Below are 51,007 nucleotides of genomic sequence, written 5' to 3'. Positions count from 1 at the left end.
CTCGACTTGCATGTATTAGGCACGCCGCCAGCGTTCGTCCTGAGCCAGGATCAAACTCTCCATAAAAGTGTTTGACTTGCTCATTTAAAACTTGACGTTTGTTTCTTGTTTTGTTCAGTTTTCAAAGTTCATGTATCGCTCATCAGCGACTTTAATAATATAACATATATCTTTATTTGGCGTCAACATTTTTTAGTAGATTTTAATTCTTTTTTGTTATTCGCCTTACTGCCTTAGTTAGTATATATTCTTTCCTCTTGAAACACAAGTAGTTTTTCAAGAAAACAAACCAGGTTTCGCCCCCTCTTCTAAATCCTAGAAGCAATAACTCAAATACACCAGAAACAACAAATCTTATAAAACTTTGCCCTTCCCTTAATTTAACCATAACAATAAAGGAGGGGCTTTAAAGCCCCTCCTTTATTGTTCAATATATTCTTCTTCTATATCTATATCTTCTTCTTTTTGTGTTTTTGCTACCGTAGCAACCTCTTGTTCCCCTTCTAAGCGGATTAGACGGACCCCTTGTGTGTTACGGCCCATTTGTGAAATTTGATGAACAGGAATACGAATTAATACACCAGATGCAGTGATTAACATAATATCTTCTTCACCGCTTACCGATTTTACAGAAATCAACTTTCCGTTTTTGTCGGTAATATTACAAGTTTTTAACCCTTTTCCGCCTCGACTTTGGATACGATATTCTTCTACTGGTGTACGTTTGCCATAACCATTTTTTGTAACTATCAAAACATCCATATCGTCTTCAGCTATTTCCATGCCTACAACTTGATCATCTTCATCGAGTGTAATAGCTTTTACTCCCGTTGCAGTGCGCCCCATGGAGCGTACATCTTTTTCATGAAAACGTATAAGCATGCCATTACTTGTGCCAATTATAATATCTTTATCCCCTGCCGTAAGACGAACTGAAATTAATTCATCTTCATCTCGCAATGTCAAAGCGATTAATCCGTTATTACGAATATTTGCAAAAGAAGATAACGGACAGCGTTTTGCAATACCGTGTTTAGTAGCAAAGAATAGATAGGTTTCATTAGAAAATTCACGGATTGGAATGATGGCATTAATCCATTCACCTTTATCAATCTCTAGCAAATTAATAATTGGAATTCCTTTTGCTGTACGACTGTATTCCGGAATCTCATAACCTTTCGTCCTATATACTTTTCCTTTATTTGAAAAGAAAAGTATAGTGTCATGAGTTGATGTTGTTAACAGATGTTCTACAAAGTCATCTTCATTGGTACCCATTCCTTGTACTCCACGTCCACCTCGGTTCTGACTTCTATAAGTAGAAGCAGGCAATCGTTTAATATATCCGTTATGAGTCAGAGTGATGACAATATTTTGCTCTGGGATCAGGTCTTCGTCTTCAATAAACTCTGCTCCGCCTGGCACAATTTCAGTTCTGCGTTTATCGTTAAAGCGTTCTTTTATTTCAATTAATTCATTTCGTATAATCTCTAATACTTTTTCATCGTCTGCTAAAATAGCACGAAGTTCGGCAATTAAGCTTAAAAGTTCTTGATACTCAGCTTCAATTTTTTCACGTTCTAGGCCTGTCAAACGCTGCAAGCGCATATCCAAAATTGCTTGAGCTTGTTTTTCACTTAACTTAAAATGCTCCATCAACCCTTGACGTGCAATATCTGTTGTTTGAGAGCCTCGAATTAACGCTATAATTTCATCAATGTGGTCTAGTGCTATTCGAAGTCCCTCTAATATATGCGCACGTGCTTCTGCTTTTTCAAGCTCAAATGCTGTTCTTCTTCGAATGACAACCTTTTGATGCTCTAGATAGTGATATAGACACTGCTTCAAGTTTAATACTTTAGGTTCACCATCTACTAAAGAAAGCATATTGATACCAAAGCTTGTTTGTAATGCTGTTTGCTTATATAAATTGTTTAGCAACACATTTGCATTAGCATCACGACGTACTTCCATAACAATTCTCATGCCATTACGGTCTGATTCATCTCGTAAGTCTGTAATACCTTCAATCTTTTTATCACGTACAAGCTCAGCAATTTTCTCGATGAGCTTAGCTTTATTAACTTGGTATGGAAGCTCGTTTACAATAATAGTCTGCTTTCCATTAGCCTTCTCTTCGATTTCGACTTTCGCACGAACTATAACAGTACCTCGACCCGTTTCATACGCTCGTCTAATGCCACTTTTCCCTAATATTTGCCCTGCAGTAGGAAAATCTGGCCCTTGAACATATTCTATTAATTCTCCAATAGAAATGTCTGGGTTTCTACTTAAAGCAAGAACCCCATCAATAACTTCTCCCAATTGATGCGGGGGAATATTTGTCGCCATTCCTACGGCAATTCCTGTCGCACCATTGACTAATAAGTTAGGAAACCTTGCCGGAAGGACAACCGGCTCTCTTTCAGCTCCGTCATAGTTATCTTGATAATCAATTGTATCTTTATGGATATCCCGGATTAACTCCATGGATATTTTAGACATTCTAGCTTCCGTATAACGCATAGCCGCTGCTGCATCTCCATCAACTGAACCAAAGTTACCATGACCATCAACTAACATATAGCGCTGGTTAAAAGCTTGTGCCATACGAACCATAGTATCGTATACTGCTGAATCACCATGAGGGTGATACTTTCCAATAACTTCCCCAACGATACGGGCTGACTTTTTGTAAGGTTTATCTGCTGTCATTCCAAGATCGTTCATTGCGAATAATATTCTTCTGTGCACAGGTTTTAGACCATCGCGCACATCTGGCAATGCACGAGATACAATAACACTCATCGCATAATCTAAGAAGGATGTTCGCATTTCTTGACTGATATTTATTTCTCTGATTTGAGCTTTTTGGTTGTCTGACATTCCTCAGCACCTCCTCTTACATTTCCTAAAGAATAAGAAATTCCTAATCCTGATATGTAGAAAACAGGAATTATAAAATTCCTGTCACCATTAGATATCTAAGTTCTTTACATACCTTGCGTTTTCTTGGATAAAGTTACGACGCGGCTCTACTTTATCTCCCATTAATGTTTCGAATGTTTCATCGGCTTCAATTGCATCTTGTAACGTTACTTGAAGAAGCGTGCGAACTTCTGGATTCATTGTTGTCTCCCACAATTGTTCTGGATTCATTTCTCCAAGACCTTTATAACGCTGAATACCTGGCTTTGGTTGAGATGGGAGCTCAGCCAATACTCTTTCTAACTCCTTATCGTTATAAACATAGTTTATCTTTTTGCCTTGTTGTACTTTATAAAGCGGGGGCTGTGCAATATAAACAAACCCATGCTCAATAATTTGACGCATATAACGATAAAAGAAGGTTAATAATAGGGTACGAATATGTGCACCGTCCACATCCGCATCTGTCATAATAACAATTTTATGGTAACGTGCTTTATCAACTTCAAAGTCATCACCAATTCCTGTTCCAATCGCAGTTACCATCGCTCGTACTTCATTATTAGATAAAATTTTATCTAATCTTGCTTTTTCTACATTGATAATTTTGCCTCTTAGAGGAAGAATAGCTTGAAAATGACGATCTCTCCCCTGTTTAGCAGAACCACCTGCAGAATCACCTTCTACAATATACAGTTCACTAATAAAAGGATCTTTCGAGGAACAATCAGCTAATTTTCCTGGAAGACTTGATATTTCTAGGGCATTTTTTCTTCGAGTTAATTCTCTGGCTTTTTTTGCAGCCATACGCGCTCGTGCTGCCATCATGCCCTTGTCTATAATTTTTCGAGCGACTGAAGGGTTCTCCAGTAAAAACTTTTCAAATGCCTCTGAAAAAACGGATTCAGTAATGGTTCTTGCTTCACTATTTCCAAGTTTTGTTTTTGTTTGGCCTTCAAATTGAGGATCGGGGTGCTTAATAGATACGATAGCCGTTAACCCCTCACGTACATCTTCCCCCATTAAGTTACTTTCGCTTTCTTTGATGAGGTTGCTTTTTCTTGCATAGTCATTAATAACCCGTGTCAGTGCTGTTTTAAACCCAACTTCATGCGTGCCGCCTTCATACGTATGAATGTTATTAGCAAAAGAGTATATACTGCTCGTATATCCCTCGTTATACTGCAGAGCTACTTCTACATAAATACCGTCACGTGCTCCTTCGACGTAAACAGATTCTTCATGAATAGCTTCTTTCGTGCGATTTAAGTGCTCCACATAAGATTTAATTCCACCTTCATAATGAAATTCTCTCTTACGCTTATTTTCACGTTTATCTTCAATTGTTAATTTGATTCCGCGATTTAAAAAAGCGAGCTCACGTAAACGATTTGCTAATATATCAAAGTCATATTCTGTTGTTTCAGTAAAAATTTCTCGGTCAGGTTTAAAATTAGTTATTGTACCTGTATGATCCGTATCGCCAATGACTTTTAAATCTTCAACTGGGATCCCTTTTTTATATTTTTGGTAATGAATCTTCCCGTCCCTATGTACAAATACTTCTAACTGGGACGACAAAGCATTTACAACAGATGCGCCTACTCCATGCAAGCCGCCTGATACCTTATAACCGCCTCCACCAAACTTTCCACCAGCATGAAGTACAGTCATAATTACTTCAACCGCCGGTCGTCCCATTTTTTCTTGGATCCCTACAGGAATACCTCGACCATTATCCTTAACTGAAATGCTGTTATCTTCTTCAATGATGACGTTCACTTCATCACAAAATCCTGCAAGAGCTTCATCGATACTATTATCTACAATTTCCCAAACAAGATGATGAAGACCTTTTGCATTCGTTGAACCGATATACATTCCCGGGCGTTTTCGAACGGCTTCTAGACCTTCTAACACCTGGATTTGACTCTCATCATATGTTTGCCCTTGTTTTTGTTCCATCGTCATACCAATCACCTACTCTTCCTTTTACCAAACACCTTGTACCTAATTTTTATATTTTATTAAATTTTGATTTTTCCATTCTCCACACGAATTGTTTTTGCTTGCTTTAATGTATCGTGTTCAATTCCCTCTACACTCGTTGTAGTTACAAAAGTCTGTACTTTTCCTTGAATGGTATTTAGTAAGTGAGATTGACGATAATCATCTAATTCAGATAACACATCATCAAGTAAAAGAATTGGATATTCTTTCACTTCAGACTTAATAAGTTCAATCTCAGCTAATTTTAAGGAAAGTGCTGTTGTTCGCTGCTGCCCCTGGGAGCCAAACACTTGAACATTTTTATCGTTTACGAAGAATTGCAAATCGTCTCGATGAGGACCAATTAGTGTAGTGCCCCGGAAGAATTCACGTTGCTTAATAGATTGGAAATTTTTATAGTATACTTCTTTCATTTTCGACAAATCCATTGATTCTGATACATCAGCGCTTGGTTTATATACAATTTTCAGCTCTTCAAGCCCTCTGCTTATCCCACTATGAATGGGTCCAGCCCATTCTTGCAGTAATTTCAAGAATTCAAAACGCTTTTGCAGAATTTTCACCCCATGCTCAATCAACTGAATAGTAAAAATATCGAGCATTGTATCATTTTTTTTCTCGCCCTGCATAGTTTTCAATAAATGGTTACGCTGAGTCAATATTTTTTGATATTGGCTCAATTCATATAAATAAATAGGTGCAATTTGTCCGAGCTCCATATCAATAAAACGTCGCCGCACTTGCGGACTCCCTTTTACTAAATTTAAATCTTCTGGAGCAAACATTACGACATTCATCTGTCCAATATATTGACTAAGTTTTTGCTGTTCAAGGTGATTTAATTTTGCTTTTTTCCCTTTTTTAGACATTATAAGTTCCAAAGATATAGAGGTATTCTTTTTTTGCAGTTTCCCCTCTATTTTACCATAATCACAGTCCCAGCGTATAAGTTCACGATCATTTGAAGTCCGATGAGATTTTGCCATAGCTAAGACAAAAATGGACTCCATTAAATTAGTTTTCCCCTGCGCGTTTTCTCCTATAATCACGTTCACTTTATCTTCAAAGGCGAGCTGCAGGGCCTCATAATTACGATAATTTTTTAATCCTAGTTCTTGAATATACAAAGGGATTCCCCCATCTTATGCTTCTACAATATAAGTACCAATATTTTTAATTTCTACTGTATAGCCAGAAAACAGCTTTCTCCCTCTTCTATCTTCAAGTTCGCCATTTACAAATACTTCATATTCCTGTAAAAACCATTTTACTGCTCCACCAGTATCAATCACATCTGCAAGCTTTAAGAATTGCCCTAGTGTAATGTATTCCGTCGAAATTTGAACTTTTTTCATAAAAATTCGCTCTCTTTCCAAAGATTCATTCTTTAATTATACTAAAAAATGGGTATTAAGAAAAGTATACCGATTATTGTCACTAAAAGGAAAAAAGCTACTAGCTTAGAAATACTAGCAGCTTTGGTTTTTAGTATGTTCGTACAGGTAAAATAAGTTGCACAATTGTATCATCTTCGACTGTGCGAATTAAGAATGGTCTCATAGCTCCTGTAAAGCTAATTTTAATTTCAGTGCTGTCTAACGCTTTTAAAGCATCCATCATATATTTTGCACTAAAAGAGATTTTTAACTCTTCCCCTTCAATCAATTCACATTGTACTTCTTCTACTACTTTTCCGATTTCTGGTGAATTAGACGATATTTCAAGCATGTTACCTTCTAAGGTTGAAAGTTTAACCACATTATTTCTTCCGTCTCTTGCCAAAAGAGAAGCACGATCAATTGCTTGAAGAAACTCTTTTGTGTTAACAAAAATATCAGTTTTACTGTCGGTTGGAATTAATCTAGATGTATCTGGATAATTTCCCTCTAATAAACGAGAAAAGAATAATAAATGCTTTGTTCGGAATAATACTTGGTAATCTGTAATAACGATATCTACCATTTCTTCTGAGTCGTCTAGAATTTTACTTAATTCATTTAAGCTTTTACCAGGAATAACCACATTTGCTTTAAACTCCGTTGGAATATTCTTTCCTTCCACTTTGGCCTTCCGTAATGCTAAACGATGACTATCTGTTGCAATACAAATGAGTTCACTGTTATACACTCCCCAGTTTACACCTGTCAAGATTGGGCGAGTTTCGGAAGTTGATACAGCAAATACAGTTTGACGGATCATATGCTTTAATAAATCTGTTGGAAGCCTAAAGACATAATGCTCCTCGATTTGAGGTAGATGTGGATACTCTTCTGGATCTAGTCCATTAAGATTAAATTCAGATTTTCCCGATTTTATTTTTGTCATGAAATGTGTTCCAACTTCAATTTCTACAGTATCTTTTGGAAGTTTTTTTACAATTTCACTGAAATACTTTGCTTGTAATACTATACTTCCTGTGCGTTTAATTTGAGCAATTTCTTTTCCATCTTCTTCTACTGGAATATAGGATTCAATAGAAATATCAGAATCGCTTCCCGTTAGTGTTATACCATCTTCTGTGGCTACAATTTTAATCCCTGTTAAGATAGGAATCGTTGTTCTTGAGGAAACGGCCTTCATTACATCTTGTACACCTTGAACAAGATATTCCTTTTGAATAGTAAACAACATAATTAAAAACCTCCTGTTAAAGAGTATAAGTAAATTCTATTATTTTTATTAAAAATAAAAAAATATAGTAGTAATAGTAATAGGGCTTGTGGAAATGTGGATAACATGGATTTAGCTAAGGAAAAACAGTCTATCAACATGTGGATAGACTGTGTGCAAAATAAGGAAAGTTATTCACATTATTCTATTAGCCTTTTAACAATTCATTGATGTCTTCTATCTGCCTCTGAAGCTGGTTGTCCGTTTTTAATAGATTTGAAATTTTTTCATGTGCATGGATAACAGTAGTATGATCGCGACCTCCAAATTCTTCTCCAATCTTTGGGAGCGACGAATCTGTAAGCTCACGCGATAAATACATAGCGATTTGCCGCGGAAATGCTACTGATTTTGTCCGCTTTTTTGCTTTAAAATCTTCAAGTTTAACTTGGTATACTTGCCCAACAGCCTTTTGGATTTCATGAATAGAAATAATACGCGGCTTTGAACTTGGAATAATGTGTTTTAATGCTTCTGCTGCTAAATCGGCATTAATATCTTTATTAATTAAAGATGAATAAGCAACAACACGAATAAGAGCACCTTCTAATTCCCGAATATTGGAGTCAATTTGATTTGCGATATATAACATGACTTCATTAGGAATATCTAATCCCTCCGCCTTCGCTTTTTTACGTAAAATAGCAATCCGCGTTTCTAAATCAGGAGGAGTAATATCTGTAATTAATCCCCATTCAAAACGAGAACGAAGGCGATCCTCCAGTGTTGGAATCTCTTTTGGAGGACGATCACTAGAGATAACAATTTGTTTACTTTCTTCATGAAGAGCATTAAATGTATGGAAAAACTCTTCCTGCGTTTGCTCTTTTCCTGCTAAAAATTGAATATCATCAATAAGAAGTACATCAACATTCCGGTATTTATTTCGAAAATCTACTGCTTTATTATCGCGAATGGAGTTAATAAATTCATTAGTAAACTTTTCAGAAGATAGGTATACAACCTTCGCATTTGGATTATGTTCAATTACATAATGACCGATTGCATGCATAAGGTGAGTTTTTCCTAACCCTACACCTCCATATATGAATAACGGATTATAAGCTTTCGCAGGAGCTTCCGCTACCGCTAAAGATGCTGCGTGAGCAAAGCGGTTTCCAGATCCAATAACAAATGTATCAAAGATATATTTTTGATTTAGCATACTTTGCGGAAAATGATTTGGCTCATCATTCATCATTTTTGTCTTTTTTGCAGGCATATAGTCAAACTCTTCTTCGGATTGACTTTGCGGTATGATAAAACGTATATCAAGCTCTGCTCCTGTAAGATGATGCAGAGTTTCTGCAATTAAGCTTGAGTAATGAGACTCCAGCCAATCTCGTGCAAATTCATTAGGTGCGGTAATCGTTAATACATCCTTTTTTAAGGAATGTGCTTTTGTAGATTTAAGCCACGTTTCATAACTGGGTTTACTCACCTTTTTTTCAAGTTCTTTTAAGGCGCCGTTCCATAAATCAGTGATGTTTTCCAATGATGTCCCTCCTTTTTAAAAAAGTCAAAAGAATAAAAAATAAGGAAATATGTCTAATTTTGATATTTTCTTGATAAAAATCAACGTCTATATTCATTGTTTAACTTTTGTATAATCAAAAAAAGAGTTCGTGCATATTCATACAAAAACCTTCAAAGTGCTGTTTTATTATATCAAAAGTGATAGAAAGTTTTCGACAAAAAAATAATTTGTGGAAAACTAGTTGTGCACAGTTGTTTAAAAATGTCCACAAGTTATACACAAACTGTGGATAAAATATATGGAGTAACTATTTATCCAAAAGTGAAAACAAAAATATAATATCAAAAAAAGATGGTAATAGCAATGAGTTTAAAATGGTTATCCACAAAAATAATAAGGTGTGGAACAAACTTGTCCACACATAGATATACTGTGTGAAAGTGAAAAAATATACTGTGGATACTGGTTGAAATATGTTTTTATTGTCCACAATTTATAGAGAGATCTGTTAGAAAAAATGTGGATTAAAAAAATGAATGATTTACGCATAGAAATATTAATTGATGAAGAAGCATTGACATTTTGCAGGTAAATTAACTATAATTTATAGGACTGTCTTTAATAGTTATTCCTCAGGGAGGTGTCATAGAATGAAAAGAACGTATCAACCAAATAAACGTAAGCGCAGCAAGGTACATGGCTTCCGCAACCGTATGAGCACAAAGAACGGACGCAAAGTTTTAGCTGCTCGTCGTCGTAAAGGAAGAAAAGTATTATCTGCGTAGGCCACTGAACGTTCAGTGGTCTTTTTTCTAGCAGTACGAATGTTTCCGTGCGGAATACAGGAGTGTTAAAAAGGATGAAGAAAAAGAATCGTGTAAAGAAAAATGAAGAATTTCAAGCTGTGTTTCAAAAAGGAAAATCGAGCGCTAATCGCCAATTTGTTTTGTATCGGCTTGATAAGCCAGATCAACCTTATTTTCGTATTGGTCTTTCGGTCAGCAAGAAAATCGGAAATGCTGTGACAAGAAATTTGATTAAAAGGATGATCCGTCAAGTTTTTACGGAGTTAAAAGATAAAATAGATTCTCACAAAGATTTTGTTATAATAGCAAGGAAGCCATGCACGCAATTAGAGTATGAAGAGTTTAAAAAGAGTTTAATACATGTGCTAAAGAGGTCTGGAATAACAATTGATTAGGATAAGCAGTACAGTTACATATAAAAGGAGGAAAAGGCTGTGAAAAAGAAAATAGGTTTACTGGTCATGTTAATTGCGCTTATGGCAATTATTAGTGGCTGCAGCCAAGTACATCAGCCGATTACACCAGAGAGTAAGGGTATCTGGAATCAATATTTTGTATATCCGCTTTCTTGGTTAATTACATTTTTTGCAGATGTATCTGGCCAAGATTATGGACTAGCTATCGTCATTGTAACACTCATCATACGGTCTGCTTTGTTACCTTTAATGATCAAGCAGACAAAAAGCACAAAAGCAATGCAAGCACTGCAACCTGAAATGGTGAAGCTTCGGGAAAAGTACGCATCAAAAGACCAGGCAACTCAGCAGAAATTACAACAAGAAATGATGCAGCTGTATCAAACACACGGGGTAAACCCCTTAGCAGGATGTTTGCCGATTTTTATTCAAATGCCTATACTAATTGCTTTTTACCATGCTATCATGCGTACAACAGCTATTGCGGAGCATAGCTTCTTATGGTTCGACTTAGGAGAAAAAGATCCGTATTATATTTTACCGATTATAGCCGGTATTACGACATTTATTCAGCAAAAGCTTGCTATGGTTGGATCTGCGGGACAGAACCCTCAAATGGCTATGATGCTTTGGCTTATGCCGATTATGATTCTTGTATTTGCAATTAATTTCCCAGCAGCTTTATCACTTTATTGGGTAGTCGGGAACATTTTTAGTATTGCACAAACATATTTTATTAAAGGTCCTGAAATCAAAGCTGCTACCGGAAAAGCAGGAGGGGCAAACAAGTGAACATAATTACTGCTAAAGGACAAACGGTCGAAGAAGCAGTTCAATCAGCATTGAGTCAATTACAAAAATCAAAAGCTGAAGTTGAAATTCGTGTAGTAGAGGAAGGAAAAAAGGGTTTTCTGGGTTTAATTGGAAATCGACCTGCCATTGTGGAAGTTATGGTAAGAAAAAACCCTGTGCAGGAAGTAGAATTATACTTAAAAAGTATTTTTAAAGAAATGCAAGTCGATATTAAAGTTGAAACGATAGACAAAGGACGAGATGTGACGTACCTTCTTTCTGGTGAAAAGGTAGCTCTTTTGATTGGAAAGAGGGGAGGAACATTGAATTCTCTTCAATACTTAGCACAATTGGTTGCGAATAAGTATACTAAACACTATATTAATGTTGTAATCGATGCTGAAAATTATCGTGAAAAACGAAAAGGAACATTAGAGATTTTGGCCCAAAAGCTTTCTAGACAAGTGAGCAGAACAAAAGAGCCAATTTCATTAGAACCAATGCCTTCTTTTGAAAGAAAAATTATTCACCAAATTCTTTCAGGGCATCCTTCTGTTACTACAACATCTGCAGGAGCAGAACCACATCGCCACGTGGTAATTTCTCCCAAATGAACAAAAGCTGATAATTCACTGACTGTGATTATCGGCTTTTTTTTAATGATTTTAATTGTGGATAAGCGTATATGGCATAAACTTATCCACAGAGGATAAGTTTATGCCATATACGCTGAGGATATAATAAAATAAGTTATTATTCTTTTTAAGATTGTATGGTTGTGGTATCCTATTAGTTTGATGGCAGAAAATTATTCTATATTTAGATAAATAGCTTGGGGATTCAAGTGAGGTGGACAAAAATGGAATTTGATACTATTGCCGCAATCTCTACTCCTTTAGGAGAGGGAGCAATTGCTATTGTGAGGGTAAGCGGTGATAATGCAATCGAAACAGTAAATCGTGTTTTTAAAGGAAAGAATCTTGAACAAGTACCTACACATACTATTCACTATGGTCACATTATGGAGCCAAAGACGGGACGAATAATAGAAGAAGTGATGGTATCTGTATTGAGAGCACCAAAGACTTTCACCCGTGAGGATATAGTAGAAGTGAATTGTCATGGGGGATTAGTTTCTGTAAATAAAGTGTTACAGTTAATTTTATCTGAAGGTGTAAGATTAGCTGAACCAGGAGAATTTACTAAGCGAGCATTTTTAAATGGTCGAATTGATTTATCCCAAGCAGAAGCAGTTATGGATTTAATTCGGGCCAAAACAGATCGAGCAATGAATGTTGCAATTAATCAAATGGAAGGGCGGTTGTCAAAGCTAATTCAACGGCTCCGTCAAGACTTATTAGAAACATTAGCTCATGTTGAGGTAAATATAGACTATCCAGAATATGATGATGTAGAAGAAATGACACATTCTATTCTAATTGAAAAAGCAACTCAAGTAAGAGAGGAAATTCGAAAACTCTTAGAAACTGCTCAACAAGGTAAGATACTTCGGGAAGGTATTGCCACTGCTATTATTGGTCGTCCAAACGTGGGTAAATCTTCTTTACTAAATAGCCTTGCACAAGAAAAGAAAGCTATTGTTACGGATATTGCAGGCACAACCCGTGATGTTATAGAAGAGTATGTCAATGTAAGAGGGATCCCTCTCCGTTTAATTGATACAGCAGGTATTCGTGAAACGGAAGACATTGTCGAGAAAATTGGAGTAGAGCGTTCTAAAGAAATGCTTCAGCAGGCAGACTTAGTATTATTGGTTCTCAATTATAATGAATCGTTGACTGAAGGAGATGAAAATCTCTTTAAAGCAGTAGAAGGAAAAGATTATATTGTTATTGTTAATAAAACGGACTTGAATCAAAACATTGAGATGGATCGAGTAAGAGAGCTGGCAGGAAATGCAAAGATCATCACTACTGCCCTCATCGAGGAAAAGGGAGTAAATGAATTAGAAGCGGCTATCGCTGAATTGTTTTTTGAAGGATCAATTGAATCTACAGATATGACATATATATCTAATGCTCGCCATATAGGATTGCTTGTACAGGCAGAAAAAACAATTCATGAAGCTATTGAGGCTGTCCAAAGTGGAATGCCAATTGACATGGTGCAAATTGATTTAACAAGAACGTGGGAAATACTTGGGGAAATCACTGGAGATACTGTACATGAAAGTTTAATCGATCAATTATTTTCTCAATTTTGCCTCGGAAAATAAAAAGGAGGAACAGATATGGGCTATGATGCAGGTTCTTATGATGTAGTTGTTATTGGTGCAGGACATGCTGGATGTGAAGCAGGTCTTGCAGCTGCACGTATGGGAGCGAAAACTTTAATGCTAACCATTAATCTTGATATGGTAGCATTTATGCCTTGTAATCCTTCTGTGGGAGGACCCGCAAAAGGAATTGTAGTTCGTGAAATAGATGCTTTGGGCGGGGAAATGGGCCGTAATATTGATAAAACTTATATTCAGATGCGTATGTTGAATACGGGAAAAGGCCCTGCTGTACGTGCGCTTCGTGCCCAGGCCGATAAGTTTGCTTATCAGCATGAAATGAAAAAGACAATTGAAGATACCGAAAATTTAACATTGATGCAGGGAATGGTGGAGCGTCTTATCGTTGAAGATGGAGTATGTAAAGGGGTAATTACACAAACAGGAGCGGTATATACCGCAAAAACAGTGGTAATTACGACAGGAACATTTTTACGCGGTGAGATTATTATTGGCAACTTAAAATATTCGAGTGGTCCAAACAATCAACAACCTGCTGTGAAGCTTTCTGAACATCTAGAGGAGCTTGGTTTAGAGCTGGTACGTTTTAAAACAGGGACGCCTCCACGTGTTAACAGTCATTCTATTGATTACAGCAAAACAGAAATTCAACCAGGAGATGACACACCGCGTGCGTTCTCATATGAAACGACAGAGTTCATTGTAGAGCAAATTCCATGTTGGTTAACATACACCAGTGAGCAAACGCATCGACTTATAGATGAGAATTTACATCGATCTGCTATGTATTCTGGAATGATTAAAGGCACAGGACCAAGGTACTGTCCGTCTATTGAAGACAAAGTGGTACGTTTCCACGATAAACCAAGACATCAAATTTTCTTAGAACCAGAAGGAAAGAACACCCAAGAAGTATATGTACAAGGATTATCTACAAGCTTACCGGAAGATGTTCAACGTGAAATATTAAAAACTATCCCTGGTTTAGAGAACGTGCAAATGATGCGTACCGGCTATGCAATCGAGTATGATGCTATCGTACCAACTCAACTATGGGCAACATTAGAAACCAAGAAAATACAACATCTGTATACAGCTGGACAAATCAATGGTACATCAGGCTACGAAGAAGCAGCAGGACAAGGGTTAATGGCCGGTATAAATGCAGCATGTAGAGCTTTAAATAAAAAAGAGGTCATTTTGGATCGTTCACAAGCTTATATTGGTGTGTTAATAGATGATCTTGTTACGAAAGGCACAAATGAACCATATCGTTTGTTAACATCTAGAGCCGAGTATCGTTTGCTTCTTCGTCATGATAATGCTGATTTACGTCTAACAGATACTGGATATGAAATCGGTCTTATAAAAGAAGCTCGTTATGAAAAGTTTCAACAAAAGAAACAGCAAATCGAGAAGGAAAAAGAGCGGTTATCAAGTATCATTATTAAGCCGAAGTCTGAAGTGCAAGAGCTTATCCGAAATGCAGGAGGCAGTGAATTAAAGGACGGTATACGGGCAACGGATTTGTTAAGAAGAACCGAAATGACATATAAACATATTCAATTGTTAATTCCAAGTGAGGAACCTATTGCTGAGGATGTAGCGGAACAAGTAGAGATTCAAATTAAATATGAAGGATACATCGAAAAATCATTGCAGCAAGTAGAACGTATGAAGAAAATGGAAAGCAAGAAGATTCCGGCAGATATTGATTATGATGCTATCCATGGATTAGCTACAGAAGCTAAACAAAAGCTGAAAGAAGTGCGCCCTCTTTCTATGGGGCAAGCATCTCGTATTGCCGGAGTCAATCCTGCAGATATTTCTATTTTACTTGTTTATATTGAACAAGGAAAAATTGCAAAAGTATCGAACCAATAGAGATAGGGGAAATTTTATGAACGTACAAAAATTTCAAGCTATGCTGGAGGCAGAGGGAATCATTCTCTCCTCACAGCAGTTAGCACAATTTGAACGATATTTTGAGCTTCTCGTAGAATGGAATGAAAAAATGAATTTAACTGCGATCACAGAGAAGGAAGAAGTGTACTTAAAACACTTTTTTGATTCTGTAACAGCAGCATTTCACTTTGATTTTTCTAAGCCGGCAACTATCTGTGATGTAGGAGCTGGAGCTGGCTTTCCAAGTATTCCTTTAAAAATTTGTTTTCCAAACTTAAAAGTTACTATTGTAGACTCTCTTCAAAAGCGTATTACGTTTTTGAACCAGCTAGCTTCTGAATTAGAGCTTGAGAATGTTGCATTTTACCATGATCGTGCTGAAACCTTTGGAAAAAGAGAAGGAATTAGGGAATCATTTGATATTGTTATGGCAAGGGCTGTTGCGCGCTTGTCTGTTCTAAGTGAGCTATGTATTCCTCTTGTCAAAGTAGGAGGAACATTTATAGCTATGAAAGGTGCAGCGGCAGAAGAGGAGCTAGAACAAGGGACCCATGCTATACAAGTATTAGGAGGGGAAGTACAAAGTATTTTTACTTTTAAATTGCCTGTTGAAGAAAGTGAACGCAATATTATTTTTGTTGCAAAAAAGAGAAGAACACCAAAGAAGTATCCTCGTAAACCTGGAACTCCGAATAAATTGCCTATTGAAAAATAATTCTTATTGGAATTATGATGGAGTTATACATCGATTTATTCACGTAATGTTTCATGTGAAACATTGAGATAGAGCGTTCGAGAGAAAAAAGGTGGTGGAATGCAATGAAAAATACGTTTACTCGCTTTTTTAGCTTTGGAGAAAAGGAAACAAATATAGCTGTGCAAGATGAAAGCCGTGAAGAAATTAAACAAATTCCAGTTGCGCATATTATTCCCAACCGTTATCAACCTAGGACAGTATTTGATGAAAAACGTATTGAAGAATTAGCACTGACGATTCGTACTCATGGAATTATTCAGCCTATTGTTGTGAGAAAGTATGGGGAAGGTCAGTATGAAATTATTGCCGGGGAAAGAAGATTTCGAGCTGTCAGTTCATTAGGGTGGGATATGATTCCTGCTATAGTGAAAAATTTAAGTGATACGGAGACAGCGTCTGTTGCTTTAATTGAAAACTTGCAAAGAGAAGAATTAACAGCAATTGAAGAAGCTATTGCATATCAAAAATTATTAGAATTACATAATTTAACACAAGAAGCATTAGCTCAACGATTAGGAAAAGGACAATCAACAGTTGCTAATAAGCTTCGTCTTTTAAAGTTGCCAGATGAGATAAAGCAGGCACTCCTAGACAAGCAGATAACAGAAAGGCATGCACGTGCTCTTATTCCTTTGAAACAACGCGAAGCGCAAATGAAATTACTTCAAGATATTATTGAACGCCAGTTAAATGTCAAACAAACCGAAGAACGTGTGCTCAAACTCATTGAACAGCAAGCAGTCAAACCGAAAGTAAAACGAAAAGCGGTAAGCCGTGATTCGCGAATAGCGATGAATACTATCCGCCAATCTTTGCAGATGGTGTCAGCAAGTGGCCTCTCTGTCGATTCTAGTGAGGAAGAATTTGAGGAGTACTATCAAATAACCATTAAAATTCCTAAAAAGTAAGAAATAAGTATTTGCTGTGAAAGGCCTTATCCGTTTGGAAAGGTCTTTTTATGCGGCAACAGCAGATTTTTAATATTTTTGATTTATATAGGCAGGATATTGCGAGAGAAGTTTTGAAGTTTATTACTGAAAAGTGAAATTTTTGTATTTCATGATACAATAAAGAAAGAGTTAAGCCTTTTTTCAGAAAAATATCCGCTGTATTTCTGACAGTGGTTTAATCGCCTTAGACAAGCAGAAGTATCAATAGTTTGAGGAATATAAAGGGTAGAAAGTTTAAAGGTAGGTGACACCATGGCAAAAATCATTTCAATTGCAAACCAAAAAGGTGGAGTAGGAAAAACAACTACTTCAGTAAATTTAGGCGCAGGATTGGCCTATTTAGGGAAAAAAGTATTACTAGTAGATATTGATGCACAAGGAAATGCAACAACAGGAGTAGGTATTGAAAAGTCAGATTTAGATCAATGTGTTTATAATGTATTGGTGGAAGATGAAGATATTTCTTCAATTATTAGGCCATCTACAACTGAAAATTTATATGTATTACCAGCAACCATTCAGCTAGCAGGAGCTGAAATTGAGCTTGTGCCTACGATTTCCCGTGAAATTCGTCTTAAGCGGGCTTTACAATCAATCCGTGAAGACTATGATTACATCCTTATTGACTGTCCTCCTTCTCTAGGGCTGCTCACAATTAATGCTTTGACAGCTTCAGATTCAGTTATTATACCTGTTCAATGTGAATATTACGCATTAGAAGGACTAAGTCAACTTCTAAATACAGTACGACTTGTACAGAAACATTTGAATAAAAATTTGAGTATCCAAGGTGTTTTATTAACGATGTTAGATGCACGCACCAATTTAGGGCTGCAAGTAATTGACGAAGTCAAAAAGTATTTTAAAGATAAGGTATATGGGACTATTATCCCTCGAAATGTTAGATTAAGCGAAGCACCAAGTCATGGAAAACCTATTATTATGTATGATGCTAAGTCAAGGGGGGCAGAAGTATATTTAGATTTAGCGAAGGAAGTGATTGCTGGTGGCTAAAGGACTTGGAAGAGGAATTCAAGCGTTCTTCCCAGATCTAGAAGTGAAGCAAGAGGAAATGGTTAAAGAAGTTAAATTGAGTCAGCTTCGTCCCAACCCATATCAGCCTCGCAAATATTTTCAACCAGACGCAATTCAAGAGCTAAAGGATTCTATTCTTGAACATGGTATCTTACAACCAATCATTGTTAGAAAGAGTATTAAAGGATTTGAAATTGTAGCAGGTGAACGTAGATATCGAGCTGCTAAAGAAGCTAAATTAGAAACCATTCCAGCTGTTATTAGGGATTTCACTGAGCAGCAAATGATGGAGCTTGCTTTATTAGAAAATTTACAGCGTGAAGATTTAAATCCGATTGAAGAAGCTCTAGCTTACCAAATGTTGATGGATGAATTAACACTTACACAAGAACAATTAGCAAAGCGATTAAGTAAGAGCCGTCCGTATATTGCTAACTATGTTCGATTATTGTCTCTCCCTCCCTTTATTCAGGAATTCATCTCTCAAGGTACTCTATCACCAGGACATGGAAGAACACTTTTATCTCTTAAAGATAAATCTAAGTTGTCTGGAGTAGTAGAACGTGTGAAAAAAGAAGGTTTGAATGTAAGGCAGCTGGAAGAGCTGATAAACCAATTAAATAAAAATGTTTCACGTGAAACAAAGAAAAAGAAAAAAGAAACAAATGTTTTCTTTGAGGAACATGAATCATTGCTTCGAGAACGTTTCGGTACGTCAGTTACAATTAAAGAAACAAATAATAAAGGGAAAATTGAAATTAAGTTTTTTAATGAAGACGATTTACAACGAATTCTCGATATTTTAGCAGGTCAAGAAAAATAAACCATCCTACTGGATGGTTTTTTCAGTTAAAAGAAATATAAAAATTTAAACATACTGCATGTTTTGTTATTACACTACGATTACAACTAAGTAGGACATTGCTTAATCTGTAAAAAAGTGATCTGTATCTTTTTTATAAAATTGATGAGTGATGATTTTCTTTTTTATAAGTGATGTATCGATCAACTTTTATAATACTATTAGCAATGGAGTCAGCCATTTTCATCACGAGATTCAATCTAGTATTTTGCAACACAAAAAACTCCATAAAGCCATGGATATTAACAATTCCATGGATATGCATATTACCTACTGAAGGCAGCTTTTTGTTCATAGCTGCTCCAGGCTTACTCGGACCTTTTCCGATTATGACAGATCCAACTCCCTGCATTTTTCCAAGACAAGCATCGATAGCAATTACAAAAGGATTATGATGTTGTTTATAAATGTGTGCAATGGTTTCCTCTAAGTTCAAAGCATGAACAGGTTCATCTAGCGTACCATATAACACAAAGTTATGAATGTGCTTTTCTTCCACCTTAGAACCTACCAATGGTCCTAGAGCATCACCAGTAGAACGGTCAGTTCCAATGCAAACAAGGACAAGAGGTGTGAGGGGATTCTCTGGTAAGTAGGAAAATAGCAATTGGGCCAGTCTTTCAGAAGCGTTATCTTCATCATAAAAGATTGGGTCTTCTCCTTTTTCAAACATGGATTTTAAACGGAAGTTACCGAGATTCACAAACATCCATCCTTTGACATAATAGTAAGATTATATAAAATATTAAGAAAAATTATACCTTTTTATAAAATGTTTCCAATTCTACAAAGTTTTAGACATATTCCTTATAAGAAAGTAGGAATTTCTGTTAAAATAGGGGGTAGATTTTTTATATATAAACAAGGAAAGGTAGGTTACAATGAGTTGGTTTGGGCAGGTATATGAAAATTTTATAGATTACTTATTGAATGAAGAATTATGGAAAGGTGTAGGAATTGGGATTTTAAAGGTTATTTTCATTGTAGCCATAGCAAGTCTTGTAGTTCGTGGAGGAAAAGTAATTATTCAAAATGCGTTCAAAATGAATACAAAGTCGCCCCTGCAAATATCTGAAAGGCGCACTGCTACAGTTGCAAAGCTTTTACAAAATGTATTAGTATATATTGTCTTTTTCGTTGTTATAGTAATGATATTAGGCGTGCTGGGAATTGAAACAAAAGGATTACTTGCTGGAGCTGGTGTGGTAGGCTTGGCTGTTGGCTTTGGTGCTCAAAACTTAGTTCGGGATGTGATAACAGGTTTTTTTATCTTGTTAGAAGATCAATTTTCTGTAGGGGATTATGTACGACTAGGACAATTTGAAGGGGTTATTGAAGAGATTGGATTACGCACAACAAAAATTAAAAGTTGGACTGGTGAGTTACATATAATTCCAAATGGAAATATTAATGAAGTAACAAACTTTTCGTTAAACAACAGTATTGCAATTGTTGATGTTGGTATTGCTTATGAATCTGATATTGATTACGCAGAGCGAGTAATTGAGGATTTACTGGAAGAACTCCCTATGAGATATGAACAAATGGTAAAACAACCAGAGTTATTAGGGGTACAGACATTGGGTGCATCAGAGGTTTTACTACGTGTTGTATGTGAAGTAAAGCCGATGCAGCATTTTGCTGTGGCAAGAGCTCTTCGAAAAGAGATTAAGCTTCGGTTGGATGAACAGGGCATCGAAATTCCATATCCCCGTATGGTATTTTATAATAGGACAGATATGCAAGATATGACGCGTGAGCATGTGAAAAATACTAAATAGGAAGAGGAGCTTAGCGATGGAACCAAAAGAATACGGTTTACATGATATTGTGGAAATGAAAAAGCCGCATCCTTGCGGGATAAATCAATGGGAGATTATCCGTATGGGAATGGATATTCGTATCAAATGTGAAGGGTGCTCTCACTCTGTTTTAATTCCTCGAAGAGAATTTGAACGTAAGATAAAAAAAGTATTGATAAAACATGAGGAAACAAATCAATCTTAACAAGCCGTATATGATGTACGGCTTGTTGTTATGGAACAGCCTATCTTGTCATTTCTGATGTTACTAACTATAATGAGAAAAGATTGAGACTATAGGAGTGAATAATATATGTCATTAACGGCTGGTATTGTTGGTTTACCGAACGTAGGGAAATCAACGTTATTTAATGCAATTACACAGGCAGGAGCTGAGTCTGCAAACTATCCGTTCTGTACTATTGATCCAAACGTAGGGATTGTAGAAGTTCCAGACCCTCGTTTGAATAAATTAACAGAGCTTGTAGTACCGAAAAAAACAGTACCAACAACGTTTGAATTTACAGATATTGCTGGAATCGTAAAAGGCGCAAGCAAAGGTGAAGGGCTAGGAAATAAGTTTTTGTCTCACATTCGTCAAGTAGATGCAATTTGTCAAGTTGTGCGATGCTTTGAAGATGAAAATATTACCCATGTTTCTGGGAAGGTAGATCCTATTTCTGATATTGAAACAATTAACTTGGAATTAATTTTAGCGGACCTAGAGTCTGTTGACAAACGTATTGAGCGTGTAGCCAAGTTAGCAAAGCAAAAAGATAAGGAAGCTTCCTACGAACATGAAATTTTAGTTAAGCTAAAAGAAGCTTTTGAAGAAGGAAAACCAGCTCGTACAGTAGAGTTTACGGAGGAACAGTTGAAAGTTGTAAAGGGCCTCCACCTTCTTACTACAAAACCGATGCTTTATGTTGCTAATGTAGGCGAAGAAGATATTATTGATCCGTCAGGCAATGAGTTTGTACAATCAGTACGTGAATTTGCAGCAAGAGATAATGCAGAGGTTATTGTTGTATGTGCAAGAATTGAAGAGGAAATTTCTGAATTAGATGATGAGGAAAAGAAAGTGTTCTTGCAGGAGCTTGGAATTCAGGAATCTGGTTTAGATCAGCTTATACGTGCAGCATACAGCTTATTAGGATTAGCTACGTACTTTACTGCAGGTGTACAAGAAGTACGTGCGTGGACATTCCGAAAAGGGATGAAAGCTCCTCAGTGTGCAGGTGTGATTCACTCTGATTTTGAACGTGGCTTTATTCGTGCGGAAACAGTATCTTATGATGACCTTATTCATTACGGATCTATGACAGCAGCTAAAGAAGCAGGTAAAGTAAGACTTGAAGGTAAAGAATACATTGTGCAAGATGGCGACGTAATGCACTTCCGCTTTAATGTATAATATTTTCAATTTTTTATGTAAAAGAATTACTTGGCATTACTTTGAGTATTTGCCAAGTTTTTTATTTTATCGATGAGTTGCTTGATTTAATGGACTATGATATAATCTAAACTCGTGAGTAATTAGAATAATTGCTCCTTGCCCATTATGGGCCGTTTAGTCCAAAAGGAGGTGACAGTGATGAAAAAATACGAAATTATGTATATCATCCGCCCAAACATGGAGGAAGAGGCTCAAAAAGCATTAGTTGAGCGCTTCAACAACGTGTTAACTGAAAACGGTGCGGAAGTTACAAACACGAAAGAGTGGGGTAAGCGTCGTTTAGCTTACGAAATCAACGACTTACGTGATGGTATCTACATGCTTTTAAACGTAAATTCTAACTCAGAAGCGGTACAAGAATTCGATCGTTTAGCGAAAATCAGCGAAGATATCATTCGTCATATCGTAGTTAAAGAAGCAGAATAAGAATTTAGATATATATTGAGGGAGAGTGGTTCGGTTGATGAATCGCGTTTTACTCGTAGGTCGTCTCACAAAAGACCCGGAATTACGTTATACACCAGGCGGTGCAGCAGTTGCTACATTCACATTAGCTGTGAACCGCGCATTTACGAATCAGCAAGGCGAACGCGAAGCTGATTTCATTAATTGCGTCGTATGGCGCAAACCGGCTGAAAACGTAGCAAACTATCTGAAAAAAGGCAGCTTGGCAGGCGTAGATGGTCGTCTTCAAACTCGTAATTATGAGGGACAAGATGGGAAACGTGTATATGTAACAGAAGTAGTTGCTGAAAGCGTACAGTTCTTAGAGTCCAGAGGAAACAACAACGAACAACGTGGTTCTTTTAACCCTCAATCTCAACCTTCAGGGTTTGGTTACGGTGACCAGGCTCAAAATAGCCCGTTTGGTTCTTCAAATAAACAAGGGGCTAATCGAAACGACGATCCATTTGCAAATGTTGGTCAGCCGATTGATATTTCAGATGATGACTTGCCGTTTTAATGGATAGATCGGATATTTTTAAAGAGAATGGAGGGAATTGACAATGGCTGGTGGACGCAAAGGTGGACGTGCAAAACGTCGTAAAGTATGTTTCTTTACTGCTAACGGTATCACTAACATCGACTACAAAGATGTAGATCTTCTAAAGCGTTTTATTTCTGAGCGCGGTAAGATTTTACCTCGTCGTGTGACTGGTACAAGCGCAAAATACCAACGTAAACTTACAATTGCAATTAAACGTGCTCGTCAAATGGCACTTTTACCATACGTTGCAGAATAATTCTTTTAATGCACAGTAGATATCTACTGTGCATTTTGCTATTTGTTCTACTTTTTATCACCTCACAAGCTTTCTTGAATTTTACTTTACATAAGAATTCTCCTTGAGAAAAATTCAGAAGTTTAAGCATGAGAAAAGTGAAATTCTAATGGGGTAAGTTTTGCATTATAAAAATGCGGTAACAATAAATAACGAAAGAAAACTATGAGGTATAGAGATGAAAAATACAAGAATGATTACTGAGGGTGCTGTACTGCTAGCTATCTTTAGTTTGCTTTTGCTTATTACTTTATACATACCATTCATTGGGACCATACTTATGTTTGCATTACCACTTCCTTTTATTCTATATACAATGCGCTTTGGGTCTAAGTATGCCCTTTTATTACTTTTGGCTGCATGTGTAATAACTATGCTTATCAGCTCTATTTTTACGATTGCTTTGAGTTTGACTTTTGGTCTTAGTGGAATTGTGATAGGTACGTTTTATCAACAAGGCAGAAAGAAATGGGAAACTCTATTAGCAGGGACTGTTATATATATTGTAAGTATAGTTATTTTTTATAGTATAACAGTTAAGTTTTTAGAATCTAATCTTATTGTAAATTTGCAGGATATGTTACTCGGAGCAATTAGTCAAACAGAACAAATTGCAAAATCGACAGGAATGGATATAAATCAGGAGAATCTTCAAAAGTTGAAAGGCTCGGTCAAGATAATTCCTTATATAATCCCGACATTGCTTGTTATAACTGCTTTTATGTATGCTTTATTTACAGATTTAATGGCTGTCCCTGTATTAAAAAGATTAAATTATAAAGTTCAACCATGGGCTCCATTTCGTCTTTTTCAGCTTCCAAAGAATATATTATGGTATTACATTATTGTTCTAATATGTGTCATGTTTATTCAGGTGGAGAAAGGGTCATATCTGTATCTTGTACTGTTAAATCTAAGCTATATTTTTTCAACTCTTATGACAGTACAAGGGTTCGCGTTCATTTCTTTTTTTGCCCATAAAAAGGGATATGGTAAGGCTATTCCTCTTTTCCTATTTGTGTTTGGATTGTTTATACCGAATTTATTTTATATTATCAGTTTCTTAGGTATAATTGATTTAGGCTTTTCATTGCGTCAAAAAGTAGATAAAACATAAATAATTAGATGTAATGTCTTGATATAAGGCGTTTTTTGCAAGCGAGTCTCTCATATTTAAAAGCAGCTGCGCACCGTTTGAGCATCAATCGAGTTTCGTTATAGGAGGTGACCGTATGCCTGAGTTTTATAAGAAACCAAAGTTTCTATATCCTGTCTATTCATTAGTTTTCTTGACTCTTGTCCTCATAACGACTTTAAGTTATTATCATTGGTTTGCAGGAATTGTAGCTTTTTTTACGTTCTGTACTATTTTGTTTTTTATTATTAAACTGGAAATTACCTTCCGGGAAAATCTTGAAGAATATACTTCAGACATGATTACAAGAGTCAAGAAAGTAAGTAATGAAGCACTAAACCAAATGCCTATAGGGATTTTATTGTATAATAAGGAACTTGGTATAGATTGGGCTAATCCCTACTTAGCTTCATGTGTAGGGTATCCTACGCTCTCCGGTTGGAATTTATATGATTTATCTGAAACCTTGCTGTTGTTTGTGAAGCAGGAGATAGACATAGATGTAATCGCTTTAAATAAGAGAAAGTTTAAAGTTGTAGTTCGTAGAGAGGAAAAGCTTATTTACTTTTTTGACGTGACGGAACAAACACAAATTGAAAAGATGTATGAAGATCAGCGGACCGTGCTAGCAATTATTTATTTAGATAATTATGATGAAGTAACACAGAGTTTAGACGATCAACCGAGAACGAATCTTACTAGTCTTGTTATATCTATACTGAATGATTGGGCTGTGAAGCATGGGGTTTACTTAAAGCGTGCATCTTCAGAACGTTTCATAGCAGTATTAAATGAAAGTATTTTAGCTCATTTGGAAAAAGGAAAGTTTGAAATTTTAGATCAGGTTCGTGAAGAAACGGCGAAACGAAATATTCCTTTAACTCTTAGTATAGGGGTGGGATCAGGATCTCGAACGTTGCCTGAGCTTGGAGCTATGGCGCAGTCAGGATTAGATTTAGCATTAGGACGAGGTGGCGATCAAGTAGCTATTAAGCAAGTAACAGGCAAAGTGAAGTTTTATGGCGGTAAGACTAACCCTGTAGAAAAACGTACAAGGGTACGAGCACGTGTGATTTCACACGCATTAAAAGATCTTGTTCTTGAAAGCAGTAACGTGATTATTATGGGGCATAGGTTACCTGATATGGATGCTATAGGAGCAGCAATCGGTATTTTAAAAGTCGCTGAGTTAAATGAAAAAGAGGGTTATATTGTTTTAAATGAAAATGAATTAGATAAAGGTGTTAAAAGATTGATTGAAGAAATTAAGAATTATCCCGATCTTTGGGCGCGTTTTATCAGTTCAGAACAAGCAATGGAGTTTGCTACAGATGAATCTTTACTTGTGATTGTAGATACGCATAAGCCCTCTATGGTTATTGAAGAGCGGTTGCTTCATCAGATAGAAAATGTTGTAGTAATTGATCACCATCGAAGAGGTGAAGAGTTTATTGATGATCCTCTTCTTGTCTATATGGAGCCATATGCGTCATCTACTGCAGAGCTTGTAACAGAATTGTTAGAATACCAACCGAAGCGTCTGAAAATGAATATGCTTGAATCGACAGCTTTATTAGCCGGAATTATTGTAGATACGAAAAGCTTTACGTTCCGCACAGGAGCACGCACGTTTGATGCAGCATCTTATTTACGTTCACATGGAGCGGATACTGTACTTGTACAAAAGCTCTTGAAAGAGGATATGCAGCATTACTTAAACATTGCAAAAATCATTGGAAATGCGTACATTTATAAAAATGGAATTGCTATTGCAAAGGCGAATGAGGATAAAATGTATGATCAAGTCTCCATTGCTCAAGCTGCTGATACCCTCCTAACAATGACAGGGGTATTTGCTTCATTTGTTATAGCATCCAAAAGTGAGAATACGCTAGGAATTAGCGGACGTTCTCTTGGTGAGGTTAATGTGCAAATTATTATGGAAAAATTGGGAGGCGGCGGACATTTGACGAATGCAGCTACTCAGCTTTTCAATACATCAATGACTGAAGCAGAAAAACAATTAAAATTAATATTAGATGAGTATTTAGAGGGGAGTTCGGAATCATGAAAGTAATTTTCTTAAAAGATGTAAAAGGCAAGGGGAAAAAAGGAGAAGTAAAAAATGTTGCAGATGGTTATGCACATAACTTTTTATTGAAGCAAGGATTAGCGGTTGAAGCAAATAATGCTAATGTGAAAACACTAGAAGCAAAAAAGAAAAAAGAAGACAAAGATGCAGCTGAAGAGTTAGCAAATATGAAAAAGCTAAAAGAAACAATAGAAGCACTAACAGTAGAGGTGCATGCAAAATCAGGAGAGGGCGGCCGTCTGTTCGGTTCGATTACAAGTAAGCAAATTGCTGATGAGCTGCAGAAGAAGCATGGTATTAAAATCGATAAGCGTAAATTTGAAATGGCAGATGCAATTCGCGCACTAGGTTATACTAATGTAACGATTAAATTGCATTCAGAGGTAACAGCTACGCTAAAAGTACACGTTACAGATAAATAGGATTGTATGAAAAAGGAGGAACGGGACATGAGTGACATATTCGCTGATCGCACCCCTCCGCAGAATATAGAGGCTGAGCAAGCAGTTTTAGGAGCTGTTTTCATTGAACAGGAAGCATTAACAGTTGCTTCAGAAGTACTTATATCGGAAGACTTTTATCGAGCGGCACACCAAAAGATTTTTCAAGTTATGCTGGCTCTCGCTGATAAAGGAGAGCCTTTAGATCTGATTACTGTAACTTCAGAGCTTGCTAATCAGGATCTATTAGAAGAAATTGGCGGTGTTTCTTATTTAAATGATTTAGCAAGTTCGGTTCCTACTGCCGCAAACGTGGAGTACTATGCGAAAATAGTAGAGGAAAAGTCTATTCTTCGTCGTTTAATCCGAACAGCAACATCTATAGCTTCAGATGGGTATACACGTGAAGATGATGTAGCGGGATTATTGAACGAAGCAGAAAAGAAAGTACTAGAAGTATCACAGCGGAAAAATGCAGGTGCTTTTCAAAATATTAAAGATGTACTTGTAGTAACATACGATAAAATTGAACTTCTTCATAATCGAAAAGGAGATATAACCGGGATTCCAACAGGCTTTACAGAGCTTGACCGTATGACGGCAGGATTTCAGCGCAATGATCTCATTATTGTCGCTGCTCGTCCCTCAGTGGGGAAAACAGCATTTGCTTTGAATATTGCTCAAAATGTAGCGACCAAAACAGATGAAAATGTTGCTATTTTCAGCCTGGAGATGGGGGCGGATCAACTTGTTATGCGTATGTTATGCGCTGAGGGAAATATTGATGCACAACGCCTTCGTACAGGATCTTTGACCTCAGAGGATTGGGGCAAGCTGACAATGGCAATGGGAAGTCTCTCTAATGCAGGGATTTATATTGATGATACACCGGGTATACGTGTTGGGGAAATCCGTGCTAAGTGCCGTCGACTAAAACAAGAGAACGGTTTAGGTATGATTCTTATTGATTACTTGCAGCTTATACAAGGAAATGGAAAATCAGGAGAAAATCGTCAGCAGGAAGTGTCGGAAATTTCACGTTCCTTGAAAGGGTTAGCTCGTGAATTACAGGTACCTGTTATTGCTTTGTCTCAGTTATCACGGGGAGTAGAATCAAGACAGGATAAGCGGCCAATGATGTCTGATATTCGTGAATCAGGAAGTATTGAGCAGGATGCAGATATTGTTGCATTCTTATATCGTGAGGATTATTATGACCGTGAAACTGAAAATAAAAACATTATTGAAATTATCATCGCTAAGCAGCGTAATGGCCCGGTTGGTTCAGTGGAGTTAGCCTTTGTAAAAGAGTATAACAAGTTCGTGAATTTGGAAAGACGGTTTGATGAAACGAACGCCCCAGGAGCATAAAGAACGGGAACACACCTCATACTAGGGATGTGTTCTTTTTTCTTATCCCTATCTTTAATGTAAAATGAAAAAGCTATGGATATAGGCTTTTGTAGTAATAAATCAATGTGACGAACGAAAAGAACTCTATATTCAGTAAATGTTCGTTTTTTAATTGACTTTTTACTTCAGTTTGATACACTTATATTGTTTGAATTCGTTGTAGATAATGATGGAGGTGCCATATAATGTCTTCTGTAGTAGTAGTAGGAACTCAGTGGGGAGATGAAGGGAAAGGAAAGATTACAGATTTTCTTTCTGAACACGCTGAAGTAGTTGCAAGATATCAAGGTGGAAATAATGCTGGGCATACTATTGTATTTAATGGAAAGAAATATAAACTTCATTTAATCCCATCCGGGATTTTTTACAAAGAAAAAATCTGTGTAATTGGAAACGGAATGGTTGTAGATCCAAAAGCACTAGTACAAGAATTAGCTTACTTACATGAGAATGAAGTAAGCACAGATAACCTTCGTGTTAGTAATCGTGCGCATGTAATCTTACCATATCATTTAAAACAAGATGAACTGGAAGAAGAAAGAAAAGGCGCAAATAAGATTGGAACTACAAAAAAAGGAATCGGCCCTGCTTATATGGATAAAGCGGCTCGTATCGGTATCCGTATTGCAGATTTATTAGATCGTGAAGAATTTCGTGAAAAGTTGGAGCGTAATCTAGCAGAAAAAAATCGTTTATTTGATAAAATGTACGATTCAAAAGGCTTCGATATCGAAGAAATTTTTGAAGAGTATTTTGAATATGGACAACAAATTAAAAAGTATGTATGTGATACTTCGGTAGTGTTAAATGATGCACTAGATGAAGGAAGACGTGTGCTATTTGAAGGTGCACAGGGTGTTATGTTGGATATTGATCAAGGTACATATCCATTTGTTACATCTTCTAATCCAATTGCGGGTGGAGTTACAATTGGAAACGGCGTCGGTCCTTCGAAAATTAACCGTGTAGTAGGCGTATGTAAAGCTTATACAAGCCGCGTGGGTGATGGTCCATTCCCTACAGAGCTTCATGATGAAATCGGTCATCAAATTCGTGAAGTGGGACGAGAATACGGTACAACAACAGGTAGACCTCGCCGTGTTGGATGGTTTGATAGCGTAGTAGTAAGACATGCACGACGTGTGAGCGGCCTTACAGATTTATCTTTAAATTCTATTGATGTATTAACGGGTATTCCTACATTGAAAATTTGTGTGGCTTATAAGTATAAAGGAGAAGTTGTCCAAGAATTCCCAGCTAGTCTGCGCATTCTATCTCAATGTGAACCTGTATATGAAGAGCTTCCTGGCTGGACTGAAGATATTACAGGTATGAAAACTCTTGATGAACTTCCTGAAAATGCAAGACATTATGTAGAGCGTGTATCTCAATTAACAGGAATTCCTTTATCCATGTTCTCTGTCGGACCAGATCGCAATCAAACAAATATCATCCGTAACGTTTACGGTGTCTAAAAATAAATTGCACATTTTTATAAAAAGCAGTATAGTAAAGTAAGAATCGAGAGAGCCCATAGAAATGGGTTCTTTTCTTATGTAAAAAATAAAAAATGTGTTGCAATAAAATATAAAAGTATGATATTATAAATCTTGTCGTCACGAGGTAATATGCTAAATGTTGAAGTGATATCATAATATTTATTATGAGCCATTAGCTCAGTCGGTAGAGCATCTGACTTTTAATCAGAGGGTCGAAGGTTCGAGTCCTTCATGGCTCACCATTATCTACTGGCCCGTTGGTCAAGCGGTTAAGACACCGCCCTTTCACGGCGGTAACACGGGTTCGAATCCCGTACGGGTCACTTTATGTTATTGAAATTAAAAGATATTTATGGTCCCGTGGTGTAGTGGTTAACATGCCTGCCTGTCACGCAGGAGATCGCCGGTTCGACCCCGGTCGGGACCGCCATTTTTTTGTTTACACCACATATGTGGTTTTACATATATTTGGCTCGGTAGCTCAGTCGGTAGAGCAGAGGACTGAAAATCCTCGTGTCGGCGGTTCGATTCCGTCCCGAGCCACTTCCAAGGATATTAAGGGGCCCCTTAATATCCTTTTGTCTTTGTATTGAATTTTACAAACCACTTCCTTTTAATTTAAAATAGAACGTAAGAAGCCTCTAGCTCTTCCCGCTAGAGGCTTCTGTTTAAAAGGCTGTAATATTTATGTAAACGATATTTAAAATGAGATATCGCAGTTTCTATTTATAATAATACCAACAGGATATTTTGAGAGGAGCAGTAGGTATGAAAAAGAAGATACTAGTTGTAGACGATGAAAAACCAATTGCAGATATTTTAAAATTCAATTTGGAAAAAGAAGGGTTTGATATTGTTGTTGCTCATGATGGCGAAGAAGCTCTTGAAAAAGTAGAACAAGAACAGCCGGATATGATTCTTTTAGATATTATGCTTCCAGGAAAAGATGGATTGGAAGTATGCCGTGAAGTAAGAAAGAGTCTTGAAATTCCTATTATTATGCTGACAGCTAAAGATTCGGAAATCGATAAGGTATTAGGCCTGGAGCTGGGAGCAGATGATTATGTAACAAAACCATTCAGTACTCGTGAGCTTCTTGCTCGTGTTAAAGCTAACCTGCGCCGACATCAGCAAGCAGGAGCTAATGAAAAAGAAGAAACATCTGAAATTATTGTAGGCCCTATTACAATTAATTCTAATGCTTACAGTGTAACTAAACGTGAAGAAAATATTGAATTAACACATCGTGAATTTGAGCTTCTTCATTATTTAGCAAAGCATTTGGGACAAGTTATGACACGGGAACATTTATTGCAAACAGTATGGGGGTATGATTACTTTGGAGATGTGCGAACTGTAGATGTGACCGTACGTCGTTTGCGAGAGAAAATTGAAGATAATCCAAGTCATCCTACTTTAATTGTTACAAGACGAGGGGTCGGTTATTATCTGCGTGATCCGGAGCAAGAGTAACCTATGAAAAAAGTCAGTTTTTTTCAATCTATTCATTTAAAGTTTGTTTTAATATATATGCTACTTATTTTACTTGCGATGCAAATTATTGGTGTGTACTTTGTGCAGGAGTTAGAGAAAAAACTGGTCAACAACTTTACAGATTCTTTAGAGCAGCGTACGAATCTATTAGCATATAACCTAAAGCAAGAATTTGCAAAGCGAGAAAAGGATGAAAACCTAGAAGATAATATTAGGGATCTGTTACAAAAGTTCACTTCCGACCGAAATGATGTGGTGAAAGAAGCGCGTGTTATAGATCCCAATAGCCGTGTACTTGCCACGTCTGACCCCTATAATCAAACAATTGTAGGAAAAAAAACGACGGAAGCTCTTGTAAAGCAGGCTCTTGTGCTAGGTCCTTCTTCTAAAGAACAGGTACAAAAAGACACGGGATACCGTATGCTTGTAACGGCTACTCCTATTGAGAGTAAGGATGGAAAAACTGAAGGGGTTATCTATACTATTGCTTCTATGGAAGATGTATATAATCAAATGAAGCAAATTAATCAAATCTTTGCTACAGGTACAGTAATTGCCTTAGTTGTAACTGCAGTGCTCGGGGCTTTATTAGCACAAACTATTACTCGTCCTATTTCTGATATGCGAAAGCAAGCATTGGAAATGGCTAAGGGGAACTATTCAAGAAAAGTAAAGGTTTATGGTCCTGATGAAATCGGGCAGCTATCGGTTGCATTTAATAATTTAGCAAAGAAATTACAGCAAGCACGTGCTTCTACAGAAAGTGAAAGACGAAAATTAACGTCTGTATTATCTCATATGACAGATGGAGTAATCGCAACAGATAGAAAGGGACGAATCATCTTATTAAATGATCCAGCAGAAGAGATGCTAAATGTTTCACGTGAAACAGCGCTCGATCAATCGATCCTAGACATATTAGGAATTCAAGAAGATTATACACTCGGATATTTGTTTGAAGAGCCTGATTCTGTTCTTCTAGATTTTAGTACCCGTGAACAGCCATATATTTTACGAGCTAATTTCTCCGTAATTCAAAAAGAAACTGGGAAAGTCAATGGTCTGATTGCGGTACTCTATGATGTAACAGAGCAAGAAAAAATTGATAGAGAACGAAGAGAATTTGTAGCAAATGTTTCACATGAACTTCGTACGCCGTTAACAACTATGCGGAGTTACTTAGAGGCCTTAAGTGAAGGTGCATGGCAGGATCCAAATATTGCTCCAAGCTTTTTGACTGTGACACAAGAAGAAACTGAGCGTATGATTCGTCTCGTTAATGATTTATTGCAGCTCTCTAAAATGGATAGTACAGAATACCATCTCATGAAAGATTGGGTAGATTTTACTGAGTTTTTCAACCATGTGATAGATCGTTTGGAGATGTCCAAGCATCAAAATGTGAACTTTAAACGGGCATTTTCAAAGAAGGAGCGCTTCGTTAAGATTGACGAGGATAAGATCACACAGGTACTGTATAATATTATTTCAAATGCATTGAAGTATTCTCCGGAAGGTGGGACCATCACCTACCGTATTCGTGAGCGCGGAGATGAAATGCTTGAAATAAGCATCAGTGACCAGGGGATGGGCATACCAAAAGAAAACGTAAATAAAATATTTGATCGTTTTTATCGCGTTGATAAAGCAAGATCTAGACAAATGGGTGGAACCGGCTTAGGTCTCGCTATTGCTAAAGAAATGATACAAGCACACGGAGGATTTATTTGGGCGAAGAGTGAGGAAGGAAAAGGTACAACAATTTACTTTACACTCCCGATGGAAAGTGAACAAGAGGATGAATGGGAATGAATATAGAGACATTTAAGGTCATTTTATTAACAAATCTAGTGTTAGTAAGCTTGGTTTTAACATATACGTTATGGACATATCAGCCTCACAATGAGGATGCCCAAAATACAAAATATATTCAAGATGTTGCTATTACTAATAAAAAAGAAGTTAACGACCTTCTTCTGCCTTCGCAAGCCATCTTCCATCAAAATGGTACACACCTTGTGAATGAACAGTTTTCCAGCATGAATAGTATGTATAAGTTAATAGAAAAGGGAGAGTTTCATGAATTTCGGGATTTATCATATGATAATGCTCCGAAACATCAGTTCCTCTCCTTTGTGCATGGAAAGGGTAGCTTTGAAATTATTTTTCCGGACGAAATACCATTAGAGACCGTTAAGAGAGCTTTAACAATAAAAGAAAAACATCTAGAATCCTATAACTTTGATCGTATTATCTTAGACATCGAAAAAAGCCAAGATGATAATATCAATACTTATTTTGTATCATATGAAGATCGTAAAGTGTATGAGATGACTTTACAAGGAGTTACTTTGAAAGAAGTACAGACAGCAATAAACCAGTTTAAGAAGAGTGATTCTTCCTATGCTTGCTTTATGTATGAAATAGATAAAAATAGAGCTGTTTTCCTGCCGAAAGAAAAGAAAGTGTTACAAAGAATGCTCTATGTCACAAGTGAATTACAAGCAGAAGTATTTAAGAATGCTCTCTTTACTAACCCTAAATATGTTAAAAAGAATATAACCGATATGGGAGAAGAGTATACTGATGGAACGAGATTGTTAAGTGTTGAAAAACATACACAGATGTTAGAGTATATTAACTCATCTATTACAAAACAAGATTATTTAGAGGGGGATACCCTTTTTCAGCGCAGCATGGATTTTGTAAATAGCCATGGAGGTTGGACAGATTCTTATCATTTTTATAAGATGGATTCTGACAAAGGAGGAGTATTGTATCGGTTATTTGTAGATGATTTACCTGTTTTTAACAACAGTGGTATGGCAACATTGCGGCAGGTTTGGGGAGCAGATGAAATAATCAGTTATCGTCGGCCGCTTTTTAAACTTTTATTGAAAAAAGAAGGGGATCAAGTAGAATTACCTTCAGGAACAGAGCTTATTCAGGTATTAAAAAAGGATCCGCAAAAGCAAGCAATACAAAATATACAATTAGGGTATGAACTGCAAAGAGAGCCTACACTCAGCGGAGATCGATTAATTGCTGTAAAATTAGAGCCTATTTGGGTTATTTCATATAAAAATGGCTATAAAAAGATTCAATTTGATGAAATCAAGAAGACAGGAGGAGATATCATTGGATTGGAGTAAAATAAAAAATATATTTATCATTACTTTCTTCATTTTTGATATCTTCCTTGCCTTTCAAGTTATACAGAAACAAAACCGAAATGAGCTGGATTTAATGATAGAGACCAGCGTAGAAGATCAGTTAGCAGCTGATGACATTAAGTATGTGAATTTACCAAAAGAGCCTAAAAAAGAGGTATATATCACGGGGAAAAATAAAGAATTCAATAACAGTGAATTGGCAGCACTAAAAAATCAGAGTGCGTTGATTATTAATTTTACTACACTTCAAAGTAAATTAAAGAATGCTGTTCAGCTTCAGGGTCATAATAAGGGTGCTTTTTTTGAAGAATTTCTGCGTACATACGTATTTGAAGGAGTTAAATACAAGTATTGGAAAACAGATGAAAGAACAAGAACAGTATATTTTTTTCAGCAATATAATGGAAAAAATATATTTGTGAGCCCATTGATTTTAAAATTAAATGAAAAAGATGAAATTGTTTCCTACAAACAAACCGTACTTAGAGATATAGAGAAAATGGGCGGGGATAATGAAAAACAAGAGATTATTACAGCTATTAAAGCATTAGAAACACTGTATTTAAAAAATGAATTGAAACCAGGAAGCAAGGTAACGAAAGTGGAGCTTGGCTATTACACAGTGGTTCCTTTGTCTTCCGGTGTACAGGTGATGGCACCTACATGGCATTTTGAAGTAAATGATAAAGAAGATTATTTTGTAAATGCAGTAGAAGGACAAATTATAAAAGAGCAAAATATACAATGGAGTGAAGTCAAATGAGTTTGCATTTTAGTGTACTTGCAAGCGGAAGTACAGGAAATGCGGTTTATGTAGGTACAGAGAACCAAAAGCTGTTAGTAGATGCAGGGCTGAGTGGAAAAAACACTGAAGCCCTTTTTAAGCAAGTAGAGATAAATATAAAAGATCTTGCAGGTATTCTAGTAACACACGAACACAGTGACCATATAAAAGGAGTCGGAATAATTGCTCGAAAGTACAATCTGCCAATCTACGCAAATGAAAAAACGTGGGCAGCTATGGAACCGCTGATTGGACAAGTATCTACAGACCAAAAGTTTATTTTCCCTACCGGGACAACCAAAGCATTCGGAGATCTTGAGGTAGAGTCATTTGGTGTTTCTCATGATGCAGCAGAACCTATGTTTTATGCCTTTCATCATAATGGGAAAAAGCTAACCTTAATTACAGATACAGGATATGTAAGTGATCGTATGAAAGGCATCATTAAGGGGTCAGATGTTTTTATTTTTGAGAGTAATCATGATGTAGAAATGCTTCGAATGGGTCGTTATCCATGGAGTATAAAACGTAGAATTTTAAGCGATGTTGGGCATGTTTCAAATGAAGATGCAGCATTGGCAATGGCAGATGTCATTACTGATAATACGAAACATATTTACTTAGCACACCTTAGTCTCGATAATAACATGAAAGAGCTTGCGAAAATGTCAGTGACACAAGTACTTGAAAGCAAAGAGATTGCCGTTGGACAGCAGCTTTATATTCATGATACGGATCCGAAAATACCGACAAAAATTTCGTATGTATAATCTCTCTTTTTAGTGAACACTACAAGAGAATGATACATACTTATGGATGTTTTCGGAAGGACAGGTGACCTTGCATGGAGTTCTACGATGAACAGGACGAACAAGAGAAAAACGTTGAAAAGAAACGGCATATTCCCAAAAATATTTTAATGTCAGGATTTGCCGGGGCTGTAATTGGAGCAACACTTTTTGCCTTTGCTATTCCAACTTTCTCTAAAATAGGCTTGATTGAGGAAAACTCGCCAATACAAGCAAGTGAAGCCAGGAAGTATCAGGCATCATCTTTACAAGAAAAACTCGTGAATATAAATGTTAAATCAGGCTTTATTGATGCTGTAGATAAAGCTTCTGAAGCAGTTGTCGGAGTTATCAATATACAAACGGACAGTTTTTCTGAAACTGATGCAGAGGCTGGAACGGGCTCTGGAGTTATTTATAAAAAGGAGAATGGAAAAGCATTCATTGTTACTAATCATCACGTTATTGAGGGAGCGAAGCGAATAGAAGTAAGCTTGAGTGACGGAAAAAAAGTACACGCTTCTATTTTAGGAAGTGACATTGTCACTGATTTAGCTGTTTTACAAATAGATGAAAAGCATGCCCAAAAAGTAATTGAAATCGGGAATTCAGGTGAAGTGAAACGAGGAGAACCAGTTATTGCTATTGGTAATCCTTTAGGACTAGAGTTCTCAGGTACAGTGACACAAGGAATTATTTCTGCAAATGAACGCGTTCTTCCTGTCGATCTAGATAACGATGGTCACTATGATTGGCAAGTAGAAGTACTTCAAACGGATGCAGCTATTAACCCAGGTAATAGCGGAGGTGCCCTTGTAAATGTAGGTGGTCAATTGGTTGGAATTAATTCCATGAAAATTTCGGCTGAAGGGGTAGAAGGAATCGGATTGGCGATTCCTATTAACAGAGCAATGCCTGTCATTCAAGAGCTTGAGGAAACAGGTAGTGTGAAACGTCCGTACTTTGGGGTAGAATTACGATCATTGAATGAAATACCATCATACTATTGGGATGAAACTTTACAACTGCCGAGCAGTGTTACAGATGGAGTATGTATATTAGATGTACGCAGCCCATCTCCAGCTGCACAAGCAGGTCTTAGAGAGTATGATGTGCTTGTAGAAGTAGACGGCAAGCCTGTTCGAAACATTATCGAGTTTCGTACTGCTTTGTATAACAAAAAAATTAATGATACAATGAACATTGTATTTTACCGTGGGACAAAAAAGGAAAAGGCAACTGTAAAGCTCGGAGCTGAAAAGTATTAACAACTGGCAGGAGGGGCCTCCCTTCTGCTTTCTTTTATGTTACTAAGAAAAATATTTATAAGCATATGTAAAAAAAAGCAAGACGAGCACACTAAGAAAAAGACTATATAATAAAGTGAGGGACAAAAATGGACATTAAATGCTGTGGTGAACATGTTGATTTAGCATTAGATATGATTGTAGATGAATTTGAGGAGGCACCATTTATCCACAATGTGGATAATAACAATGACTCATCAACAACATGTCAATTTTGTCAAAATACGGCGATATATGTTGTATCGAACACAAATTCCTATACAACATGTGGACAGTGATTGTGGATATGTTGATAACTTTTGTGGATAACGTGTTTGTAAGGTGGGGATACATGTGAATATCTCAATTATTTCAATTGGGAAATTAAAAGAAAAATACTTAAAACAAGGAATTGACGAATATTTAAAACGGTTATCCTCATACGCAAAAGTAGAAATTATTGAATTGTCTGATGAAAAAGCGCCAGAAAATTTAAGCGAAACAGATATGGAGATCGTCAAACATAAGGAAGGAAGCAGAATTTTAGAAAAAATAGCTGATGATGCTCATGTGATTGCGCTTGCTATAGAGGGAAAAGCAAAATCTTCAGAGGAATTAGCGAAAGATATGGATCGTCTAGCTACATATGGGAAAAGCAAAGTTGCATTTGTTATAGGAGGATCTCTTGGACTTAGCAAGGATGTTATGAAACGTGCAAATGACACCCTCTCGTTTTCAAAAATGACCTTTCCTCATCAGTTGATGCGATTGATTTTAGTAGAGCAAATTTATCGTGCGTTTAGGATTAATCGGGGAGAACCGTATCATAAGTAAATGAGGTTTTCTCATGTATTGAGGGGGCCTGCATTGAGGTTATGTTGGATATCATCAGGTTACTTTTTTATAAACATTCAATGAGCCATTACGCTTGATAAATTTCACCATATTGCTATAAAAACAGGAACCCAAATAGTAAGGGTTCCTGTCTATAATTATGAATACATTTTTCTCTATTTGTTGCAATAATGTCTAAGAGCAGGCTCACATAATCAATGTTTTCTCCATTTGAATCAATCACATTCTTATATCAGTAAAAGCTTCTTTTTAATCGCTAAATGAACAGATGCCTTTTAGGCAATTGTTGATTGAAAATCAATAACAGTTTATTGATGAAAACACCTCTTAGTTCTGCTGTTCCTCGCGAAGTTTCGTTTGGTAAAAATAAGAATAATATCCATTTCTACTTAGCAGTTCACCGTGTGTTCCTTGTTCAACAATACATCCTTGGTCCATAACAATAATGCGATCAGCATTAATAATCGTGCTTAATCGATGAGCAATTATTATTTGTGTGCATGGTAATTTTTGTATATTATCATAAATACGCCTCTCTGTAATCTGGTCCAATGCACTGGTAGCCTCATCGAGCAATAGAATAGCAGGCTTATGGACAAGTGCCCTGGCCAAAGCAATTCGTTGTCTTTGGCCCCCTGATATATTTGAACCCGATTCCGAAAGCTTTGTTTCATATTTCATTTGCATCTTCATAATGTCATTGTGGATCTCAGCAAGTTGAGCTGCTTCTATTATCTGTTCAGTAGATAAATTTGTCTTGTGTAAAGCAATATTTTGATAAACAGTGCGGTGAAACACCACTGAATTTTGCATTACAACCCCTATCTGCTGCCTTAAGGTTGCCTTTTCTAATGTATGAATATCTTGACCGTCAAAAAAAATCGTTCCATCAGTTGGCAGATAAAGTCCTAATAAAAGAGATGCTAATGTGCTTTTACCAGACCCTGATGGTCCTACAATAGCCACAATTTCACCTGGATAAATATGCAAAGATAGATTACGGATCACATTTTGACTATATGGACTATATTTGAAACTGATATTATGCAGTTCGATATCACCCTGTAATTTAATTGATTCGGTTACAAGTTGATCATCTTGTTCAAGTGGCGCATCAAGAATATCTAAAATGCGCCTAAAATAAGTACCCATAACAATCATTTGATTTACTGTTGATACAATGGAAGTTAAAGGAACTAAAAAACTTATTGCTAAAGTATTAAAGGAGAACATCTCACCAAGTGTCATTTTCCCCGAGAGTACCTGGTTCGTTCCAAGCCAAAGCAAGAGTAACGGCGCGAGAAATCGTAATGTTTGCATGGCAGTGTCCACATAGGCTTCTGTATACCCCCGCTTTCTTGCAGCATTAATTTGTTCTTGAAATAGTTGGGACCATCGATTAAACGTAAGCCGTTCTGCCCCTTCCGCCTTCACAGCCAGAATCCCATGCAGCACTTCTGCCAAATAGCTCGAGGCAGTCGTTTGACGCAAAAGCTCTTCCTGTGACAAGCGTTTAATTCGAGAACTACTAAACAAAAGTATCAAGATTTGAATGATGCCAATTAAAACAACATAACAAGTTAATAAAGGAGATTTACTTATCATATAAAATAAAAAAATGAAGAGTAAACTACTATCTAGTATTATTGAAACGGTTCGTGTCGAAAGAATCTCCCTTACAATCATATTACTATTGGCACGCAAGATAAGATCTCCGCTAGTTCGTAGTTGAAAGAAATAGTAAGGAAGCCTTAAAAGCCTGTCAAAAAAACGACTCATTAAGCTCCAATCCAACCGATTTTGTAAGGTAACAAGGAAACGAGCCCGAAGTAAGGTAACCAGTAAGTGAACAATTAGTAAGCCGACCATTCCTAGTAGTAAACCATTCATAATCGAAGTATTTTTAGGAAGAATGACATGATCAATGAGGTACTGAGTCACTACAGGTGTAACCAGTGCTATTAATTGAACAAAAATGGACCAAATTAAGATGGAAGTCACTAACCCTGCTTCGCTAAATAAAAAATGAATATATTGGAGCCAGATGCTATTCCCTTTACATCTTGTAAAGGAAGACCCTGGATTAAGAAGTAAAGCGGTTCCAGAGAAATCTTGCTGTAAGTCTTCTTCACTAACTACCATTCTACCAACATCTGGATCTACGATATATATTTTGCTTTTATTCTTTTTTTCTAAGACAACAAAATGGTCATTCTTCCAGTGTAAAATAGCTGGAACAGGAATACTCCCCAACTGATCAGAACTAAGTTTAATACCTTTCGTTTCCATACCCAATGATTGCGCAATATTTTTTAGTATTAGCAGGTTGGTTCCGTCTCTCCCTCCACCTCCTCGATCTCGTAGATCCGATAAAGGAATTTCATTTTTATAATAAGAAAAGACCATGGCCAAACAACATAAACCACATTCCGATTGCTCCATCTGTTCAATAAATGGTACCCGAAAACGTTTTTGAAAAAACCCCCATGTTGGTTTCATCAATCAGGTTCTCTCTTTTTGTTAATTGGGGAACCTAATGTAAGTATAGAGGGAACGATTTCAGGATGGGCTAAACGCAAAAGTCCGTATCCTATTCCAGCCATTCCAATCATAAGGCTTGGGGTTTCATCTTCTTGTGGAATTCCGCAAGACCATCCCCTTGCTTTTGATTCCAAAAGTGCACTAGTACCATATTTAAGCGCTTTCTCTATCCATTCCTGATTTTCTAGTTCCATTCCTGCAGTTAAAAGTACATCTGCGTTTCCAAAGTCCCCGTGACAAAGACAATGGCTTCCCCCAAAGCCTTCTTTCATGGTAGTGTTGATTCCCGTCAAAATATCATGAAGGATGCAGTCATCTTTCACATTCCTATAGGACATCAGTCGCCCTAAAGCAATTCCAGCCGCTCCATGACACCATTTGACAGTTAAACCAAAATCCCCACGGTTGTCTTCGGCACGAATATCTCTCCAATTTCCATCCTCGGTATCAAATAAGGTTCGCTCAAACTCTAAAGCCTGCTGTCCAGCTTGCAGATAACGTTCATCTTTTGTTTTGCCATATAGCTCCATCAATGCCCATGAAATTCCTGCTGCACCATGGGCCAATCCAGCAATTGGATAAAAACCGTCTATTTCAAACGACCACCCTATTCCTTTCTCTGTCTTCTTAGCACTCCTAAGTAAGTGGTCTCCACACTTTTTCGCAATTTTTAACGCCTTCGTGGACCCAGTAATATCATGCAATCGTAAAGCGACTATTAAAGTTCCTGCAGAACCAGCCACCACATCATATAGACGATCTTTTTCAATAAGGGGTTCTATTATTTCTAACTGGGCAAGCGCAACCGCCATCAACTGATCATCTTCCCACAAGATTGAAAGATGACTGAAAACATATGCAATAGATGCAAAACCATGGAATGCAGAGAGTGATTCGATAGTGTCCATATGATCGATAAATTGATAGGCAGTTTTCAATGAAGCTTTTGCAATATATTTGTATTTTTCAATACCGCTTACTTTATGCAAATATGCATAAAACAACGCCATCCCTAGAATGCCATCGTACAGACTAATATCTAATGGTGAAAAAATCCATTTTTCATTTTCATCTGCTCCTAGACCAATCCAACAAACATCTTGGCCATCTTCACCCCAAATTGCGCTTTGTTCTAATTTATTTCCTATTTCGATGGCTGCAGCCAAAAAATCTTCATGGCAAACTGGACGTTGGGCTTCACTAAGTAAAGGAGAGGTTTTCTTCAACTTCCCTTTATTAACCATCATGATCATTGAATTGCGGATATACTTTATTTGTTTTGAGCAATCTTCTATACTTAGTCCGTTCAAACATTGGATTGTATAATCTAAACTGGAACGATTGTAAAAGTTTCTAATCACCTTTCCTTTGCTGTCCCATACATCACGAGAATTAACTCTTGTATAGAAAATGGGAATATCTCCTTGAAGCAAATCAGATGTCTCAGATGAAACAAGACGTACCATGGCTGGTAGATGTTCAACAATCCTCCACATAAAATCAAATAGCTGAACTCGCTGCAAACCTTTCGCCAAATAGTTAGGATGCAGACTTGCTTGCAGCATAGTACCATAGGCTTGCGTATCACGAAATATAGCTCGAACATTGTCATTAGCAAAAGCATAAATAGGACCATTTTCCAATAAAAGCGACTTTCGATTCTTCATTAGCAAGTGATAGATATGGGAAAAACCTTGTGTCACTTGATCAATATACTCTTCTGCTAATACAGGTTCACCCTTTAGAAGGGGTCTGTTTTGCCTTCCTTTTAAAAATCCTGGCTTTTTTACCATTCTCATTCGATCTGTACGTATGTCTTCAAAGCCGTAGACAGGTTTTGGTAATCTTTGACCAGCATACCCGCCAATACCGCTTATCTCTAATCTTTGGAATCCTCTAGATTTAAACAATGAAACAGGTAACATTCCTGTTCCAAGGACAGAACTCATTAATTCATCAGATGCTTTATGCAGTGCTGTTTTCTTATCTTGTTTTATCGGAAATTTATTATGGAAGACTGCTTCCAAATCAACAATATAAGGGAATTCTCCGGAAGCAATTATATTTTCAAAGTGAAGATCTGTTGCATTCAATAGATAAAGTACAGCCAAATATCCTCCGAATCTCTGGTAATAGCGCTGTACCTGTTTTTCATTCAGACACTCTTTTACTTCTACAAATTCTTCCCAGCCATAGGTTTGTCGGTCTAAAATCGTCAATTCTTGAAAAGTGGGATTTGCACCTTTCTCATTTAACCAGCGAAGCAGCATTTGAAAGTGGGAATCAACTGATAATGAGCGGGGCTTATATAACAGTCGAACTCCAGAAGCAAAGCAAAACATCATAACACTTTTTCCACCATTATGTTGATCGCCCTTTAATTCGATATCAACTAATTGAGTAAAATCTTTCAAAAAAATCTTCTGGATTTCTTTATAATCGTTTAGAAACCGTTCCATTGCTTCTTTTATGACTGTGAAAACTCCATTCGTACATTCTGCCAGCAACCTTGCGAGTGTTGGATATTTTTCAAGAAATTTCAATATATCTTTTTTATCCGTAATTCGTGTTTTTACAAAATATTTAAATCTACTTTCAGGTGAATCACCCTTAAGATTATTTTCATTTCGGGCCATATGAAGTTCAACTATAAGCATACGGCCAGATAGACTTAACAAATTTTGATACATATGTCTTAAGAGGGAAGCAATGATGGATTCTTTTTTAAAAGGAAGATCACAATACTGCAATTCCCATTCCTCAAATTGTCGTAATAAACGCTGTTTTCCCCAAACTAAAAAGGGAACAACAAATTGGAAAAATGGTGCATCATTATGTACCTTCTCAGAAATGTCCAAATGTGTAAGCGTTCCATTCGTTGAAAAAAAGATTTCATACAATAAATCCAACCAATTTAATATAGCATCATCTTTTGGAACCCCAACTTGCGAAAGAATCCCCATAAATGCCGATTTATGAAGCCCGTCTTCTTTTAATCTAAATTCAAGTAATTCATCCGAAAGCCCAGTCCTTTTGCACCAATTTTGAACTTGCTTAATGGCATCTTTTTCGTTTTCTGTTTGACAATATGCACGTTCTGTTAAATACAAAGATTCTCTCCATTTGTCTATTTCAAAAACCGCAGTTTTCAATTTCATTTTGTCATTCACTCTTTTCTTGGTTTTCATTAAAAATAGGCAGGTGTATACCCCTGCCTATTTTTTAACTAAAAGCCCCTATTTTAGAAACGTAAGAAATTAACCACAGCACCAAAAAGTAGCTGCAGGACAGTCTAATGTTACAGTTTTGATCCATCCAGGACCTGGTCTGGCGCCACCTGCAATTTCTGCCAATTCCTCATCACTCAATGAATCTACTACCATTTCTAATTTAATTTCCTCCATAAACCTCTATCCCCTCTCTATTTATTGTTTGAATTTTCAGTTTTTATATTATGAAAATTCTTATATTGAAAGCTGGCCAGCTATTCAATCCTGCATAAATTTTTCAGGATTTTATGGTACTTTTTATTCATATGATTCTCTTTATAAAATGAATACAAATTTATAACGTCCCCAAAATAATTTTTTATGACCTTTAGTTCTTTAGCTACATTAAAAAAAATCCATATGAAGAATCAGGGGAGAATAGAAACTGCCAGTATAATAGATGAGGTGAACCTTATCATAAATAAATGGAATTTTTCTAGAGAAATAAAACAGTGCCAGTCCAGAATATGGTGGCACTGTTTTCATTTATGCTGCTATCAATTTGGTATGGCAATAATAGCTTCATTAACAAAACGGGTACAATTCTAAAACGAAGAATTAGTGCGTATGTTGATTTCTGATGTTTTACTTAGACCAATTGCTTTTTCAATTTGAATTTCCAAACAAAATCTGAAGGTAATAGAAAATAAAACAGGCTCGAACATATTACATATTAAAGTCTGTCTATGTTTATACTACCTAATCAGGAGTAGCATTTTATTATCAAAGAATAAAGGAGTTTGAAAATGAAAGCAGCTATAGTGAAACAATTTAAAGAAAAGCTAGAAGTGCAAGATATCCCGAAGCCAAAGCCAGGTCCAAAAGAAATATTAGTACATATACAAGCTTGTGGAGTTTGTCATACAGACTTGCATGCTGCTCATGGTGATTGGCCAGTTAAACCCAAACTCCCTCTTATACCTGGACATGAAGGTGTTGGGATTGTAGAAGAAGTAGGCGAGGGAGTTACACATTTACAAGCAGGAGACCGAGTAGGAATTCCGTGGCTATACTCGGCTTGCGGGCACTGCGAATATTGTCTTACAGGACGAGAAACTCTTTGTTTGGACCAAGAAAATGCAGGCTATTCTGTGGATGGTAGTTATGCAGAATATGCAATTGCGGCTGCTGATTATGTGGTGAAAATTCCAGAAAATCTAGACTTTATCGAGGCAGCCCCTCTATTTTGTGCAGGTGTGACTACGTATAAAGCATTAAAAGTATCGTGCGTAAAACCAGGTGAATGGGTAGCTATTTTTGGTGTTGGAGGATTAGGCCATCTTGGTGTGCAGTACGCGAAAGCAATGGGTATGAATGTAGTGGCCATTGACACGTCTGATGAAAAGATGGAACTTGCAAAACAACTTGGAGCTGACAAAGTAGTAAATGCGTTACAAGAAGATGCGGCAGAATGGATTCATAGAGAAATTGGTGGTGTACACGGCGTTGTTTGTACAGCGGTAGCAAAAAAGGCATTTGACCAAGCTTATCGTGCTATACGCCGGGGCGGCACTTGCGTCATGGTTGGACTACCTCCAGAATCAATGGACGTTCCGATTTTTGATACAGTGTTAAATGGAACAAAGGTAGTCGGGTCCATTGTTGGCACTCGAAAAGACTTACAAGAAACCTTGCAATTTGCATCAGAAGGAAAAGTGAAATGCATCATTGAAACTCGAAAATTAGAAGAAATCAATGAGATATATGATCAAATGTTGGAAGGTAAGATCAACGGGCGAATAGTCATTGACATGAATAAATAAAACGAGAGTATACCCTTAAGATGAGACCGAGATTTTAATATTAATTACTTATTATTGAAAAGAGAACCCTAGGCTAGCCTAGGGTTCTAGTATATTTTAAAAAACTAGTTTGTTTTGAACTTAACTAAATGTTGTCCAAAATAGTGGCTCAAATCTACACTTAAATTGTAGTGCTCAATCGTACAGGTCTTATTTTTATATTAATTTCGGATGAGATAATCGAATGCACCTAATGCTGCTGTAGCACCTGATCCCATAGATATAATAATTTGTTTATATGCACTATCTGTACAATCTCCTGCAGCAAACACCCCAGGTATGCTTGTAGCACCATGTTTATCTACAATGATCTCGCCAAAACGAGTACGTTCAAGTGTGCCATCTAACCAATCGGTATTTGGTACAAGACCAATTTGAACAAATACACCTTCGAGTTCAATGTGATGCGTTAGTTCTGTGTCACGGTCAATATAAGAAATGCCATTTACTTTATCAGTACCAGTAATTTCTTTTGTTTGAACGTTCTTCAAGACTGTTACATTTGGCAGGCTATACAGGCGACTTTGTAGTACAGCATCAGCTTTTAGCTCTGACATAAACTCAAGCACTGTTACATGCTTTACGATACCTGCTAGATCAATAGCAGCCTCAATACCAGAATTACCGCCTCCAATTACTGCTACATGTTTTCCTGTAAATAATGGGCCATCACAATGAGGGCAATATGCTACACCTTTATTCTTAAATTCTGCTTCACCTGGGACACCAATATTACGCCAACGAGCACCTGTTGAAAGGATTACGGTTTTACTCTTTAGAATCGCTCCATTTTCGAGTTCAATTTCAACAAGATCCTTCTTTTCTAAACGCTTGGCGCGCTGTAAATTCATTACATCAATGCCATTTTCTTTAACATGTTCTTCAAGGCTTGCTACAAGCTTTGGACCTTCAGTATATTTCATACTTATAAAGTTCTCGATGCCTATGGTATCCATAACTTGACCGCCAAAGCGTTCAGCTATAATGCCTGTACGAATTCCTTTTCGTGCTGCATAGATTGCTGCACTTGCTCCAGCTGGTCCGCCGCCAACCACAAGTACATCGTAAGGGTCCTTATCTGCAAGCTCTGATACATCCGGTCCATTCCCCATTTTGGCAAGGATTTCTTCAAGTGTCATGCGACCACTACCAAAGGATTCTCCATTTAGAAAAACAGTTGGTACTGCCATGATGCCTTTATTTTCTACTTCCTCTTTGAAAGCTGCACCGTCAATCATTGTATGCGTAATGCCTGGGTTGAGAACGCTCATTAAGTTCAGGGCCTGTACAACATCAGGACAGTTATGGCAGCTAAGACTAATGTAAGATTCAAAGTGGTAGCTACCCTCTATTCGTTTAATTTGATCAATTATCTTTTGATCCACCTTTGGGGCTCTCCCACTAACTTGTAGTAAAGCCAATACTAATGAAGTAAATTCGTGTCCTAGAGGAATACCAGCAAATGTTAATCCAGTGTCTTCGCTGATACGATTCACACTAAAGCTTGGTGTTCGCTGTAATTGTGTTTTCTCTAGCTTAATATTGGATGACATGGTGGCTAGTTCGTCTACCAACACCAGTAAATCACGAGATATCTGATCAGATCCTACGCTTACTTTGAGTAGAACATCCCCTTCCATAAGCTGAAGATATTGGGCTAATTGTGCTTTTATATCCGTATCTAATAACATGGAATGTACTCCTTAAATTTTTCCTACAAGATCAAGGCTAGGTTTAAGTGTTGCAGCACCTTCTTGCCACTTAGCTGGGCAAACTTCTCCTGGATTGTTGCGAACATACTGTGCCGCTTTAATTTTGTTTACAAGAGTGCTTGCATCACGACCAATACCGTCTGCATTAATTTCAACAGCTTGAATGAAACCGTCTGGATCGATGATGAAAGTGCCGCGATCAGCAAGTCCTTCTTCTTCATTTAATACGTTAAAGTTACGAGAAACTTTTTGTGAAGGATCACCAATCATAATATACTCAATCTTGCCAATCGTTTCTGAGCTATCATGCCATGCTTTATGAGTAAAGTGTGTATCTGTGGAAACAGAGTACACTTCTACACCAAGTTCTTTCAGAGCTGCATATTGATTTTGTAGATCTTCTAATTCAGTAGGGCATACAAATGTAAAATCTGCTGGATAAAAACATACTACACTCCATTTGCCTTTAAAATTTTCTTCGCTAACAGTAATGAAATCTCCGTTATGAAAAGCTTTTGCTGTAAAAGGTTTTACTTCTTTTCCAATTAATGACATGATAAATTTCCTCCTAAATAGTTTGATTATGTTTAATAGAGTTTTTTAGGAAATATCCTATATTTAATTAACACAAACTAAATTATAATAATTCTAATTAGAAATTAATTATCATATAGTATTTATTGTTTTGTCAAGTGTAATATAATTTATTGATTTATCTTAATTTTCTATCGTAATCTTCAGTTATTTATATTTGAAGTATTTAATTTAGTTTGAAACGTGAGGCAGCGCCATAGAAATCAAGCAAATGTTGCTTTAAATGGGTGATAGAGAACCGTATCATAAGTAAATCGAACTCAATCATAAATAAGGGACTGAATCAGAAAGCACGTAAATGCTTTTTGATTCAGTCCTTTTAAGATTGTATATTATGACTAGCGGGGATTAAATTGATTAAGCTGTAAAATTACCATCATAGCTTAACACAATCACTGATTTTACTCCTTCGATGGAAGAACTATTATTGATAAAGCTCCCATCATTCAAGTTCATTGCTTTCATATCCATTAGTCTCCTCTGTGTATTGTTCTATGATTGACATTACGAAAAATAAACTTTACAAAAGAATAGGTATTTTAAGATTGGTGCAGTTCCTCTTCTGATCTACATAAAAAAGAAGATCACTTTGAGTGATCTCCTACTTTGGCAGCTTAACTTTAAAGATGGTTCCTTTAGGTTGGTTTGGAAGGGCTTTTATTGTGCCGTTATGCTGTTCAACAATCCACTGGGCAATAGATAATCCCAAACCAACTCCGCCCGATTCACGTGTACGCGCTTTATCTTCACGGTAAAACCGGTCAAAAATTTGCTTCCTATTTTCTTCTTTAATACCTATTCCCGTATCACTTACCTCTAGAACAACTTTTTGATCCTCTAAATATGTCTTTACACCAATGCTGTCGTGTTCACCTGTGTACTTGAGGGCATTATCCAGCAAAATAACCAGAAGTTGATGAATTCGAACTTCATCTGCCTCCATTTGAATATCACAATTTAAATTTAGACAAAAGTACTTATCTTGAGATTCTGCAATTTCCTGATAAGGAATGCAGATATTTTGGATAAAGGAATCGACTTGGAAGGGCTGCTTTACCACCTGTGTTTCCGCAGAATCTGCTCTAGCCAATGTGAGCAAATCGGATGTAAGCTTAGACAGCCGTCGTGTTTCTGCCAAGCTGAGTGCAATATTTTCAAATTTACTCGCTATTTTCTCCTGCGGTGCTGTAAGAAGAAGCTCTAGTTTGTTCTGAATGATGGTCAATGGAGTCCTCAGTTCGTGTGAAGCATTTTCAACGAATTCTGTTTGCTTATTCCATGATTGGATAATTGGCTGCATCATTTTTTTGGACAAAATATAACTTGCGGAAATCGATAGAACGATGAAAATCGCAGAACAAATGATAATGAGTTTGCCAAAATTATTAAGGATCGTCTGTTCTGCGTCGACGTTAATAAGGAGTTGCTTATAGGCAATATTATCATTTTCATTTGTATCTTTATAAAGAATATATCTGAAATTATACAAACCATCGATTACCGTCATCGTAATTTTGTCAATGTTTGTTTTATCGAGTTTGTAATCCTGCAGATAGTTTTCATAGAACACTGTCCCAATTTCATCTTTATTCAAGATTTGGCCGTCTTTATTCCAATGGACTATCATTATACGGGGATTTGGATTGTTCTGTCGTTCGTTTAGGGGACCTGAAGGTTTCTGTGGCAGTGGCGACTTTATATCCCCCTCTGGGTGGTCAGCCATATTCTCTCTAAACGACAACAGTTCCGTATCTGTTTTCGAAAATAATGTACTTTGGACTTGATTGAAAATAATAACGCCAAAAATCGTAAAAATGAAGGTAAACGCTAGGAGATTAAGAATCATGAACTTCAGCTGCTGATGCCGAAAAATCTTTCTTTTAAACATTAGCTTTCACTTTCTTCCGACAGCATATAGCCTAGACCCCGGAATGTCTTGATATAGTTGTCATAGCCATACTTCTTTAGGCTTTTTCGTAAGTTACTTGCATAAACTTCCACGACAGTCGTCGAAGTATCGGACTCAAATCCCCAGATTCGGTCAAAAATCTGCTCTTTCGTTAAGATGGTATTTTTATTGTTTATCAAATACTCAAGCAGGTCAAACTGCTTGCCATTTAACTTTACGGATTCACCATGTACCTCAGCGGTCTTATTTTTTAAATTAAGCTTCAATTCTTTGAAGGAAAGTATGTTTTCTTTAAGATTACCCCCTGCTCTTCTTACCAATGCTTCCAGTCGCAAAAGCAGTTCCTCACGATGGAAAGGCTTCACCATATAATCATCAGCTCCGACCTTGAATCCCTGAATTTTATCATCAATCCCATCTTTGGCTGTCAGCATAATGACAGGAGTTTCAATATTGATTTTCCGCAATTCTTTTAAAACCTCATAGCCATTCATTCCAGGCATCATAATGTCTAATATGATGACATCAAATATATTTTGCTCGGCTAAAAAAAGGCCTTCTTCACCGTCGAAGGCCTGCTCTGTTTCGAACAAGTCTTCAGTTGTCTCACGGATTGTTTCTGAAAGGTTTTTATCATCTTCAATAATCAATAGTTTCATTTGCTATCCTCCTTTTCTTCAAGAGAGTTCGGGTTAACCCCCTAAATTTGGACACTTGCTTGCTAAAATCACACCTATTCTCAAAATCTCTATAAATTGCTCATGTTTGCTTGCGAAGGCAATCCAATCAGATTCCCTCGCAAGAACTTATACCCG

The 51,007-nt window shown here is 36.8% G+C and carries 44 protein-coding genes, 4 tRNA genes and 1 rRNA gene; 34 read left to right on the top strand and 15 right to left on the bottom strand.

The features are described 5' to 3' along the window. From J7Q84_RS17080 to dnaA, 7 genes are all read right to left on the bottom strand, one after another. Nucleotides 1-66 (bottom strand): 16S ribosomal RNA (locus tag J7Q84_RS17080); the annotation flags it as partial. A gap of 354 nt (nt 67-420) precedes the next feature. Then, on the bottom strand, nt 421-2,886 hold the full coding sequence (gyrA, locus tag J7Q84_RS17075; protein ID WP_209096317.1) for a DNA gyrase subunit A: 2,466 nt from the start codon (nt 2,884-2,886) through the stop codon (nt 421-423). Nucleotides 2,887-2,976: 90 nt separating this feature from the next. After that, nucleotides 2,977-4,893: a DNA topoisomerase (ATP-hydrolyzing) subunit B gene (gene gyrB, locus J7Q84_RS17070; protein WP_209096319.1), complete on the bottom strand. Its 1,917-nt coding sequence runs from the start codon at nt 4,891-4,893 to the stop codon at nt 2,977-2,979. Nucleotides 4,894-4,955: 62 nt separating this feature from the next. Then, complete coding sequence (recF, locus tag J7Q84_RS17065) at nt 4,956-6,065, bottom strand: DNA replication/repair protein RecF (RefSeq protein ID WP_209096315.1); 1,110 nt, start codon at nt 6,063-6,065, stop codon at nt 4,956-4,958. A 15-nt stretch (nt 6,066-6,080) separates the two neighbouring features. Then, nucleotides 6,081-6,293 carry a S4 domain-containing protein YaaA gene (gene yaaA, locus J7Q84_RS17060; protein WP_209096314.1) on the bottom strand — a complete coding sequence of 71 codons (213 nt, stop codon included), beginning with the start codon at nt 6,291-6,293 and terminating at the stop codon, nt 6,081-6,083. A gap of 130 nt (nt 6,294-6,423) precedes the next feature. Continuing rightward, the gene (gene dnaN / locus J7Q84_RS17055; protein ID WP_209096311.1) at nt 6,424-7,569 is read right to left on the bottom strand and encodes a DNA polymerase III subunit beta; all 1,146 of its coding nucleotides are present in this window, start codon (nt 7,567-7,569) and stop codon (nt 6,424-6,426) included. Nucleotides 7,570-7,756: 187 nt separating this feature from the next. Continuing rightward, nucleotides 7,757-9,103: a chromosomal replication initiator protein DnaA gene (dnaA, locus tag J7Q84_RS17050; protein WP_209096309.1), complete on the bottom strand. Its 1,347-nt coding sequence runs from the start codon at nt 9,101-9,103 to the stop codon at nt 7,757-7,759. A 632-nt stretch (nt 9,104-9,735) separates the two neighbouring features. Here dnaA and rpmH point away from each other — a divergent pair. The 10 genes from rpmH to J7Q84_RS17000 all read left to right on the top strand — a co-directional run bounded on the left by rpmH (nt 9,736) and on the right by J7Q84_RS17000 (nt 18,826). After that, the gene (rpmH, locus tag J7Q84_RS17045; protein ID WP_209096307.1) at nt 9,736-9,870 is read left to right on the top strand and encodes a 50S ribosomal protein L34; all 135 of its coding nucleotides are present in this window, start codon (nt 9,736-9,738) and stop codon (nt 9,868-9,870) included. A gap of 74 nt (nt 9,871-9,944) precedes the next feature. Continuing rightward, nucleotides 9,945-10,286 (top strand): ribonuclease P protein component, encoded by a 342-nt coding sequence (rnpA, locus tag J7Q84_RS17040; RefSeq protein WP_209096305.1) that lies wholly within the window; start codon nt 9,945-9,947, stop codon nt 10,284-10,286. A gap of 39 nt (nt 10,287-10,325) precedes the next feature. Continuing rightward, entirely contained in the window at nt 10,326-11,099 is a 774-nt protein-coding gene (gene spoIIIJ / locus J7Q84_RS17035) for a YidC family membrane integrase SpoIIIJ (protein ID WP_209096303.1), read from the top strand. Further along, nucleotides 11,096-11,713 (top strand): RNA-binding cell elongation regulator Jag/EloR, encoded by a 618-nt coding sequence (jag, locus tag J7Q84_RS17030; protein WP_209096302.1) that lies wholly within the window; start codon nt 11,096-11,098, stop codon nt 11,711-11,713. Before spoIIIJ ends, jag begins: the two co-directional genes overlap by 4 nt. Before the next feature lie 245 nt (nt 11,714-11,958). Beyond that, nucleotides 11,959-13,335 (top strand): tRNA uridine-5-carboxymethylaminomethyl(34) synthesis GTPase MnmE, encoded by a 1,377-nt coding sequence (gene mnmE / locus J7Q84_RS17025; protein WP_209096301.1) that lies wholly within the window; start codon nt 11,959-11,961, stop codon nt 13,333-13,335. A 15-nt stretch (nt 13,336-13,350) separates the two neighbouring features. Then, the gene (gene mnmG, locus J7Q84_RS17020; protein ID WP_209096300.1) at nt 13,351-15,240 is read left to right on the top strand and encodes a tRNA uridine-5-carboxymethylaminomethyl(34) synthesis enzyme MnmG; all 1,890 of its coding nucleotides are present in this window, start codon (nt 13,351-13,353) and stop codon (nt 15,238-15,240) included. A gap of 16 nt (nt 15,241-15,256) precedes the next feature. Continuing rightward, nucleotides 15,257-15,976 carry a 16S rRNA (guanine(527)-N(7))-methyltransferase RsmG gene (gene rsmG / locus J7Q84_RS17015; protein ID WP_209096299.1) on the top strand — a complete coding sequence of 240 codons (720 nt, stop codon included), beginning with the start codon at nt 15,257-15,259 and terminating at the stop codon, nt 15,974-15,976. Nucleotides 15,977-16,080: 104 nt separating this feature from the next. Then, nucleotides 16,081-16,926 (top strand): nucleoid occlusion protein, encoded by an 846-nt coding sequence (gene noc, locus J7Q84_RS17010; RefSeq protein WP_209096298.1) that lies wholly within the window; start codon nt 16,081-16,083, stop codon nt 16,924-16,926. A gap of 294 nt (nt 16,927-17,220) precedes the next feature. Continuing rightward, entirely contained in the window at nt 17,221-17,982 is a 762-nt protein-coding gene (locus tag J7Q84_RS17005; protein WP_209096297.1) for a ParA family protein, read from the top strand. Further along, the gene (locus J7Q84_RS17000) at nt 17,975-18,826 is read left to right on the top strand and encodes a ParB/RepB/Spo0J family partition protein (protein ID WP_209096296.1); all 852 of its coding nucleotides are present in this window, start codon (nt 17,975-17,977) and stop codon (nt 18,824-18,826) included. The genes J7Q84_RS17005 and J7Q84_RS17000 overlap by 8 nt, the downstream gene beginning before the upstream one ends. A gap of 133 nt (nt 18,827-18,959) precedes the next feature. Here the strand turns inward: J7Q84_RS17000 and yyaC are convergent, their stop codons facing one another. Next, nucleotides 18,960-19,568: a spore protease YyaC gene (gene yyaC, locus J7Q84_RS16995; protein ID WP_209096295.1), complete on the bottom strand. Its 609-nt coding sequence runs from the start codon at nt 19,566-19,568 to the stop codon at nt 18,960-18,962. 178 nt (nt 19,569-19,746) lie between these two features. Between yyaC and J7Q84_RS16990 the strand changes: the two genes are divergently transcribed. The 23 genes from J7Q84_RS16990 to rlmH all read left to right on the top strand — a co-directional run bounded on the left by J7Q84_RS16990 (nt 19,747) and on the right by rlmH (nt 38,344). Next, nucleotides 19,747-20,646: a mechanosensitive ion channel family protein gene (locus J7Q84_RS16990; protein ID WP_209096293.1), complete on the top strand. Its 900-nt coding sequence runs from the start codon at nt 19,747-19,749 to the stop codon at nt 20,644-20,646. Between the two features lie 16 nt (nt 20,647-20,662). Continuing rightward, complete coding sequence (locus tag J7Q84_RS16985) at nt 20,663-20,872, top strand: DUF951 domain-containing protein (protein WP_209096291.1); 210 nt, start codon at nt 20,663-20,665, stop codon at nt 20,870-20,872. Nucleotides 20,873-20,980: 108 nt separating this feature from the next. Continuing rightward, on the top strand, nt 20,981-22,081 hold the full coding sequence (gene ychF / locus J7Q84_RS16980) for a redox-regulated ATPase YchF (RefSeq protein ID WP_209096289.1): 1,101 nt from the start codon (nt 20,981-20,983) through the stop codon (nt 22,079-22,081). Nucleotides 22,082-22,261: 180 nt separating this feature from the next. Next, nucleotides 22,262-22,549, top strand: coding sequence for a 30S ribosomal protein S6 (gene rpsF, locus J7Q84_RS16975; RefSeq protein ID WP_209096280.1), 288 nt, complete (start codon nt 22,262-22,264; stop codon nt 22,547-22,549). Between the two features lie 34 nt (nt 22,550-22,583). Continuing rightward, nucleotides 22,584-23,087: a single-stranded DNA-binding protein gene (gene ssb, locus J7Q84_RS16970; RefSeq protein ID WP_209096279.1), complete on the top strand. Its 504-nt coding sequence runs from the start codon at nt 22,584-22,586 to the stop codon at nt 23,085-23,087. A gap of 43 nt (nt 23,088-23,130) precedes the next feature. Next, the gene (rpsR, locus tag J7Q84_RS16965) at nt 23,131-23,367 is read left to right on the top strand and encodes a 30S ribosomal protein S18 (RefSeq protein ID WP_209096278.1); all 237 of its coding nucleotides are present in this window, start codon (nt 23,131-23,133) and stop codon (nt 23,365-23,367) included. Nucleotides 23,368-23,584: 217 nt separating this feature from the next. Beyond that, nucleotides 23,585-24,523, top strand: coding sequence for a YybS family protein (locus J7Q84_RS16960; protein WP_209096277.1), 939 nt, complete (start codon nt 23,585-23,587; stop codon nt 24,521-24,523). Between the two features lie 115 nt (nt 24,524-24,638). Next, a complete protein-coding gene (locus J7Q84_RS16955) occupies nt 24,639-26,612 on the top strand; it encodes a DHH family phosphoesterase (protein ID WP_209096276.1) in 1,974 nt (657 codons plus the stop codon). Continuing rightward, a complete protein-coding gene (rplI, locus tag J7Q84_RS16950) occupies nt 26,609-27,055 on the top strand; it encodes a 50S ribosomal protein L9 (RefSeq protein WP_209096274.1) in 447 nt (148 codons plus the stop codon). The genes J7Q84_RS16955 and rplI overlap by 4 nt, the downstream gene beginning before the upstream one ends. A 27-nt stretch (nt 27,056-27,082) precedes the next feature. Continuing rightward, nucleotides 27,083-28,444 carry a replicative DNA helicase gene (gene dnaB, locus J7Q84_RS16945; RefSeq protein ID WP_209096272.1) on the top strand — a complete coding sequence of 454 codons (1,362 nt, stop codon included), beginning with the start codon at nt 27,083-27,085 and terminating at the stop codon, nt 28,442-28,444. A gap of 227 nt (nt 28,445-28,671) precedes the next feature. Beyond that, nucleotides 28,672-29,961, top strand: coding sequence for an adenylosuccinate synthase (locus J7Q84_RS16940; RefSeq protein ID WP_209096270.1), 1,290 nt, complete (start codon nt 28,672-28,674; stop codon nt 29,959-29,961). Between the two features lie 190 nt (nt 29,962-30,151). Continuing rightward, a tRNA-Lys gene (locus tag J7Q84_RS16935) sits at nt 30,152-30,227 on the top strand. A 9-nt stretch (nt 30,228-30,236) separates the two neighbouring features. Continuing rightward, nucleotides 30,237-30,308, top strand: a tRNA-Glu gene (locus J7Q84_RS16930). 31 nt (nt 30,309-30,339) lie between these two features. Next, nucleotides 30,340-30,415, top strand: a tRNA-Asp gene (locus J7Q84_RS16925). Nucleotides 30,416-30,455: 40 nt separating this feature from the next. Further along, a tRNA-Phe gene (locus J7Q84_RS16920) sits at nt 30,456-30,528 on the top strand. A gap of 225 nt (nt 30,529-30,753) precedes the next feature. After that, nucleotides 30,754-31,458, top strand: a complete 705-nt coding sequence (gene yycF / locus J7Q84_RS16915) for a response regulator YycF (protein WP_209096268.1) — start codon at nt 30,754-30,756, stop codon at nt 31,456-31,458. Nucleotides 31,459-31,461: 3 nt separating this feature from the next. Further along, complete coding sequence (walK, locus tag J7Q84_RS16910; protein WP_209096266.1) at nt 31,462-33,291, top strand: cell wall metabolism sensor histidine kinase WalK; 1,830 nt, start codon at nt 31,462-31,464, stop codon at nt 33,289-33,291. Further along, nucleotides 33,288-34,631 carry a YycH family regulatory protein gene (locus tag J7Q84_RS16905; RefSeq protein ID WP_209096264.1) on the top strand — a complete coding sequence of 448 codons (1,344 nt, stop codon included), beginning with the start codon at nt 33,288-33,290 and terminating at the stop codon, nt 34,629-34,631. Before walK ends, J7Q84_RS16905 begins: the two co-directional genes overlap by 4 nt. Further along, nucleotides 34,618-35,415 (top strand): two-component system regulatory protein YycI, encoded by a 798-nt coding sequence (locus tag J7Q84_RS16900; RefSeq protein WP_209096262.1) that lies wholly within the window; start codon nt 34,618-34,620, stop codon nt 35,413-35,415. The genes J7Q84_RS16905 and J7Q84_RS16900 overlap by 14 nt, the downstream gene beginning before the upstream one ends. Beyond that, a complete protein-coding gene (locus tag J7Q84_RS16895; RefSeq protein ID WP_209096260.1) occupies nt 35,412-36,206 on the top strand; it encodes an MBL fold metallo-hydrolase in 795 nt (264 codons plus the stop codon). Before J7Q84_RS16900 ends, J7Q84_RS16895 begins: the two co-directional genes overlap by 4 nt. A gap of 74 nt (nt 36,207-36,280) precedes the next feature. Further along, nucleotides 36,281-37,492, top strand: coding sequence for a S1C family serine protease (locus tag J7Q84_RS16890; RefSeq protein ID WP_209096259.1), 1,212 nt, complete (start codon nt 36,281-36,283; stop codon nt 37,490-37,492). 128 nt (nt 37,493-37,620) lie between these two features. Continuing rightward, nucleotides 37,621-37,809, top strand: coding sequence for a CxxH/CxxC protein (locus tag J7Q84_RS16885; protein ID WP_209096258.1), 189 nt, complete (start codon nt 37,621-37,623; stop codon nt 37,807-37,809). Nucleotides 37,810-37,864: 55 nt separating this feature from the next. Then, on the top strand, nt 37,865-38,344 hold the full coding sequence (gene rlmH, locus J7Q84_RS16880) for a 23S rRNA (pseudouridine(1915)-N(3))-methyltransferase RlmH (protein WP_209096257.1): 480 nt from the start codon (nt 37,865-37,867) through the stop codon (nt 38,342-38,344). A 348-nt stretch (nt 38,345-38,692) separates the two neighbouring features. Here rlmH and J7Q84_RS16875 read toward each other — a convergent pair whose 3' ends face one another. From J7Q84_RS16875 to J7Q84_RS16865, 3 genes are all read right to left on the bottom strand, one after another. Further along, nucleotides 38,693-40,864, bottom strand: coding sequence for a peptidase domain-containing ABC transporter (locus J7Q84_RS16875; RefSeq protein WP_209096256.1), 2,172 nt, complete (start codon nt 40,862-40,864; stop codon nt 38,693-38,695). Beyond that, nucleotides 40,864-44,064: a type 2 lanthipeptide synthetase LanM family protein gene (locus tag J7Q84_RS16870; protein ID WP_209096255.1), complete on the bottom strand. Its 3,201-nt coding sequence runs from the start codon at nt 44,062-44,064 to the stop codon at nt 40,864-40,866. The genes J7Q84_RS16875 and J7Q84_RS16870 overlap by 1 nt, the downstream gene beginning before the upstream one ends. 99 nt (nt 44,065-44,163) lie before the next feature. Beyond that, complete coding sequence (locus J7Q84_RS16865) at nt 44,164-44,310, bottom strand: type A2 lanthipeptide (protein WP_209096254.1); 147 nt, start codon at nt 44,308-44,310, stop codon at nt 44,164-44,166. A 611-nt stretch (nt 44,311-44,921) separates the two neighbouring features. Here J7Q84_RS16865 and adhP point away from each other — a divergent pair. Further along, nucleotides 44,922-45,938, top strand: coding sequence for an alcohol dehydrogenase AdhP (adhP, locus tag J7Q84_RS16860; RefSeq protein WP_209096252.1), 1,017 nt, complete (start codon nt 44,922-44,924; stop codon nt 45,936-45,938). Between the two features lie 200 nt (nt 45,939-46,138). Here the strand turns inward: adhP and ahpF are convergent, their stop codons facing one another. The 4 genes from ahpF to J7Q84_RS16840 form a co-directional block, all read right to left on the bottom strand. Continuing rightward, the gene (gene ahpF / locus J7Q84_RS16855) at nt 46,139-47,668 is read right to left on the bottom strand and encodes an alkyl hydroperoxide reductase subunit F (RefSeq protein WP_209096250.1); all 1,530 of its coding nucleotides are present in this window, start codon (nt 47,666-47,668) and stop codon (nt 46,139-46,141) included. Between the two features lie 12 nt (nt 47,669-47,680). Continuing rightward, entirely contained in the window at nt 47,681-48,244 is a 564-nt protein-coding gene (gene ahpC / locus J7Q84_RS16850; protein WP_209096248.1) for an alkyl hydroperoxide reductase subunit C, read from the bottom strand. Nucleotides 48,245-48,884: 640 nt separating this feature from the next. Beyond that, nucleotides 48,885-50,129: a sensor histidine kinase gene (locus J7Q84_RS16845; RefSeq protein ID WP_348519871.1), complete on the bottom strand. Its 1,245-nt coding sequence runs from the start codon at nt 50,127-50,129 to the stop codon at nt 48,885-48,887. Between the two features lie 41 nt (nt 50,130-50,170). Further along, complete coding sequence (locus J7Q84_RS16840) at nt 50,171-50,851, bottom strand: response regulator transcription factor (RefSeq protein ID WP_209096244.1); 681 nt, start codon at nt 50,849-50,851, stop codon at nt 50,171-50,173. Nucleotides 50,852-51,007: the final 156 nt, after the last annotated feature.

Source organism: Bacillus sp. 165 (assembly GCF_017742235.1).
Lineage (GTDB): Bacteria > Bacillota > Bacilli > Bacillales > Bacillaceae_G > JAGHKQ01.
Note: the sequence above shows the minus strand (reverse complement) of the source record. Positions and strands in the feature narration are given on the sequence as shown.

Excerpts from the sequence above, each read along its gene's own strand:
- gyrA (WP_209096317.1), bottom strand. The coding sequence starts at position 2,886 with ATGTCAGACAACCAAAAAGCTCAAATCAGAGAAATAAATATCAGTCAA.
- gyrB (WP_209096319.1), bottom strand. The coding sequence starts at position 4,893 with ATGGAACAAAAACAAGGGCAAACATATGATGAGAGTCAAATCCAGGTG.
- yaaA (WP_209096314.1), bottom strand. The coding sequence starts at position 6,293 with ATGAAAAAAGTTCAAATTTCGACGGAATACATTACACTAGGGCAATTC.
- dnaN (WP_209096311.1), bottom strand. The coding sequence starts at position 7,569 with ATGTTGTTTACTATTCAAAAGGAATATCTTGTTCAAGGTGTACAAGAT.
- rpmH (WP_209096307.1), top strand. The coding sequence starts at position 9,736 with ATGAAAAGAACGTATCAACCAAATAAACGTAAGCGCAGCAAGGTACAT.
- rnpA (WP_209096305.1), top strand. The coding sequence starts at position 9,945 with ATGAAGAAAAAGAATCGTGTAAAGAAAAATGAAGAATTTCAAGCTGTG.
- mnmE (WP_209096301.1), top strand. The coding sequence starts at position 11,959 with ATGGAATTTGATACTATTGCCGCAATCTCTACTCCTTTAGGAGAGGGA.
- mnmG (WP_209096300.1), top strand. The coding sequence starts at position 13,351 with ATGGGCTATGATGCAGGTTCTTATGATGTAGTTGTTATTGGTGCAGGA.
- rsmG (WP_209096299.1), top strand. The coding sequence starts at position 15,257 with ATGAACGTACAAAAATTTCAAGCTATGCTGGAGGCAGAGGGAATCATT.
- noc (WP_209096298.1), top strand. The coding sequence starts at position 16,081 with ATGAAAAATACGTTTACTCGCTTTTTTAGCTTTGGAGAAAAGGAAACA.
- J7Q84_RS17005 (WP_209096297.1), top strand. The coding sequence starts at position 17,221 with ATGGCAAAAATCATTTCAATTGCAAACCAAAAAGGTGGAGTAGGAAAA.
- J7Q84_RS16990 (WP_209096293.1), top strand. The coding sequence starts at position 19,747 with ATGAGTTGGTTTGGGCAGGTATATGAAAATTTTATAGATTACTTATTG.
- J7Q84_RS16985 (WP_209096291.1), top strand. The coding sequence starts at position 20,663 with ATGGAACCAAAAGAATACGGTTTACATGATATTGTGGAAATGAAAAAG.
- ychF (WP_209096289.1), top strand. The coding sequence starts at position 20,981 with ATGTCATTAACGGCTGGTATTGTTGGTTTACCGAACGTAGGGAAATCA.
- rpsF (WP_209096280.1), top strand. The coding sequence starts at position 22,262 with ATGAAAAAATACGAAATTATGTATATCATCCGCCCAAACATGGAGGAA.
- rpsR (WP_209096278.1), top strand. The coding sequence starts at position 23,131 with ATGGCTGGTGGACGCAAAGGTGGACGTGCAAAACGTCGTAAAGTATGT.
- J7Q84_RS16960 (WP_209096277.1), top strand. The coding sequence starts at position 23,585 with ATGAAAAATACAAGAATGATTACTGAGGGTGCTGTACTGCTAGCTATC.
- J7Q84_RS16955 (WP_209096276.1), top strand. The coding sequence starts at position 24,639 with ATGCCTGAGTTTTATAAGAAACCAAAGTTTCTATATCCTGTCTATTCA.
- rplI (WP_209096274.1), top strand. The coding sequence starts at position 26,609 with ATGAAAGTAATTTTCTTAAAAGATGTAAAAGGCAAGGGGAAAAAAGGA.
- dnaB (WP_209096272.1), top strand. The coding sequence starts at position 27,083 with ATGAGTGACATATTCGCTGATCGCACCCCTCCGCAGAATATAGAGGCT.
- J7Q84_RS16940 (WP_209096270.1), top strand. The coding sequence starts at position 28,672 with ATGTCTTCTGTAGTAGTAGTAGGAACTCAGTGGGGAGATGAAGGGAAA.
- yycF (WP_209096268.1), top strand. The coding sequence starts at position 30,754 with ATGAAAAAGAAGATACTAGTTGTAGACGATGAAAAACCAATTGCAGAT.
- walK (WP_209096266.1), top strand. The coding sequence starts at position 31,462 with ATGAAAAAAGTCAGTTTTTTTCAATCTATTCATTTAAAGTTTGTTTTA.
- J7Q84_RS16905 (WP_209096264.1), top strand. The coding sequence starts at position 33,288 with ATGAATATAGAGACATTTAAGGTCATTTTATTAACAAATCTAGTGTTA.
- J7Q84_RS16895 (WP_209096260.1), top strand. The coding sequence starts at position 35,412 with ATGAGTTTGCATTTTAGTGTACTTGCAAGCGGAAGTACAGGAAATGCG.
- J7Q84_RS16890 (WP_209096259.1), top strand. The coding sequence starts at position 36,281 with ATGGAGTTCTACGATGAACAGGACGAACAAGAGAAAAACGTTGAAAAG.
- J7Q84_RS16885 (WP_209096258.1), top strand. The coding sequence starts at position 37,621 with ATGGACATTAAATGCTGTGGTGAACATGTTGATTTAGCATTAGATATG.
- J7Q84_RS16875 (WP_209096256.1), bottom strand. The coding sequence starts at position 40,864 with ATGAAACCAACATGGGGGTTTTTTCAAAAACGTTTTCGGGTACCATTT.
- J7Q84_RS16870 (WP_209096255.1), bottom strand. The coding sequence starts at position 44,064 with ATGAAATTGAAAACTGCGGTTTTTGAAATAGACAAATGGAGAGAATCT.
- J7Q84_RS16865 (WP_209096254.1), bottom strand. The coding sequence starts at position 44,310 with ATGGAGGAAATTAAATTAGAAATGGTAGTAGATTCATTGAGTGATGAG.
- adhP (WP_209096252.1), top strand. The coding sequence starts at position 44,922 with ATGAAAGCAGCTATAGTGAAACAATTTAAAGAAAAGCTAGAAGTGCAA.
- ahpF (WP_209096250.1), bottom strand. The coding sequence starts at position 47,668 with ATGTTATTAGATACGGATATAAAAGCACAATTAGCCCAATATCTTCAG.
- ahpC (WP_209096248.1), bottom strand. The coding sequence starts at position 48,244 with ATGTCATTAATTGGAAAAGAAGTAAAACCTTTTACAGCAAAAGCTTTT.
- J7Q84_RS16845 (WP_348519871.1), bottom strand. The coding sequence starts at position 50,129 with ATGATTCTTAATCTCCTAGCGTTTACCTTCATTTTTACGATTTTTGGC.
- J7Q84_RS16840 (WP_209096244.1), bottom strand. The coding sequence starts at position 50,851 with ATGAAACTATTGATTATTGAAGATGATAAAAACCTTTCAGAAACAATC.